At 68.3% G+C, this 55262-nt stretch carries 57 protein-coding genes, 1 tRNA gene and 1 other annotated feature (2 of these 59 cut by a window edge); of the genes, 35 read left to right on the top strand and 23 right to left on the bottom strand.

Features of this window, described 5'->3' with window-relative positions; genetic code table 11:
- Positions 1-367, top strand: the 3' portion of a protein-coding gene (locus AC07U4_RS16615) for a glycosyl hydrolase 115 family protein (RefSeq protein WP_495196177.1). The gene continues 2087 nt to the left of window position 1, outside the view; only the last 367 of its 2454 coding nucleotides appear in the window; the start codon falls outside the window, past its left edge; the stop codon is at positions 365-367.
- Positions 368-707: 340 nt separating this feature from the next.
- Here AC07U4_RS16615 and AC07U4_RS16610 read toward each other — a convergent pair whose 3' ends face one another.
- The 3 genes from AC07U4_RS16610 to AC07U4_RS16600 form a co-directional block, all read right to left on the bottom strand.
- Positions 708-1850 carry an endo-1,4-beta-xylanase gene (locus AC07U4_RS16610; RefSeq protein WP_495196176.1) on the bottom strand — a complete coding sequence of 381 codons (1143 nt, stop codon included), beginning with the start codon at positions 1848-1850 and terminating at the stop codon, positions 708-710.
- Positions 1851-1977: 127 nt separating this feature from the next.
- Positions 1978-3078 (bottom strand): Ca2+-dependent phosphoinositide-specific phospholipase C, encoded by a 1101-nt coding sequence (locus tag AC07U4_RS16605; RefSeq protein WP_495196175.1) that lies wholly within the window; start codon positions 3076-3078, stop codon positions 1978-1980.
- A gap of 3 nt (positions 3079-3081) precedes the next feature.
- Positions 3082-5733 carry a TonB-dependent receptor gene (locus tag AC07U4_RS16600; protein ID WP_495196174.1) on the bottom strand — a complete coding sequence of 884 codons (2652 nt, stop codon included), beginning with the start codon at positions 5731-5733 and terminating at the stop codon, positions 3082-3084.
- 309 nt (positions 5734-6042) lie between these two features.
- Here AC07U4_RS16600 and AC07U4_RS16595 point away from each other — a divergent pair, with 309 nt between their 5' ends.
- Together AC07U4_RS16595 and AC07U4_RS16590 are read left to right on the top strand one after the other, a co-directional pair.
- Entirely contained in the window at positions 6043-7011 is a 969-nt protein-coding gene (locus tag AC07U4_RS16595) for a ferritin-like domain-containing protein (RefSeq protein ID WP_495196173.1), read from the top strand.
- A 25-nt stretch (positions 7012-7036) separates the two neighbouring features.
- Complete coding sequence (locus tag AC07U4_RS16590) at positions 7037-8044, top strand: ferritin-like domain-containing protein (protein ID WP_495196172.1); 1008 nt, start codon at positions 7037-7039, stop codon at positions 8042-8044.
- A gap of 9 nt (positions 8045-8053) precedes the next feature.
- Here the strand turns inward: AC07U4_RS16590 and AC07U4_RS16585 are convergent, their stop codons facing one another.
- From AC07U4_RS16585 to AC07U4_RS16565, 5 genes are all read right to left on the bottom strand, one after another.
- Positions 8054-9532, bottom strand: coding sequence for a SulP family inorganic anion transporter (locus AC07U4_RS16585; protein WP_495196191.1), 1479 nt, complete (start codon positions 9530-9532; stop codon positions 8054-8056).
- Between the two features lie 70 nt (positions 9533-9602).
- Positions 9603-9658, bottom strand: a sequence feature (sul1 is cis-regulatory element that is thought to sense ions involved in sulfur or methionine metabolism; They are found in Alphaproteobacteria).
- A gap of 49 nt (positions 9659-9707) precedes the next feature.
- Positions 9708-11390, bottom strand: a complete 1683-nt coding sequence (locus AC07U4_RS16580; RefSeq protein ID WP_495196171.1) for an alpha-L-fucosidase — start codon at positions 11388-11390, stop codon at positions 9708-9710.
- Entirely contained in the window at positions 11387-12184 is a 798-nt protein-coding gene (locus AC07U4_RS16575) for an SGNH/GDSL hydrolase family protein (RefSeq protein ID WP_495196170.1), read from the bottom strand. Before AC07U4_RS16575 ends, AC07U4_RS16580 begins: the two co-directional genes overlap by 4 nt.
- Entirely contained in the window at positions 12184-12984 is an 801-nt protein-coding gene (locus tag AC07U4_RS16570) for a GDSL-type esterase/lipase family protein (protein WP_495196169.1), read from the bottom strand. The genes AC07U4_RS16575 and AC07U4_RS16570 overlap by 1 nt, the downstream gene beginning before the upstream one ends.
- 8 nt (positions 12985-12992) lie before the next feature.
- Positions 12993-13775, bottom strand: coding sequence for an IclR family transcriptional regulator (locus AC07U4_RS16565; protein WP_038665148.1), 783 nt, complete (start codon positions 13773-13775; stop codon positions 12993-12995).
- Between the two features lie 306 nt (positions 13776-14081).
- On the opposite strand from AC07U4_RS16565, the gene fucP reads away from it, so the two are divergent.
- The 6 genes from fucP to AC07U4_RS16535 all read left to right on the top strand — a co-directional run bounded on the left by fucP (position 14082) and on the right by AC07U4_RS16535 (position 19440).
- Positions 14082-15323, top strand: coding sequence for an L-fucose:H+ symporter permease (gene fucP, locus AC07U4_RS16560; RefSeq protein ID WP_249340710.1), 1242 nt, complete (start codon positions 14082-14084; stop codon positions 15321-15323).
- Positions 15320-16606, top strand: coding sequence for an aldo/keto reductase (locus AC07U4_RS16555; RefSeq protein ID WP_495196168.1), 1287 nt, complete (start codon positions 15320-15322; stop codon positions 16604-16606). Before fucP ends, AC07U4_RS16555 begins: the two co-directional genes overlap by 4 nt.
- Positions 16603-17814: a UxaA family hydrolase gene (locus tag AC07U4_RS16550; protein ID WP_495196167.1), complete on the top strand. Its 1212-nt coding sequence runs from the start codon at positions 16603-16605 to the stop codon at positions 17812-17814. Before AC07U4_RS16555 ends, AC07U4_RS16550 begins: the two co-directional genes overlap by 4 nt.
- Complete coding sequence (locus AC07U4_RS16545) at positions 17811-18542, top strand: SDR family oxidoreductase (RefSeq protein WP_495196166.1); 732 nt, start codon at positions 17811-17813, stop codon at positions 18540-18542. The genes AC07U4_RS16550 and AC07U4_RS16545 overlap by 4 nt, the downstream gene beginning before the upstream one ends.
- A 160-nt stretch (positions 18543-18702) precedes the next feature.
- The gene (locus tag AC07U4_RS16540; RefSeq protein WP_038665156.1) at positions 18703-19068 is read left to right on the top strand and encodes a hypothetical protein; all 366 of its coding nucleotides are present in this window, start codon (positions 18703-18705) and stop codon (positions 19066-19068) included.
- A gap of 96 nt (positions 19069-19164) precedes the next feature.
- On the top strand, positions 19165-19440 hold the full coding sequence (locus tag AC07U4_RS16535) for a DUF3297 family protein (protein WP_137899334.1): 276 nt from the start codon (positions 19165-19167) through the stop codon (positions 19438-19440).
- A 66-nt stretch (positions 19441-19506) separates the two neighbouring features.
- Here AC07U4_RS16535 and AC07U4_RS16530 read toward each other — a convergent pair whose 3' ends face one another.
- The 3 genes from AC07U4_RS16530 to AC07U4_RS16520 all read right to left on the bottom strand — a co-directional run bounded on the left by AC07U4_RS16530 (position 19507) and on the right by AC07U4_RS16520 (position 22848).
- Complete coding sequence (locus AC07U4_RS16530) at positions 19507-19830, bottom strand: ArsR/SmtB family transcription factor (protein ID WP_495196165.1); 324 nt, start codon at positions 19828-19830, stop codon at positions 19507-19509.
- Positions 19831-20169: 339 nt separating this feature from the next.
- Positions 20170-22026: an ABC-F family ATP-binding cassette domain-containing protein gene (locus tag AC07U4_RS16525; protein WP_495196164.1), complete on the bottom strand. Its 1857-nt coding sequence runs from the start codon at positions 22024-22026 to the stop codon at positions 20170-20172.
- 258 nt (positions 22027-22284) lie between these two features.
- Positions 22285-22848 carry a helix-turn-helix domain-containing protein gene (locus AC07U4_RS16520; RefSeq protein WP_495196163.1) on the bottom strand — a complete coding sequence of 188 codons (564 nt, stop codon included), beginning with the start codon at positions 22846-22848 and terminating at the stop codon, positions 22285-22287.
- Between the two features lie 87 nt (positions 22849-22935).
- Here AC07U4_RS16520 and AC07U4_RS16515 point away from each other — a divergent pair, with 87 nt between their 5' ends.
- The 4 genes from AC07U4_RS16515 (at position 22936) to AC07U4_RS16500 (ending at position 25053) form a co-directional block, all read left to right on the top strand.
- Positions 22936-23367, top strand: coding sequence for a DUF6456 domain-containing protein (locus tag AC07U4_RS16515; RefSeq protein WP_495196162.1), 432 nt, complete (start codon positions 22936-22938; stop codon positions 23365-23367).
- A gap of 66 nt (positions 23368-23433) precedes the next feature.
- Positions 23434-24387 carry a diaminopimelate epimerase gene (dapF, locus tag AC07U4_RS16510; RefSeq protein WP_495196161.1) on the top strand — a complete coding sequence of 318 codons (954 nt, stop codon included), beginning with the start codon at positions 23434-23436 and terminating at the stop codon, positions 24385-24387.
- 106 nt (positions 24388-24493) lie between these two features.
- Positions 24494-24718, top strand: a complete 225-nt coding sequence (locus tag AC07U4_RS16505; protein ID WP_495196160.1) for a hypothetical protein — start codon at positions 24494-24496, stop codon at positions 24716-24718.
- Positions 24719-24765: 47 nt separating this feature from the next.
- The gene (locus AC07U4_RS16500; protein ID WP_495196159.1) at positions 24766-25053 is read left to right on the top strand and encodes a hypothetical protein; all 288 of its coding nucleotides are present in this window, start codon (positions 24766-24768) and stop codon (positions 25051-25053) included.
- A 300-nt stretch (positions 25054-25353) separates the two neighbouring features.
- On the opposite strand, the gene AC07U4_RS16495 is transcribed toward AC07U4_RS16500, so the two are convergent.
- Positions 25354-26058, bottom strand: coding sequence for a PAS domain-containing protein (locus tag AC07U4_RS16495; protein ID WP_495196158.1), 705 nt, complete (start codon positions 26056-26058; stop codon positions 25354-25356).
- A 471-nt stretch (positions 26059-26529) separates the two neighbouring features.
- Between AC07U4_RS16495 and AC07U4_RS16490 the strand changes: the two genes are divergently transcribed.
- From AC07U4_RS16490 to AC07U4_RS16400, 19 genes are all read left to right on the top strand, one after another.
- A complete protein-coding gene (locus AC07U4_RS16490; RefSeq protein ID WP_495196157.1) occupies positions 26530-26973 on the top strand; it encodes a hypothetical protein in 444 nt (147 codons plus the stop codon).
- Positions 26970-28295: a DNA-packaging protein gene (locus tag AC07U4_RS16485; RefSeq protein WP_495196156.1), complete on the top strand. Its 1326-nt coding sequence runs from the start codon at positions 26970-26972 to the stop codon at positions 28293-28295. The genes AC07U4_RS16490 and AC07U4_RS16485 overlap by 4 nt, the downstream gene beginning before the upstream one ends.
- A 422-nt stretch (positions 28296-28717) precedes the next feature.
- Complete coding sequence (locus AC07U4_RS16480) at positions 28718-29830, top strand: phage portal protein (protein ID WP_137899939.1); 1113 nt, start codon at positions 28718-28720, stop codon at positions 29828-29830.
- The gene (locus AC07U4_RS16475; protein ID WP_038665181.1) at positions 29827-30129 is read left to right on the top strand and encodes a DUF6127 family protein; all 303 of its coding nucleotides are present in this window, start codon (positions 29827-29829) and stop codon (positions 30127-30129) included. The genes AC07U4_RS16480 and AC07U4_RS16475 overlap by 4 nt, the downstream gene beginning before the upstream one ends.
- Complete coding sequence (locus tag AC07U4_RS16470; protein WP_495196155.1) at positions 30117-30500, top strand: HK97 family phage prohead protease; 384 nt, start codon at positions 30117-30119, stop codon at positions 30498-30500. The genes AC07U4_RS16475 and AC07U4_RS16470 overlap by 13 nt, the downstream gene beginning before the upstream one ends.
- 38 nt (positions 30501-30538) lie before the next feature.
- A complete protein-coding gene (locus AC07U4_RS16465; protein ID WP_495181822.1) occupies positions 30539-31540 on the top strand; it encodes a phage major capsid protein in 1002 nt (333 codons plus the stop codon).
- A 23-nt stretch (positions 31541-31563) separates the two neighbouring features.
- The gene (locus AC07U4_RS16460; RefSeq protein ID WP_495196154.1) at positions 31564-32037 is read left to right on the top strand and encodes a hypothetical protein; all 474 of its coding nucleotides are present in this window, start codon (positions 31564-31566) and stop codon (positions 32035-32037) included.
- Entirely contained in the window at positions 32034-32417 is a 384-nt protein-coding gene (locus tag AC07U4_RS16455; protein ID WP_137899936.1) for a gp17 family tail completion protein, read from the top strand. The genes AC07U4_RS16460 and AC07U4_RS16455 overlap by 4 nt, the downstream gene beginning before the upstream one ends.
- Before the next feature lie 12 nt (positions 32418-32429).
- The gene (locus AC07U4_RS16450) at positions 32430-32837 is read left to right on the top strand and encodes a phage major tail protein, TP901-1 family (protein WP_038665190.1); all 408 of its coding nucleotides are present in this window, start codon (positions 32430-32432) and stop codon (positions 32835-32837) included.
- Complete coding sequence (locus tag AC07U4_RS16445) at positions 32834-33148, top strand: gene transfer agent family protein (protein WP_495181826.1); 315 nt, start codon at positions 32834-32836, stop codon at positions 33146-33148. Before AC07U4_RS16450 ends, AC07U4_RS16445 begins: the two co-directional genes overlap by 4 nt.
- A complete protein-coding gene (locus AC07U4_RS16440; RefSeq protein WP_495196153.1) occupies positions 33145-33345 on the top strand; it encodes a phage tail assembly chaperone in 201 nt (66 codons plus the stop codon). Before AC07U4_RS16445 ends, AC07U4_RS16440 begins: the two co-directional genes overlap by 4 nt.
- Positions 33338-33940: a tail tape measure protein gene (locus tag AC07U4_RS16435; RefSeq protein WP_495196152.1), complete on the top strand. Its 603-nt coding sequence runs from the start codon at positions 33338-33340 to the stop codon at positions 33938-33940. Before AC07U4_RS16440 ends, AC07U4_RS16435 begins: the two co-directional genes overlap by 8 nt.
- A 176-nt stretch (positions 33941-34116) precedes the next feature.
- Positions 34117-36384, top strand: coding sequence for a DUF2460 domain-containing protein (locus AC07U4_RS16430; protein WP_495196151.1), 2268 nt, complete (start codon positions 34117-34119; stop codon positions 36382-36384).
- Complete coding sequence (locus AC07U4_RS16425; protein WP_495196150.1) at positions 36381-37178, top strand: phage/gene transfer agent baseplate hub protein; 798 nt, start codon at positions 36381-36383, stop codon at positions 37176-37178. The genes AC07U4_RS16430 and AC07U4_RS16425 overlap by 4 nt, the downstream gene beginning before the upstream one ends.
- Positions 37165-37566, top strand: coding sequence for a peptidoglycan endopeptidase (locus AC07U4_RS16420; protein WP_495196149.1), 402 nt, complete (start codon positions 37165-37167; stop codon positions 37564-37566). Before AC07U4_RS16425 ends, AC07U4_RS16420 begins: the two co-directional genes overlap by 14 nt.
- Complete coding sequence (locus AC07U4_RS16415) at positions 37566-39731, top strand: GTA baseplate fiber-binding domain-containing protein (RefSeq protein ID WP_495196148.1); 2166 nt, start codon at positions 37566-37568, stop codon at positions 39729-39731. Before AC07U4_RS16420 ends, AC07U4_RS16415 begins: the two co-directional genes overlap by 1 nt.
- A complete protein-coding gene (locus AC07U4_RS16410; protein WP_495196147.1) occupies positions 39728-40231 on the top strand; it encodes a DUF2793 domain-containing protein in 504 nt (167 codons plus the stop codon). The genes AC07U4_RS16415 and AC07U4_RS16410 overlap by 4 nt, the downstream gene beginning before the upstream one ends.
- Positions 40232-40345: 114 nt before the next feature.
- Entirely contained in the window at positions 40346-41467 is a 1122-nt protein-coding gene (locus tag AC07U4_RS16405) for an OmpA family protein (protein WP_495181833.1), read from the top strand.
- 203 nt (positions 41468-41670) lie between these two features.
- A complete protein-coding gene (locus AC07U4_RS16400; protein WP_495196146.1) occupies positions 41671-42972 on the top strand; it encodes a UDP-glucose dehydrogenase family protein in 1302 nt (433 codons plus the stop codon).
- On the opposite strand, the gene ygfZ is transcribed toward AC07U4_RS16400, so the two are convergent.
- Positions 42951-43676 carry a CAF17-like 4Fe-4S cluster assembly/insertion protein YgfZ gene (gene ygfZ, locus AC07U4_RS16395; RefSeq protein ID WP_495196145.1) on the bottom strand — a complete coding sequence of 242 codons (726 nt, stop codon included), beginning with the start codon at positions 43674-43676 and terminating at the stop codon, positions 42951-42953. The two genes, AC07U4_RS16400 and ygfZ, sit on opposite strands and share 22 nt — an antisense overlap.
- Positions 43677-43746: 70 nt before the next feature.
- Here ygfZ and pyrC point away from each other — a divergent pair, with 70 nt between their 5' ends.
- Positions 43747-44784: a dihydroorotase gene (gene pyrC, locus AC07U4_RS16390; RefSeq protein WP_495196144.1), complete on the top strand. Its 1038-nt coding sequence runs from the start codon at positions 43747-43749 to the stop codon at positions 44782-44784.
- 19 nt (positions 44785-44803) lie between these two features.
- On the opposite strand, the gene AC07U4_RS16385 is transcribed toward pyrC, so the two are convergent.
- A complete protein-coding gene (locus AC07U4_RS16385; protein WP_038665227.1) occupies positions 44804-45553 on the bottom strand; it encodes a DUF1134 domain-containing protein in 750 nt (249 codons plus the stop codon).
- A gap of 162 nt (positions 45554-45715) precedes the next feature.
- On the opposite strand from AC07U4_RS16385, the gene AC07U4_RS16380 reads away from it, so the two are divergent.
- Together AC07U4_RS16380 and AC07U4_RS16375 are read left to right on the top strand one after the other, a co-directional pair.
- A tRNA-Ser gene (locus tag AC07U4_RS16380) sits at positions 45716-45805 on the top strand.
- Positions 45806-46084: 279 nt separating this feature from the next.
- Positions 46085-47407, top strand: coding sequence for a hypothetical protein (locus AC07U4_RS16375; protein ID WP_495196143.1), 1323 nt, complete (start codon positions 46085-46087; stop codon positions 47405-47407).
- 4 nt (positions 47408-47411) lie between these two features.
- Here AC07U4_RS16375 and AC07U4_RS16370 read toward each other — a convergent pair whose 3' ends face one another.
- From AC07U4_RS16370 to AC07U4_RS16330, 9 genes are all read right to left on the bottom strand, one after another.
- Positions 47412-47774, bottom strand: coding sequence for a hypothetical protein (locus AC07U4_RS16370; protein ID WP_495196142.1), 363 nt, complete (start codon positions 47772-47774; stop codon positions 47412-47414).
- On the bottom strand, positions 47771-48130 hold the full coding sequence (locus AC07U4_RS16365) for a hypothetical protein (RefSeq protein WP_495196141.1): 360 nt from the start codon (positions 48128-48130) through the stop codon (positions 47771-47773). The genes AC07U4_RS16370 and AC07U4_RS16365 overlap by 4 nt, the downstream gene beginning before the upstream one ends.
- Positions 48131-48418: 288 nt before the next feature.
- Positions 48419-50032, bottom strand: a complete 1614-nt coding sequence (locus AC07U4_RS16360; protein ID WP_495196140.1) for a recombinase family protein — start codon at positions 50030-50032, stop codon at positions 48419-48421.
- A complete protein-coding gene (locus AC07U4_RS16355) occupies positions 50025-50654 on the bottom strand; it encodes a DUF2924 domain-containing protein (RefSeq protein WP_495196139.1) in 630 nt (209 codons plus the stop codon). The genes AC07U4_RS16360 and AC07U4_RS16355 overlap by 8 nt, the downstream gene beginning before the upstream one ends.
- A complete protein-coding gene (locus AC07U4_RS16350) occupies positions 50651-52159 on the bottom strand; it encodes an ADP-ribosylglycohydrolase family protein (RefSeq protein ID WP_495196138.1) in 1509 nt (502 codons plus the stop codon). Before AC07U4_RS16350 ends, AC07U4_RS16355 begins: the two co-directional genes overlap by 4 nt.
- Positions 52146-52853 (bottom strand): NUDIX hydrolase, encoded by a 708-nt coding sequence (locus AC07U4_RS16345; protein WP_495196137.1) that lies wholly within the window; start codon positions 52851-52853, stop codon positions 52146-52148. The genes AC07U4_RS16350 and AC07U4_RS16345 overlap by 14 nt, the downstream gene beginning before the upstream one ends.
- A gap of 50 nt (positions 52854-52903) precedes the next feature.
- Positions 52904-53431, bottom strand: a complete 528-nt coding sequence (locus tag AC07U4_RS16340; RefSeq protein WP_495196136.1) for a hypothetical protein — start codon at positions 53429-53431, stop codon at positions 52904-52906.
- A 398-nt stretch (positions 53432-53829) separates the two neighbouring features.
- A complete protein-coding gene (locus AC07U4_RS16335; protein WP_495196190.1) occupies positions 53830-54552 on the bottom strand; it encodes an AAA family ATPase in 723 nt (240 codons plus the stop codon).
- Positions 54530-55262, bottom strand: partial view of an AAA family ATPase gene (locus tag AC07U4_RS16330; protein ID WP_495196135.1) — the final stretch only. The gene runs 812 nt beyond the window's last position; the window shows 733 of its 1545 coding nt (coding positions 813-1545); its start codon lies beyond the right edge, outside the window; it ends in the stop codon at positions 54530-54532. The genes AC07U4_RS16335 and AC07U4_RS16330 overlap by 23 nt, the downstream gene beginning before the upstream one ends.

Genomic DNA, 55262 nt, shown 5'->3' with positions numbered 1-55262 from the left:
GGGCGCGGCGATGATCGCGACGCCGGCGACCGCGCCGGCGATCGAGCGGCCGGGCGGGGCCGGGCCGCAGCTCGCTTATGCGATCGACCTGCCGGCGGGGGCACGCCGCTTCGACGTGGTCGCCGCGCCGGGGCTCGACGTGCGCGGCACCGGGCGTCATCGGGTGGCACTCTCGCTGGACGGCGGAGCGCCGGTGATCGTCGACCTGCTCGCCGACGAAACCGAGGCGCGCTGGGGCAAGGCGGTCGCCGACAATCGCCGCGTCGCCGGCGCGACGCTGCCGGTGACGCGTGCGGGGCGGCACGTGCTGCATGTCTGGCTGGTCGACCCGCAAGTGGTGATCGAGGGGATCGAGGTGGCGGGCTAGCAGGGGGCGAGATTGACGATCCGGTCCGTCGACGCTTCGGCCTGTTTGTCAGCCCGGCTTTGACTCGGGGGGCCGCTTTCCTGATCGGCCTTTGTCGAGAACGTAGCGAGACCTTGGATCAAGTCGAGACCTTGGCAAGACTACCCCAGTGCTCCTGTGAAAGCAGGAGCCCAGGATCCAAATCGGTACAAGACGTTGCTTTGCTTGGCCCTAGGCTCCTGCTTTCGCAGGAGCACTGTGTCGTTCGCACCGGCGATGAGGACACTTGCAAGGGATGAATCCAAGGCCGAGTAACGGCCGGAGGTGTCGCGTTGCGGCGCCGATCGGTGCGGGCGCGGGGTCACCGCATCGGTGCGGCCGCCAGTGCCGCGGCGATCGCGGCGCGCATCGGTTTGGGGTGGAGTGCGACGTCATAGGGGGTCGGGCGGCGCTTGACGCCGTCGGGGCGCGGTTCGAAGCCTTCGATCCAGCTGTGCGCGTCGCTCAAGCCCCAGCACAGCACGTCGCGCAGCTTGGGATAGGACAAAGTGATGTCGAGATAGGCGCGGGTGAAGTCCGCGACCGCGCGGTCGCGCGAGGGAATTGCGGCGGGCAGATGGTTGTCGCGGACGTCGAGTTCGGTGATCAGCAGGCCATAGCCCATCGCCGTCACCGCATCGAGGAAGCGTCGCCAGTCGCCCTCCAGCCGCGCGACCGCGGCGCCGGTATCGATCCCCTGGGTGACGAGGTGCGACTGGACGCCGAGCGCGTCGACCGGCACGCCCCGCCGCCGGAAGCCTTCGAGCAGGCGCAGCACCCCGTCGCGATGCGCGGCGTTGCCCGGCTCCCAGCTCATATAATCGTTGTAGACGAGCTGCGCCTGCGGCGCCGCCGACCGCGCGGTGTGGAAGGCGAGATCGAGCGTCGCCTCCGGGCCGCCCAGCGCCTTCGACAGGCTGGTGTCGTAGAGCTTGCCGTCTTCCGGCCGCACCGCTTCGTTGACGACGTCGTAGCTGGCGATGCGCCGGCCGTAGCGGTCGACGACGGTGCGGATATGGGTGGTCAGCAGCGCTTCGGCGGCGGCATGCGGCTGCGCGCCGAAATCGTAATCGTTGAGCCAGCGCGGAAACCATTTCGGCTGGTGCCACAGCAGATTGTGGCCGCGCACCGCGAGATGCTCGCGTTCGGCCCAGGCCATGATCGCGTCGAAATGCGCGAAGGCGAAGGTGGTCGGCGTCGGGCGGAGATGCTGCCACTTCATCTCGTTCTCGGCGACGATCAGGCCGCATTGCGCCGCGATCAGCCGCGCATAGGCTGGATCGGCGACGGGCACGCCGTCGCGGCCGCCCGCCTGCCACGGCACCGCCGTGCCGAAGCGCAGCCCGCGCCGCGCCGCAATGCCCTGCAGACTGGCGGGGGCCGCGGCGGCGGCGAGCGGCGCGGCGGCGGCGACCGCCGCGGTCGCGACGGCACCGGCGAGCAGCTCGCGGCGTGACGGGGGCATAAGCAATCCTCTCGATCGTTGTTAGCGCGATCATTCGCGCTGGCGGTGCTTTGGTCAAGTCACCGTGGCGCAGAGGAAAATCGTGTTTTGCCCGTATCTTGCGGCGCGGATTGGGGCGGCGGGCGGATCAGGGGGCGAGGCGGCAGGCGGCGATGCGTACCGGGTTGCAGCGGGCCATCGCACCACCGGGCAAGGTGACGCGGAAGGCGAGGTGGGCGGGATCGGGCGCGCCGGGGTAATAATCGGTGCTCACCGCCTGCGCGCCGCTCGCCGCGGCGGCGGCGGCCTTGCGGAGGTCGTGCGCGCGCGCCTCGACGGTGTTGGCGTCGGTGCGGGTGCGGACGATCAGCCCCTGCGCGACCCAATGGCGGATCGCGGCGCCATCGACCAGCGGGTCCTGCACGATCTCGATTGCCGCCTCGGGCTGATCGTCGCGATACCAGCCGAACATCGCGCGGCCGGCGAGCGAGGGGTGGCCGGCGCGATAGACGGCGGACACCGCGTCGCGGACGTCGAGCAGCACGTAGACGCGACCGCGCGCCGATTCGAGCGACGGCCAGCCGCGGGTGGTGACCGCGGCGTGCAGCGTGGCGGCGGTCCCGCGCACCTCGTCGGGCGTGATCAGCCGCTTGCCGGGCAATGCGGCGCGGATCTCGGCGTCGAGCGCGTCGAGCAGCCCGGCATCGTCGAGCGGCAGCGGCGGGCTGATCCGCGAATCCCTGCCCGGCGTGTCGGCGGCGTTGATCGTGACCATGATCGGCAGGTGGCGCGGATGCGCGCGCGACCAGACGTCGATCTCGCCGAGGCAGCGGCGCAGCGTCACGCAGGTCGAGAGATAGTCGACGTCGGGGATGTGGAAGACCTTGAAGCCCGGGCGCAGCATCGCCGGCCGGTCGAAGCCGGTCGCCTCACCTGCGGCGCGGGCGGTGCCCTCGCCCTTGGGATCGGCGTAGCGGCCGCCCGCCGGATCGGCGAAGACGTCGATCTCGAGCTGGCGCACGCCAGCGTCGAGTTGGCGGGCGAGCGGCAGGTGGTAATAATCGAGCGCTGCGGCGAGCTTCGGGTCGGCGGCGCGCAGCCGGGCCATCACCGCCGCCGGGATGCGCGCCTTGAAGCTGTTGTGCGAGCCGACGACCTGAATGTCGTTCACCGCCTGCGGCGGCGGTGCGGCGGCGCTGCCGGACGCGGCGAGCGCCAGCAACGGCAAAGCGAGGGTACGGAGCCGCATCGATCAGAACTCCGCACGCGCGCCGAACAGGATCGTCCGGCCGTAATAATTGATCTCGCCGAAGCGCAGCGTGTCGTCATTGTAGGTATAGGCGCGGGCACCGGCGAGGTTGATGCCCTCGACGCTGAACATCAGCTGCGGGGTGACGCGCAGCGACAGATTGCCGTCGAGCGAGCCGAACGGCGCGGTGAAGGTCGGTGCCTGGCTGGTGCTGCCGGTGCCCGACAGATATTTGTCGCGCCAGACGTAGGACAGGCGGGCGGACACCGGGCCGTAATCGTAGAAGCCGACGAGATTGTAGCTCTGCTTCGACAGGCCGAGCATCTCGTTGCGCAACACGCGATTGCCGGCGGTGTAGTTCGCCTCCACCGACGTGTGCGTATAGGACGCCTGGACGCCGAGGCCGTCGAGCGGCTTCGGCAGGAAGGTGAAAACCTGATTATAGGCGGCCTCGAAGCCGTAGACCTTCGCCTTGCCGCCGTTGACCGAGGTGCTGAGCAGCACGGTGCCGCGGTTGGGAATGTCGATATTGACGTTCTGCGCCGTGATATAGTCGTCGAGGTTCTTGTAGAAGAGGGCGCCGGTGAGCGCGCCGCGACGGTTGAAATACCATTCGAGCGAGCCGTCGAACTGGGTCGCGAGGAACGGGTTGAGCTGCGGGTTGCCGCCGCTCGCGGTCGCCGCGTCGGTCGAGACGGTGATGCGCGGTGCGGAATCGGTGATGTTGGGGCGGGTCAGCACGCGGCTCGCGGCGAGGCGGGCGACGAGCTTCGGCGTCAGCTCGGCACGCAGGTTGAAGCTCGGCAGTATGTTGTCGAACGTCTTGGGATAGCTGACCGCCTGGGGGGTGCTGCCAGTAGTCAGGGTGCCGCTCGCGACCTGATCGGTGTGAACGTAGCGCGCGCCGATATTGCCGGTCACCTCGACCGCGCCGAGCATCACGCCGTAATCGGCGCGGACATAAGCGGCGGCGATCTTCTCGCTGGTGACGAACGACGACCGCCGGTCCGCCGGGGTCAGCGCCGCATTGGCGATCGCCGGAGTGAACAGCGCGTCGTAATAGGCCTTGGTGACGGGCACCAGCCAGGTACGCGGGCTGTTGCCGGTAACGCCGGCGAGGAAGTCGTCATAGGGCAGTTGCTGATAGGCGCCCGAGCCGAGCACCGACAGCGGCTGGCCCTTGACCGTGTCGATCAGATAGTCGCGACGGCGATAATCGCGCTTGCGCCAGTGATATTCGCCGCCCGCCGCGATCTTGCGGAGCAGTCCATCGCCGACGTCATAGCCGAGGTCGGCGCGGCCATAGGCGTCCCAATCCTTGCTGTTCTTGGGCGCGATGTTGAAGGTGGTGACGGCATAGTTCGCCGGATTGGTCAGGTCGCGCGTCGTGGTGAGCGTCGGCAGCACCTTGTAGCCGCCCGAGGCGTCATAGGTCAGCGGCGCGATGAACTGCGCGCGGCTGCGCACCGTGCCCTCGGCATTGCTCGGGTGGTAGCTGTGCGCGGTCGACCAGCTGCCGTCGGCCGAGGCGTGCCAGCGACCCTGGTCGAAGCTCTGGCGCAGCGCGACGGTGAGCAGGTCGTGGCGGTTGAGGCTGTATTCGCGCGACGCCATGAAGCGCGCGTTGTTGATCGTCGCGCCGACCACGGTGTTGCCGCTGATCTTGGTCGAGCCGGGAACGATGGCGGCCAGGTTTTTCTTATCGCCGGAATCGTCGGGATAGATGTCGATGCCGAATTCGTCATAGGCGACGTCGAGCCGCGTCGCGATCACGTCGAGCGTGGTGCGCAGTTCCGGCGTCGGCTGCCATTGCGCGGAGACGATGCCCGACAGGCGTTTGCGATCCTCCGTCTCGATCGTCGGGCGCGTGCGCGTCGGCGTGTACAGGCCGCTCGCACTGCCGAGCAGATTGGTGTTCCAGCCGAAGTTCATGAAGCGGTCGTTGCGGACCTGCTTGCCCCAATATTGCGCGCCGGCGAGGATGCCGACCGTCTCGTCCGGGCTGCGGTAGCTGGTCAGCAGCGTGGCATTGGGCTCGACGCGGTGCGTCTGCGCGGTGAAGGTGTAGCGCGAATTCAGCGTCGTGCGCGTGCCGATATCGAGCGGGTGGAAAGTCTTGACGTCGATATTGCCGCCGAGCGCGCCCTCGTTCATGTCCGGCGTCGGCGTCTTGACGACGTCGATGCTCGAGACGAACTCGGCGGGCAGCATCTCGAAGCGGAACTGGCGGCCGTTGGCGCCGCCGTTCTCGATCAGGTCGTTGAGCGCGACGGTGCGGCCGTTGACCAGGGTGTTCTGGAACTGCGGACCGAGGCCGCGAACGCTGACGTACAGCCCCTCGCCGCGTGGCCGGGTGATCGCGACACCGGGCACCACCTGCAACGCCTCGGCGACGTTCTGCGCCGGGAATTTGCCGATGTCGGTCGAGGCGATCGAATCGAGGCCGTAGGCGGCCTTGCGTTTGGTCTCGGTGGCGGCGGCGATGCTGCGCGCATAGCTGCCGGTGACGACGATCTCGCCGTCCTGCTCCGAATCGCCCGTCGGCGCGTCGGTGGTGCTGGCCGGATTGGTCTGTGCGAGCGCGGCCGGCGTGGCGAGCAGCGCCGCGAGCGTGAGCGGCAGCGTGGCGCCGATCAGGCGCGAAGTACGAAGCATGTGTAGTCCCCCTGGCGTTATGCCGTTCGCCACGCCGCTAGGTGGCTAAGGTTACAGGCCAAAGTAATACCAATTTCATTTTGATGACGGAGGCGGCTTTGGGTACTTCGCTGCGCCGCACAATTATCGTGATTAAAATATAGTCCGAGACAGACATAATTCTTGAGCTTGCGCTCGACATCGCAACAACGGCGGCTGGCGTATTGATCGACATCTATACGACCAAACAGTTTGGGGCCGATGCGATAATGCTGGAACGGAACCGGCGATTGAATGTTGCTGCTCTCAACACAAAGGGGAGTTCTCAGCGTGAGTCACGATGTCAGTCCGATCGACGCGCTTGCGGCGCATGCCGAACAGCGCAAGGACCGAAGGGCCTTTTTCAAGGCGGCAGTAGGGGCGGCGGCCGTCGGGGCCGGCGCCTTTTTGGTAAGCAATCCCGCGCAGGCGCAGACCCTGACCGATGCGGACATTCTCAACTTCGCGTTGAACCTCGAATATCTCGAGGCGAACTTCTATTCTTATGCCGTCTACGGTCGTGGCATCCCGGCGACGTCGATCACCGGCGTCGGTACGCCGGTCGCGGCGACGGGCGGCAAGCAGGTCATTTTCCAGGATTCGCTGCTCGCTGAAATGGCACGCGAAATCGCCGAAGACGAACTCGCCCACGTCAATTTCCTGCGCACGGCGTTGGGATCCGCCGCGGTCGCCCAGCCCGCGATCGACATCGGCGTTTCGGCGACCAGCGCGTTCAGCGTCGCGGCACAGGCGGCGACGCTCGTCCCGGCCGGCGGCGTCTTCGATCCCTATGCGTCGGATCTCGCCTTCCTCTATGGCGCGTTCCTGTTCGAGGACGTCGGCGTCACCGCCTATAAGGGCGCCTCGTCGCTGCTGACCAACAAGACCTATCTCGATGCCGCGGCGGGCATCCTCGCCGCCGAAGCCTATCACGCCAGCATGATCCGCACGACGATCGATCAACTCGGCGGCAACGTCGGGCTGAAGGCTTCGACGATCCGCGGTGACACCGAACTTGTCTCGACCGCGCGCGACAGCCTCGACGGTACCAGCGACCTCGATCAGGGCATCGCCTATGTCAGCTCGGGCGCCGGTCCGACCTCGAACATCGCGCCGACCGACGGCAACGGCATCGCTTTCGGTCGTACGACCGGGCAGGTCCTCAACATCGTCTACCTGAACAAGGCTCAGGTCACCGCCGGCGGTTTCTTCCCGTCCGGTGTCAACGGCACCATCCGCAGCAGCGCCAACAACGCCTGAGCCTCGGGTTCAAAGGGGATATCCTATGATCGATCGTGAAACGCTTCTCGAAGTGTTCGACATCGCCGACCGCCGGCGGAACGAACGCCGCCGCTTCATCAAGATGGCGGGTACCGCCGTCGCCGCGACGGCCGGTGCGTCGCTGCTCGCCGCCTGCGACAATGACGACGACAAATCGGTGCCGTTTACACCGGCCCCGTCGCCGACGCCCACCGCCGCGCTGCCCGCCGGCGACGTCGACGTGCTGAACTTCGCGCTGAACCTCGAATATCTCGAGGCCAGTTACTACACGTTCGCCGCCTTCGGCAGCGGCCTCACCGCAGGCTTGCAGACCGGCACCGGTACGCAGGGCGCGGTCACCGGCGGTGCGCAGGTGCCGTTCCGTGACGCTTCAGTCGCGGCCTATGCGCGAGAAATCGCTTCGGATGAAAACCTCCACGTCACCTTCCTGCGTCAGCAGCTCGGTTCGTCGGCGGTGGCGATGCCCGCGATCAACATCGATGGCGGCGCCAATGGCGCATTCACCGCCGCGGCGCGCGCCGCCGGCGTGGTCGGCGCGACGGGGACGTTCAATCCCTATGCGTCGGACGAGAACTGGCTGCTCGGCGGCATGCTGCTGTCCGACGTCGGCGTCACCGCCTATAAGGGATCGGCGTCGCTGATCTCGAACAAGGTCATTCTCGACGCGGCGGCCGGCATCCTTGCGGTGGAGGCCTATCATTCGGGCCTGCTGCGCACGTTGCTGTACCGCAAGGGGCTCGCGATGCCGGCGCTGCGCACCAACGCAGACCTGATCTCCAATGCCCGCGACACCGTCGACAACGGCTTCGACGACGATCAGGGGATCAGCCCGACGACGATCAACGGCGGCGCGGCATCGAACATCGTGCCTGCGGACAGCAACGGCATCGTATTCGGCCGGACGGCGGGCGACGTGCTCAACGTCGCCTACCTCAACGCCGGTGCGGTAAGCAGCGGCGGCTTCTTCCCGGCCGGCGTCAACGGCAACATCAAGACCTCGACCGCCGCATAACGGCAGGGGTCAGGTCGCCGGCACGCGCATCGCCTGCGCGTGCCGGTCGACCAGCACCGCGCTCGCCGCGTTGAGGCCGACCACCTCTACGGCGATGCCGTGGCGGCGCATTCTGGTCACCACCTCTTCGAGCGCACCGACCGCAGTCACGTCCCACAGATGCGCCTGCGTCAGGTCGATGCGGACGTGCCGGGCGGTATCCGCCAGATCGAACCGGTCGGCGAAGATCTCGGCACTGGCGAAGAAGATCTGCCCCGTGACGCCATAGTCGCGCGTGTCCGTCGCCGCGTCATAGGCGACCGTCACCTGCATCAGCCGAGTGACCTTGAAGGCGAAGAAGACGCCGCTCAGCAGCACGCCGACCGCCACCCCCGCCGACAGGTCGTGCGTCGTCACGGTCACCGCGACGGTGGCGAGCATCACCGCGCCCGACGTCTTGGGATGGCGGACGAGGTCGCGCAGCGATCCCCAGGAGAAGGTGCTGATCGACACCATGATCATGATCGCGACCAGCGCCGCGACCGGCACCTGCGCGACCCAGGGGCGCAGCGGCACCATGACGACGAGCAGGAACACGCCGGCGACCAGCGTCGACAGCCGGCCGCGCCCGCCATAGCGGACGTTGCCGACGGTCTGGCCGACCATGCCGCAGCCGGCGATGCCGCCGAACAGTCCGGCGGCGATATTGGCGAGGCCGAGCCCGCTGCACTCGCGCGCCTTGGAGCTGGTCGTCTCGGTGAGGTCGTCGACGACGCTGGCGGTCATCATCGATTCGAGCAGGCCGACCGCGGCCATCGCCAGCGCGTAGGGCGCGACGATCGTCAGCGTCTGCCAGTCGAGGGGCACCGACGGCCAGCCGAAATGCGGCAGCGAGGCGGGCAGGCGGCCGAGGTCCGCGATCGTGCGCAGCGGCATCGGCAGCGCGATGCTGATCGCGGTCAGCACGACGATGCAGATCAACGGCGACGGGATGACGTTGGTCACGCGCGGCGCCAGATAGATGATCGCGAGGCCGAGGCCGATCATCGCATAGGTGTGCCAGTCGACGCCGATCATCTGCGGCAACTGCGCCGAGAAGATCAGGATCGCCAGCGCGTTGACGAAACCGGTGCGTACCGAGCGCGAGACGAAGCGCATCAGCACGTCGAGCTTCAGGAGCCCGAACGCGACCTGGAACAGGCCGGCAAGCAGGGTCGCGGCGAGGAGATAGTGGAGGCCGTGCGCGTGGACGAGCGCGGCGGCGACGAGCGCGACCGAGCCGGCGGCACCCGAGATCATCGCGGGGCGGCCACCGGCGATCGCGATGACGATGCCGATGACGAAGGAGGCGAACAGGCCGACTTCGGGATCGATGCCGGCGACGAAGGAGAAAGCGATGACCTCCGGGATCAGCGCGAAGGTGCCGACCATGCCGGCGAGCACGTCGCGGCGCGCGCCGGCGGCGCTCGAAAACCATTCGGCGCGGTAACGGGACAGGGAAAGACTAATCATGACGTAGAAATCCGCATGACCGCTCCGGCGCCGCCGGCGGCGACGCGTCAATGTTCGGGAGCGGTTGCGTTGTCCGGCGGATCGGCGGCCGGAATAGCCACCCGGAATTGCACCGGGTCCAGGCGAATGCCGGCCGCCTAGACCGATCCGTGCTGCAGCGCAATAGGCGGACTCAGTCGACCAGGCCGGGTCCTTCGACGATCAGCGCCAGCCCGATGGCGTGGCGTGCGGCGGCGGGCAATCGTACCTCCAGCGCTTCGCCGGTGCGGGTGAAGGGCAGCGGTGCGCCGTTGCCGGGCAACGACACGCGGCGCACCTCGCCGCGGCCGACCGGATTGTCGCGTCCGAGCAGGGTCAGCCGCGCGACGCCGTCCGCGGGCCAGCCGAGCACCAGCGCGTGCAGCGCCTTGCCGCGGGTGACGTAGCGGATGTCGCGCGCGGTATAACCGGTGTCGCGGCCGCCCTCCGAGAAGCTGCCCGCGCCGGCGCCGCCCGGCCCCTCGCCGTGGATGCGCCACGGGCGGGTGGCATAGATCGCCGCGCCGTTGATCCGCATCCATGCACCGATCTCCCCGACGATCTGGCGTTCGCGCGCATCGATCGTGCCGTCGCCCTTGATGGGCACGCTGAGCATCATGTTGCCGTTCTTGGACACGACGTCGCACAATGTGTGCAGCACCTTGGCGGGGGTTTTGTAGAGGTTCTCGCGCTCATATTGCGCGCCGTAGAACCAATTGCCGAGGCAGGTCTCGGTCTGCCACGGATAGGGGTCGATGAAGCTCTTCTGGCCGCGCTCGACGACGTCGACGAGGCCCATGCGACGTTGCGGCGGCGTCTCCTTGGCGGTGACGACGCCCTCCAGCCGGCCGCCGTGGCGCGCCATGTTGCGGTTGTAGAAATAGGCGGCGATGTCGAGCCCGGCCTGTTGCAGCGGCAGATCGTGATTGTCGAAATAGAGCATGTCGGGCTCGTATCTGTCGATCAGCTCGCGGCAGCGCAGGGTCCAGCGGCGGACATAGTCGGGATCGGGCGGCACGCCCTCGTTCCACAATCCGTCGGTGGCGGCGTGCCACGCACCGGCTTCGGCGAGCGAACCGATGCCGTCGGGCATCGCCATCGACGCGCCCGTGTAGAGCTGTTGCGGGTCGAGCCCGTCCCACCATGCGCCGCGGCCCTGCGCGCGGGTCAGCGTCGCGGCGTCGTAGCGCTGGCCGCGACGCGGGCCGACGGGATCGTAGCCATAGGCGGGCTGGTTCCAGTGCCAGGCGTGGGCGCTGTGATTGGAGACGGCGAAGCGCAGCCCGCGCTCACGCGCAAGCTTCGCCCAGATGCCGACGATGTCCTTCTTCGGCCCAATGCGGGTCGAGTTCCACGGCTGGTGCGTCGAGGCGAAACAGTCGAGATTGTCGTGATGGTTGGCGAGCGCCATGAAATAGCGCGCGCCCGCGCCCTTGTAGAGGTCGAGCAGCTCGGCCGGGTCCCAATGTTCGGCGCGCCACTGGTTCTGGATCTGCATGAAGCCGGTGTCGGCGGGGTGGCCGTAGGTCTTCAGATGATGGTCGTAGGTGGGGTGGCCCTGAAGGTACATGTTGCGCGCGTACCAATCGTCACCGATGCCGGGGACCGAGGGCGCCGCCCAATGCGCCCAGATGCCGAACTTGGCGTCGCGGAACCAGTCGGGCGCGGAATAGCCGGCGGCGAGCGACTCCCAGTCGGCGGTGAAGCGTGGCGGCGGCGCGACCTTGGCCGGGCGCAGCGCCGCGTGCGGCGGCGTTGCGGCGGTTATGGCCGGTGCCGCCTGGGCGAGGCCGAGTGCGGCGCTGCCGGCGAGGAAGCCGCGGCGATCGACGCTCATCGACCGCCCCCCAGCGTCTTGGCGACCGCGGCGAGCGCGAGCGGACGCATCACCGCATAGCCCGCCGGGGTCGGATGGACGCCGTCGCTGGCGAGGCCGGGCTTCATGCCGCCCTCCGCCGTGGTCAGCGCGGCGTGATAGTCGACGTAGGTGTAGCCATGCGCCCTGGCATAGCCGCGCAGCCAGCGGTTGAAGGCGAGGATCTGCGGCGCCGGGCGCTTCTCCGGACTCCACGGAAAGGCGGCGGCGGGCGGGATCGAGGCGAGGATCACCTTGATGCCGTGCGCGTGCGCCAACTCCGCCATCGTCTCGATATTGCCCTGCACCGTCTCCACCGTCGCAGCGCCGGTGTTGCCGGCGATGTCGTTGGTGCCGGCCATGATGTGCACCGCCTTGGGGCGGAGCGCGATCACGTCCTGGCGGAAGCGCAGCAGCATCTGCGGCGTGGTCTGGCCGCTGATGCCGCGATCGACGAGGCCGTGCGTGAACAGCGACGGATCTGCGCCGATCCAATTGTCGGTGATCGAATCGCCCATGAAGACGACGCGCGCCGGCTCGGTCAGCGCGGCATTCTGTGCGCGATAGCGGCAGAGCTGGCCGTGGTCGCGCGTCAGCATATGGAGGTTCCACATCTGCCAGCCCTGGCCGTCGGCGGGTTTGGGGTGGGCGGGACAGGGATCGGCGACGATGCCGACGGGGTCGCCGGCATAGGGATCGCCGGGCACGTTGGTCTGCGCCGAGACGGCGGAGGCCGTCAGGCACAGGCCGGCGGCGAGAAGCTTGGGATAGCGCATCAGGGGGTCCTCTTCGTCTTGCTGGCCACCGCCGCCGCGATTGCGGCGCGGGCGACCGGCGCCATGCGGGCGTAGCCGGCGGCGAGCGGATGGATGCCGTCGACGGTATAGTCTCGGCGCATCAGCCCCTTGTCGTCGGCGAGCGCGGTTTCGTAATCGGCGAAGGCATAGCCGCGCCGCTTGCAGAAGCCGCGCAGCCATTGGTTGAGCGCGTGCAATTCGGCGGGCTTGCGCTCGCGCACCACGTCGCGCGCGGCGGGGGTGTAATCGTTGACCGGCAGCAGCGCGCCGAACACTACCGCAATACCGTGGCGGTCGGCGATGTCGGCCATCGCCTGCCAATGGTCCTCAATCTGCTCGGGGGTCTCGCGTTGCAGCACGCCCTGCACGTCGTTGACGCCGGCGAGGATCACCACTGCCGCGGGTCGCAGGGCGACGACGTCGGGCAGGAAGCGCAGCAGCAATTGCGCGGTCACCTGCCCGCCGATGCCGCGATTGACATAGGGCTGGCCGGGGAAGCCGGCGGCGAGATCCCAGCGGTCGGTTATGGAGTCGCCGAGGAAGACGACGCGCTGCTCACCGGCGCGCGGCGGTGGCAGCGCCGCATTGGCGGGCGCGTAGAGATAGCGTTCGCCAAAATCCTCCATCAGCACCGGCACCAGTCGCGCGCGATAGGGGCCGAGCCACGGACCCCAATCCTTCTCGACTGCGGTGCGACGTGGCGGCGCGCTCTGATAGTCGCGCCCCTGCGCGCCGCTGGCGAGCAGCAGCGCCGCCAGCGCGAACGGGATGGCCGCCATCCGGCGGTTCATGCGGTCTCGGCCGTGCCGGCGAGATCGCCGAGCGCTGGATCGAGCGCCGCGGCAATGGTCGCGGCGGCGGCGCGCAGCACGTCCTGCGTCTGCGCGATCGGTACCAGGCTGCCGGGGCCGTCGACGAACGGCACGGTGAGCGCGGCGCGGGCGGCGCCGAACGACAGGATCGGGACGGACAGATCGGTGATGCCGTTGAGCAGCGGGCTCGGCGACGTGCCGCCGCCTGCGGCGAGGATCGCGGCGAGCTGGGTGGCGAGCGCGGCGTCGTCGATCGTGTCACCGGTCGCGCGGACCTCGTCGAGCATCGCCGCACGCGTGTCCTCGGGCTGGAAGGCGAGCAGGATGCGGCCCGAGGCGGAGCGGTGGAGCGGCCGGCGATAGCCGACGCGCACCGCGAAGCCGGAGAGGCCCGGCGCCTCGACCCCGGCGATCGCCACCATCTCCGCGCCCGAGACGACGACGAGGTGGCAGCTCTGCCCGGTTTGGCGGGCCAGCGTGCGCATCACCGGCAGCGCGGTGGAGACGAGATCGCGCACCGGCGGCTGTCCCATGCTGAGCGCGAAGAGCCGGTTGGTGAGCCGATAGCCGTCGTCGCCACGCGCGATGTAGCGATGCGCCTCGAGCACCTGCAGCATCCGGAAGATCTCGCTGACCGAGCGGCCGAGCGCGGTCGAGACGTCCGACATGGTGAGCGGCACGCTCGATGCGGCGAGCAGCTCGAGGATTTCGAGCCCCTTGGTCAATGCGGGCGCCTGATAGCGCACTTTGGTCGTCATATGCCCTCCCCCCGGGTCGTCGTTCTTACGTTGCGGCTTGCCGCCGTTCTTCCGTCTACCCGTCACCCCGTTCCCGGGGCCACCGGGCCACCGGGCCACCGGGCCACCGGGAGGTGACGGAGCAATTGGGCGACGACGTGTCCCTCGTCCCGTCGCTGCGCCATCCCACCTCGTAAGTGCGCAGCGTGGCAAGGAAAATCCGCAGATGAAAGTGATTTTTACATTTCATATCGCGGCGGGAGGGCATAGACCCTCGGTCAAATCCCGCGAACCGCGACCGTTCGTGGAGAGAGTGGGAGAGGTTTAATGAACCCGAGCGTCGCCGTACAGGACGATGATGGCGCAATGCCCGCCGGTCGCGGCGCGCTGCTGCTGACGATCGGCCTGTTCTTCCTGTGGGGCATGGCCAACAATCTCAACGACATCCTGATCGCACATTTCCGTGCGGTGTTCACGTTGAGCGATCTGCAATCGGGCCTCGTCCAGTCGGCCTTCTACCTCGGCTATTTCTGCTTCGCGATTCCCGGTGCGATCGTGATGCAGCGGTTCGGCTACAAGACCGCGGTGGTGCAGGGGCTTGTGCTGTTCGGCATCGGTGCCTTGCTGTTCTGGCCGGCGTCGCTGATGCTGAGCTACGGCTTCTTCCTGCTCGCGCTGTTCGTCATCGCCAGCGGCCTCGCCTTCCTCGAAACCGCGGCCAATCCGATGGTCGCCGCGCTCGGCAGCGCGGAGACCGCGGAGCGGCGGCTCAACCTCGCGCAGGCATTCAATCCGTTGGGTTCGATCGCCGGCGTGACGCTCGGCGCGACCTTCATCCTCGCCGACGAGCGCGCGGGCGACGTCGCCGCCGCCTCTGCGGTGCGGCTGCCGTATCTCGTCATCGCCTTGCTCGTCTTCGCCTGGGCGGCGGTGATCGTCGTCACGCGCTTTCCCGCGGTCGCGACGCGGCCCAGCGAACCGGAGGCACGCACGCCCGGCGCCTATCGCAAATTGCTGGCGTCGCCGCGCTATCTCGCCGGGGTGGGCACGCAATTCCTCTACGTCGGCGCGCAGGTCGGGGTGTGGAGTTTCCTCATCCGCTATGTCGCGGTCGAGCTGCCGTCGCTCGGCACGCAGCGCGCGGCGTGGCTGCTGACGCTGTCGCTGGCGTTGTTCATGGCCGGACGGTTCGTCGGCGCGGCGCTGATGGCGCGTATCTCGGGCGCGCGGTTGATGCTGATCTTCGCAGCCGTCGATGCATTGCTGTGCGCGGTTGCCGCATTCGTCGGCGGGCCGGTCGGCGTGGCGGCGCTGGTGCTGTCGAGCGCGCTGATGTCGATCATGTATCCGACGATCTTCGTGCTGACGCTGCGCGGGCTCGGACCGCTCACCAAGCCGGGGGCATCGCTGCTGGTGATGGCGATCATCGGCGGCGCGGTGCTGACCGCGGTGATGGGCTATGTCTCCGACATCGGGTCGATCCGCTTCGCGATGCTGGTGCCCGCCGCCTGTTTTGTCGGCGTCGCGCTGTTCGCGCGACTGCATCGCGGCACGGCGGTGACGGCGTGAGCGTGGCCGCGCTGCCGCGTTTCGGCATGGGAACCGCGGCGATCGGTAATCTCTATCGCGTCGTCGGCGATGACGAGGCGATGGCGACGGTCGCCGCGGCGCTCGCGGCCGGGATCGCCTATTTCGACACCGCGCCGCATTATGGCTTCGGCCTTGCCGAGCGGCGGCTGGGGGCGGCGCTCGCCGCGCACGACCCGGCGGGGCGGGCGCTGGTCTCGACCAAGGTCGGGCGGCTGCTGGTACCGACCGAGGCGCAGGGCACCCGGCACGGCTTCGTCGATGCCGATCCGTTCGAGCCGGCGTTCGATTACGGTGCGGACGGCATCCGTGCGTCGTTCGCGGCGAGCCTCGCGCGGCTGCAACGCGAGCGCGTCGACCTGTTGTTCGCGCACGATCTCGGCCGGATGACGCATGGCGACGATCATCCCCGCCATCTCGCCGCCTTCCTCGACGGCGGGCATGCGGCGATGGTTGGCTTGAAGGAGGCCGGCGCGGTCGGGGGAATCGGCATCGGCGTCAACGAGATCGCGGTGTGCGACGAATTGCTCGACCACGTCGATCTCGACGTCATCCTGCTCGCCGGACGCTATACGCTGCTCGACCGCAGCGCGGCGCGGCTGCTCGATCGCTGCGCCGAGCGCGGCGTGCGGGTGATCGTCGGCGGCCCGTACAATAGCGGTATCCTCGCCGCCGACCCGGCCGAGGCCGATCCGCAGCGGCTGCATTACGATTATGCGGCGCCCGACGCGGCGATCGTCGCGCGGACCCGGGCGCTGGCCGCCGCCTGTGCGCAGGCGGGGGTGGCGCTGCCCACCGCGGCGTTGCATTTCCCGCTGCGCCACCCGGCGGTCGCCTGCGTCGTCGCCGGGCTGGTCGGCGAGGATCAGGTCGCGGCGATGGTGGCGCGGATCGCGACGCCGGTGCCCGCCGCCGCCTGGCCGCTCCTCGATCCCCTCCCGCAACCGGAGCCGACGTCTACCGTGACCAACCAGTTGATCCTGCTCCACCCCGACGACAACGTCCTGATCTGCGTCGCGCCGATCGCGGCGGGCGACGTGCTGCCGATCGGCGGCGGCACCGTGCCGGCGCGCGAGGGCATCACCGTCGGCCACAAGATCGCGCGGCATCGCCTCGCGCTGGGCGACAAGGTCATCAAATATGGCGCGCCGATCGGGTCGATGACCGCGGCGGCCGATACCGGCGATTGGGTCCATATGCACAATATGAAAAGCGACTATATCGCCAGCCACACGCGCGCGACGATGACCGAGGCACGGGCATGATCCGCGGCTATGCGCGCGCCGACGGCCGCAAGGGCATCCGCAACACCGTCGCGGTCGCCTATCTTGTCGAATGCGCGCATCACGTCGCGCGGCGGATCGTCGACAAGGCGGACGATCCCGACGTCCATCTGATCGGCTTTCCCGGATGCTATCCCAATGCCTATGCCGCCAAGGTGATGGAGGCGGTGGCGACGCATCCCAACGTCGGCGGTCTGGTGATCGTCTCGCTCGGCTGCGAGAGCTTCGACCGCGAGCGGTTGCAGGCGCTGGTCGCGGCGAGCGGACGCCCGGCCGAGCTGCTCGTCATCCAGCAGACGGGCGGCACCGCCGCGACGATCGCCGCCGGCCTCGCCGCGGTGGCGCGCGTGCAGGCCGAAATTACCGGCGTGGAGCGCGTGGCGATGGGGATCGACGAATTGGTCGTCGGAACGATCTGCGGCGGCTCTGACGGCACCAGCGGCATCACCGCCAATCCGGCGGTCGGCCGCGCCTTCGATACGCTCGTCGGCGCCGGCGCGACCTGCATCTTCGAGGAGACGGGCGAACTCGTCGGCTGCGAGGGGATCATGGCCGATCGCGCGATCACCCCCGAACTGGGCGAGGAATTGATCGCCAGCGTCGCCAAGGCCGAACGTTACTATACGATCATGGGCTTCGGCAGCTTCGCCCCCGGCAATGCCGAGGGCGGACTGTCGACGCAGGAAGAGAAATCGATGGGGGCCTATTCCAAATCGGGCTCCTCGCCGATCAGCGGCATCATCAAGCCCGGCGACGTGCCGCCGGCGGGCGGGCTCTACCTGCTCGACGTGGTGCCCGACGGCGAGCCGCGCTTCGGCTTCCCCAACATCTCCGACAATGCCGAGATCGTCGAGATGATCGCGTCGGGCTGTCACCTGACGATCTTCACCACCGGGCGCGGCTCCGTGGTGGGATCGGCGATCGCGCCGGTGATCAAGGTGTGCGCCAATCCCGAGACCGCGCGGCGCCTCGCCGCCGACATGGACATCAACGCCGGCCGTATCCTGGAAGGCTCGGCGACGCTGGACGAGGTGGGCGCCGAGATCGTCGATGCGGTGCTTGCCGTCGCGGGCGGGCAGCGCAGCGTCTCCGAAGAGCTGGGCCATCGCGAATTCATCCTCACCTACAAGGCTTTCGACCCGATCGGCCCGGCCTGCCTGCCGATCGCCCAACGCAGGACTGCAGCATGAGTAAACGACTGGACGGCAAGGTGGCTTTGGTCACCGCAGCGGCGCGCGGCATCGGCCGTGCGACGGCGGAGCGATTCGCCGCCGAGGGGGCGCGGGTGATCGCCACCGACCGCGACCTCGACGCGCTCGACGGGATCGTCGGTTGCGAGACGCGCGCGCTCGACGTCACCGACGGCGCGGCGGTGACCGCGCTGGCGGCGGAGATCGGGCGGATCGACGTGCTCGCCAACGTCGCCGGCATCGTCCACGCCGGCACGATCCTCGACTGCAGCGAGGCGGAATGGGATCAGGCGATCGCGATCAACATGACCGCGATGTACCGCACCGTCCGCGCCTTCCTGCCGGTGATGCTGACGGGCGGCGGCGGCGCGATCGTCAACGTCTCGTCGATCGCCAGCTCGGTGAAGGGCATTCCCAACCGCTTCGCTTATGGCGCGACCAAGGCGGGCGTCATCGGCCTGACCAAGGCGGTCGCCGCCGATTTCGTCGGCCAGGGCATCCGCTGCAACGCGATCTGCCCCGGCACGATCGACACGCCGTCGTTGCAGCAGCGGCTGCACGACACCGGCGATTATGCGGCGGCGCAGGCGGCGTTCATCGCACGCCAGCCGATGGGGCGGCTCGGCCGGGCCGAGGAGATCGCCGCGCTGGCCTTGTATCTGGCGAGCGACGAGGCGGCGTTCACCACCGGCGCGGTGCATGTCATCGACGGCGGCTGGGTGAACTGAGCGGCGGACCGTCCTCGATCGGCATGGCGGCTAAACCGCGGATGAACGCCGCATTCCGGCTCGGTTCAGCCCGACTCGCCTAAACGACATGCAACACGCTCGCCGCTCTGTGCGTTTGGACCAGATACTCCGAGCGTCGTGTTAGAGGAGGTTCGACGTGATGAATGCGATGTTGAAGAAAGCAGGTCTGGGGATCGCGCTTGCCGCGACCGCGCTGACGGCGGCCGCGCCGGCGGATGCGCAGCGTTGGGGCGGCTATCGCCATTACCACCGCGGCAACGGCGGCAGCGTCGCGGCGGGTGCGTTGCTCGGCGGCATCGTCGGGCTCGGCATCGGTGCGGCGGTCGCGGGCAGCAACCGCGATCGCTATTATGACCGCGGCTATTATTACGATGCGCCGCCGCCGCCGCCGCGGGTGGTTTATCGGGACGAATATTACGCGCCGCCGCCCCCGCCGCCGCGCGTGGTGGTCCGCGAGCGCTATTATGATTACGGCCCGCGCTACGGATATGGCTACGGCTACTGACGCTTGCGGCAGTTTCGTCGGGAAGGCGGCGCGGACATCCTTGTCCGCGCCGCTTTTTCGTAGCGGGGCCGGGGCGATGCCGCTAAGCGCGGCGCCATGACCGATACGCCCCCCGATCGCCTGTCGACCGATCCGTCGAGCCCCTATTTCGACCAGGCCGCGCTGGAGCGCGGCATCGGCATCCGCTTCAAGGGCGCCGAGCGCCGCGACGTCGAGGAATATGACCGCCCCGCCGGCTGGATCCGCGTCGCCTTGGGCAAGAAGGTCGACCGCCACGGCCGTCCGCTGACGCTGAAGCTGTCGGGCGAGGTCGAGGCATGGTTCGAGCGGCCGGCCGCGGATGCCGCGGGTGAGGACGACGTCGAGGGCTGAGCGTCGCCTCAGGACATGCGGACGGCGCGGGGGGCGACTCCCGCGCCTTTTTCTTGCCCGGGATCGTCAGCCCGCGGCGGGCGGGGGGCGGAGCGCCGCCCAATCGCCGGCGATGGCGTCCAGCGTGCGACGCGCGGCGTCGAGCGCACCGGGCTTGCTCCGGTAATGGGTCTCACGGCCGAGCCGTTCGACGGTGATCAGACCGGCGTCTTCGAGCACGCGCAGATGCTTGGTGACCGCCTGGCGCGTCATGCCGGCATTGGTGGACAGCCGTGCGATCGAGCGGCCGGGGCCGCTGCGCAGGATGATGAGCAGCGACAGCCGCGTCGGGTCGGATAGCGCCGCGAACAGACGGGCGGCCTGCACCGGCTTCGGCATGGAAGAAGACATCGGCAACCTTTCGGCTGCGCCTGGTGCAACCGGGAAGTTGCTTATGATTGGAAGGATTTAAGTGCAACCGCGATGTTGCTGGAGGCAAACGGTGCGGCCGACCCCAGATCGGAGATGACGGGTAGCATGCGTAGCCTGCGTTGTCACGGAGGCGCCGTCATTCGTCCGTCATGCCGAACTTGATCCGGCATTCCGCTTTTCGTCACCGTTCAGACAGAAGCGGGACCCCGGCGCAAGGCCGGGGTGACGGGAGGATAGCGGACGCCTGACACGCCGCTCATGCTTCGCGCGTTCGATGCCGTCGTGACCGTCCTGCACCCTGACGAAGCAGGCTCTCCGTTAAGCCGTCTCCAGCGCCTCGGTCGCTTCGAGCCACGTCGCTTCCGCCGCCTCGATCTGTGCCTGCACGTCGGCGCGGCGCTTCATCAACTCGCCCATCGCCAGCTTGGCGTAGCGCGGCTCGGCGGTCTTGGGATCGAACATCGCGCGGTCGATCGCGTTGCGGTCGGTGGTGAGCTTGGCGATCTCCGCCTCGCAATCGCGGATCGTCTTGCGGCGCGCCTTGTCGGCGTCGCGGTCGATCGGCTTGCCCTTCTCCTTCTTCGCCCCCGATTTGCCCTTGGCCTCGGGTTGTTTGTCGCCCGCCAATACGAAGGCGATGTAATCGTCGAGGCTGCCGTCGAACTCCTTCGCGGTGCCGCCGTCGACCAGCACCAGCCGGTCGGCGGTCATCTCGAGCATGTGGCGATCGTGGCTGACCAGCACGACCGCGCCGGTGTAGGAATTGAGCGCCTGGATCAGCGCCTCGCGCGCGTCGACGTCGAGGTGGTTGGTCGGCTCGTCCAAAATCAGCATGTGCGGCGCGTCGCGGGTGATGAGCGCCAGCGCGAGCCGCGCCTTCTCGCCGCCCGACATCTTGCCGACCTTGCCGACCGCCTTGTCGCCTGAGAAGCCGAAGCGGCCGAGCTGCGCGCGCACCGCGGCGGGGCTGGCGCCGCGCATGATGCGGGTCATATGTTCGAGCGGGGTGTCGTCGGCGTCGAGTTCCTCCACCTGGTACTGGGTGAAATAGCCGACCTTCATTTTACCGGAAGCGTTCATCTCGCCGTCCATCGGCGCGAGCTGCGCGGCGAGCAGGCGGGCGAGCGTGGTCTTGCCGTTGCCGTTGCGGCCGAGCAGGGCGACGCGGTCGTCGGGATCGAGCCGCATATTGAGCCGCTTGAGGATCGGCGTTTCGGCATAGCCGACGCTCGCCATGTCGAGCGTGATGAGCGGCGGGCGCAATTCGCTGGGATCGGGGAAGTCGAACGACAGCGACGGATCATTGGCGAGCTCGGCGATCGGCTGCATCTTGGCGAGCATCTTCTGCCGGCTCTGCGCCTGTTTGGCGGTCGAGGCGCGCGCCGAATTGCGCGCGACGTAATCCTGCAGCTTGGCGCGCTGCGCGTCCTGATTGGCCTTGGCGGCGGCGAGCTGCGCCATCCGCTCGGCGCGCTGGCGCTCGAAACTGTCGTAGCCGCCGGCGTAGAGCGTGATCTTGCCGTTCTGGAGGTGGAGGATGTTGTCCACCACGTTGTTGAGGAAGTCACGCTCGTGGCTGACGACGACGATCGTCGCCTTGTAGTTGACGAGGAAATCCTCGAGCCACATCACCGCCTCGAGATCGAGATGGTTGGAGGGCTCGTCGAGCAGCAGCAGGTCGGGCTGCGAGAAGAGCAGGGCGGCGAGCGCGACGCGCATCTTCCAGCCGCCCGAGAAACTGTCGAGCGGGCGCTGCTGCATGTCCTCGTCGAAGCCGAGGCCCAGCAGGATCTGCGCGGCGCGCATCGGCGCGGTATAGGCGTCGATCGCGATGAGGCGCTCGTAGACGTCGCCGAGTCGTTCAGGGTCCTCGCTCGTCTCCGATTCGATCATCAGCGCGGCGCGCTCCTTGTCGGCGGCGAGCACCGTCTCGAACGGCGTCGCGGTGCCCGAGGGCGCCTCCTGCGCGATATAGCCGAGGCGCGCGCCTTTCGGCATGTCGGCCGAGCCGTCGTCGGGTTCGAGCATGCCGGCGATGACGCGGACGAGCGTCGACTTGCCGGCGCCGTTGCGGCCGATCAGCCCGATCCGCCCGCCGGGCGGCAGTGCCGCGGTCGCGCCGTCGAGGATCGTGCGGCCGCCGAGGCGCACGGTGATGCCGTTGAGGTTGAGCATAGGCGCGCCTGTAGCAGATGTTGCGGTGCAGCTAAAGCGGGTCGCTGTTCCAGAAGGTTTGGTTCGCGCGAAGACGCGAAGACGCGAAGGAGAAGCAGCATTTTGCAGAGGCGCAATCGCGCCCTGTCAGCCTTGTCGGCCGCCATCCCCGCTTGCCCTGAGCTTGTCTAAGGGCCTGAGTCTCACCTGCCCTTCGACAGGCTCAGGGCGAACGGCTTTTTTCTGGGGGTACGGTAACCGGCTATGACTTCGCGTGAATCACAGCGTGCGGATCAGTCGCGAGGCCTGCGCCAACCATGCTGGTAACGTGATCGACGTCGGGCGTGCGTTGGGGGTTAGCGGGAGGAGCAGCAGCGCGTCGCCGTCGCGGCCGATCAGGCGGGCGAAGAGGAAGCGGCCGGCGGGGAGGGGGACGAGGACGTCGCGGTTGAGCGCCTGACCGAAATGCTCGGGCGCGCGCAAGTCGCACCATAGCGCGTCGCCGGCGCGATAGTCGCCGATGCTGCCGGTGACGCTGATCGCGACGCCGCCGGGGGCGGGCTGCGGCGGGACGAGCGTGAGCGGCTGGCGTGGGGCGTGCGCGCCCTCAGCGTCGAGCGTCGCGGCGACGGGCAGTGTCGCGCGGTCGGGGAGCGTGACGAGATCGGCGGGCGCGACCTCCAGCGCGGCGGCGATGCGGTTGAGCCACGCCACCGAGACGGTGCGCGTGCCGGTCTCGAGCCGGCCGATGGTCTGCGCGGTCGTCGGCGGGACGCAGCGGCGGGCGACCTCCTCGAGGGTCAGGTTCTTCGCTCTACGCACCTCTCGAATGGCCGTGATCATCTCTGCGTCCTAACCGCTGCGGTTATTTCTCTGTCCTACAAAGCTGACGTTGTGGCAAGCCGGTTTGCGACTCGGATGGAGGCGACGATGCGGGAATTGGTCGAACGGACGGCAGGCACGGGGCGCAGCGTGACGGTGAATCTCGCCGAATCGCCCTTGGGCTGGTTGCGCGCGCGCGGGCTGGTCGATGCGCGCCAGTTCGAGGCGGGGGAGCGGTTGCGCGGCGATTACGAGACGGCGGCGCTCGGGCCGCGGGTGACGATGCGCTGGGCGGCGCGCGTCGACGGCGGTGACGGCGCGGGGCTCGACCCGACGACCGCGCAGATCGCCGCCAAGCGGCGGTTCGACGCCGCGATCGCCGCGGCGGGCAAGGGGCTTGCCGATGTCGCGTGGCGGGTGATCTGCGCCGGCGAGGGGCTGCCTGCCGCGGAGAAGGCGCTAGGCTGGCCGGCGCGCGCCGGGCGGCTGGTGCTGACGCTGGCGCTCGACCGGCTGGCGGATCATTATCGTTTGCCGTGACCGGCACCGCGGGTGTATCGGCGCCGCCGGACGAGAACATAAGCGGCCCATAAGGGCGGCAGTGGGATGGATGTGGTGCAGTTCGATTTCGTGAAATGCCATGGCTCTGGCAATGATTTTCCGTTGATCGACGCGCGTGCGCTCGATCTGTCTGCGGCCGAATGGGCGGCGGTGGCACGGGCGCTCGCCGACCGCCGCGGACCGGTGGGCGGCGACGGTCTGCTTTTGCTCCGCCAAGGCGCTGAAAATCATCAGTTTTCCATGGTGATGCTGAATTTGGACGGAAGCGAGGCGGAGACGTGCCTCAACGGGCTGCGCTGCGTGGCGCGGCTGGGGTTCGAGGCGCTGGGGATCGAGGCGGCGCAGGTGAAGCTGAAGACGTCGAGCGCGGCGGTGGTGCGCGATGCCGAGCTGGCACCGGGTGTCTACACGGTGCGCGAGACGGCGGGGCCGGCGGGGCTCGACGCCGCCGCCTGGCCGCTGCACGGCGCAGGGGCGCGGATCGTCGAGGCGGTCGTGCCGCCGCTGGAAAGCGAGCGGCTGTTCACCGCGGTCGCGATGCCCAATCCGCATCTGGTGACCTTCGTCGATCGCGTCGACGAGGCGGAACTGGTCGCGCTGGGCCATGTGTGCGAGGCGGCGCCGGACTGGCTGCCCAATCGTGCCAACGTGTCGTTCGTCGAGGTGCGCGCGGCGGATCTTTTTGTGCGGACGTTCGAGCGCGGCGTCGGCCTGACCGACAGCTGCGGCAGCGCGATGGCGGCCTCCGCCTTCGCCGCGTGTCTGACCGGGCGGTTGGCGTATGACGCGCCGATCACCGTCTTCAACAAGGGCGGGCTGGTGCGCGCGCAGGTGGCGCGCGATGCGATGGTCAGCCTGTCGGGCAATGCGACGTGGGAATGGCGCGGCACGGTGACGGTCGACCTGGCGGCGGAGCGTGCGGGCGAACTGGTCGTCCACGGCCATGCCGATGCGGAGATCGCCGCCTGGGCGGGTCTCGCCGATGCGGCGAGCCGTTGACCCGATCGGGCGGATCGACGCTGCCGCAGCGGCGCTGGCATTGATCGGCGGCGCGGCCGCCACCCTATAGACTTCGCGATCCACGTATCGCCTGAAAGCCACGGACATGCGCGACGACACGACTTATTTCTATGCACGAGCGGAGACCGAACTGGAGCTGGCGCAACGCGCCACCCACCCCGAAGCGGTCCGTGCGCATTACATCATCGCCAACCATTATCTCGACCGCTGCTACGGCGGCGGCGAGGCGGCGGTGGCCGACGGCGATGCATCCGGCGGGGACGGCGACGGTGCCGGCGAATCGTCGGACGGGCCGGCACCCCGCGACTGAACCAGTGGCCGCGCCGTTCGTTGGGGGGATGGACGAGGGCGGCAATCATGGACGGCAGCGGCATCGGCAAGGACGAAGACGACGAGCGGTGGCGCGGGCAGGATGCCAAGTTGCAGCCGCTGGGTCAGGCTTTGCGCGCGACATTCGATGCCGACAACCATGCCAGCCTGTCGAAGGACGTCACCGGCCTGATGCTCGATCTGGCGCACGTGCCGTTCGAACCGCATGAATTCGAGCCGCTGCCGGGCGATCAGCAGCGGGTGCCCGTGCCGCGTGGATGGCTGGCGCGGGCGCGGGTGGCGTTGCGGTCGCGGGCCGCGATGCGGTCGCGCTGAACAGGCAGGAGCGGCGGGCTTCCGTCAATTCTCCCCCTGCCAAGGCAGGGCGATGGCATGTGGCTACGGTGATGAGGCTCGATCGGTCATCTCATCAGTTTCGTCACCCCGGACTCGTTCCGGGGTGCACGGAGCCGCAGGAGAATGGCGTCACCTCAAACCGTTCTCCTCGCCGCAGGGTGGACCCCGGAACAAGTCCGGGGTGACGGGGTGGGTTTGGAACACAAAGCCCTCACACAGAACGTCAGATGCGATAGCCTTGTCCGCCAAGGCGAAGATTCGACTGAGTGAGCGTCGATCCTAGGCTTCGACGGGCGCGCCCTGCGCGACGGCGAGGAGCGAACCGAAGATCGCTTCCAACATCGTCAGTGCCTGTGGGCTCAGCCGGATCGGCGTGTCCGCCATGATCGGGCCGGGCCGTTCCAGCTCGATGAAGCCGGCGTTGCCGAGCGCGAGCAGCCAGCGGCGCGCGAGCTGCCAGTCGACCGCGATCCGTTCCGCGACCTCGCCGCCCAGGATCGCCTTGGCCTCCGCCTCCGCCACATAGGCGCTGAGCAGGATCTCGGTCGCGGGGTTGCCGATGAGCGCCTGGCCGAAGGATTGCTTGCCGCTTCGGATCGCGCTGAGCAGCAGCCGCGCCATCCGCCATTGCGATTCGACGGTCGAGGGCGAGGTGGTCTGTTCGCGCAGCGGCTGGCACGTCACCACCAGGCGGCGGTCGTCGCCGACGCCCATGCGCGAGACGTGCAGATTGACCCAGAGCGCGCTGCCGTCGGCACGGACGTGGCGCTGGGTGAAGAAGCGCGCCTCGCCGGTGTCGAGGATATGCTGCAATTGCCGCTCGCCGGCTTTGCGATCGCCGTCGGCGAGGGTGTCCAACACCGAGCGGCCGACGAGCGCGTCGCGCGGCAGGCCGAGAATCGTCTCATAGGCCGAATCGACCTCGATCACGGTGAGGTCGCGGCCGATCAGGCCATGCGCAGCCGGACCCAATGCCATCCTCATAAAAAGCCTTTTCCATTCAGCGATGTACGATGGTTGGTCATTGCCGAATGGCCCGTCCTGATCGATGTGCCGGGAACCATGGCGGGTGCAGAATTGCGCAAGACGACGGTCCGGCAGACACATCCTGTGCTGCGATACACCCGTTTGTGACACAATTTGTTGGACAGGTCGATGCGCGAATGCGTGTGATTATCGCATGTTACCGCTTTCAGCTTCAACCAGTGCAAAAGTACGAGCACGTATGAAAATTGTGCTATCCTATTTGGTACAAGAGGCTTGACATCGTCACGCTCTTTGGGTACATAACGGGAACGATGAGGAATTGCGGGTCGGGCCGGAGCGGTCGGGGTGATGCCTCGTCGCTGCCGGCCCGATCGCGTTTCGGCGAACGGGGGGCGGACGATGACAGGGCGTATCGTTGCAGACCAAGACGGGGCGACGTGCGATCGGCGGGAGACGCTCACGATCGTAATGCCCGAACGCGGCCGACGCCTGCGGTGGACCGCGGCGCTGACCGGCGCGTTCATGGATCACCTGTCGCGCACCGGAAACATCAGCGCGGCGGCGCGCCGGATCGGGATCGATCCGGCGCAGGCCTATTACCGGCAGCGGACCAACGCCGCCTTCCGCGCCGCCTGGCGCGCGGCGCTCGACGCGGGCTATCTGACGATCGAGACGCGGGCGATGGCCTATGTCCTGTCGGGGGGCGAAGCGGCGGCGGCGGACACCGGCACGGGCCGCTTCGACTGGGAGCATGGGCTGCGGCTGCTCGTCTGGCACGACCAGCGGCGGGCCGGGCGCGAGCAGCGCGGCAAACCACCGCGGCAGGTGACGACGCGCGAGGAAAGCGACGCGTTGATCCTCCGGCGGCTCGCGGTGCTCGCCAAGCGCAAGCAGGGCGAGACGGCGGCATGAGCGAGGCGACGAGCGATATCATCGCGACGCTCGCCGGACTGTCCGAAGCGGAGCGTACCTGGCTGGTCCGCTCGCTGCCGAGGCCGGTGCGGCGCGAAGTCGCGGAGCGCTGGGTGGGCGGCTGGGCGCAGGACGGACAGGCGCCGCCGGCGGCGGGCGATTGGCGGATCTGGCTGATCCGCGCCGGACGCGGCTTCGGCAAGACGCGCGCCGGCGCGGAATGGGTGACCGCGGTCGCCGGTGCCGACGGCGAAGCGCAGATCGCGCTGGTCGGCGCGACCGCGGCGGACGTGCGCCGGGTGATGATCGAGGGGCCGAGCGGGCTGCGCGCCGTCGCCAAGACCGGACAGACGCCGCGCTATACGGTGTCGCGGGGCGAGATCCACTGGCCCAATGGCGCGATGGCGCGGATCTATTCGGCGGATGCGCCCGATCAGCTGCGCGGTCCCGAACACAGCGCCGCCTGGTGCGACGAGCTGGCGAAATGGCGGCGCGGCGATGCCGCCTGGGACAATCTGCTGATGGGGCTGCGGCGCGGCGTGCAGCCGCGGGTGGTGGTGACGACGACGCCGAGGCCGACCGCGCTGATGAAGCGGCTGCTGCGCACGCGCGGGCTGGTCGAGACGCGCGGGGCGACGCGAGACAATCCGTTCCTGCCCGCGGTCTTCGTCGATCACGTCGAGGAGGCCTATGGCGGTACGCGGCTGGGTCGGCAGGAGCTGGACGGCGAGATGATCGAGGATCTCGCCGGTGCCTTGTGGTCGCGGGCGCGGATCGAGGCGAGCCGCGGCGTCGCGCCCGAGGGGCTGGTGCGTGTCGTGGTCGGCGTCGATCCGCCGGCGGGCAGCGACGCCGGCGCGGGCGACGCCTGCGGGATCGTCGCGGTCGGGCGCGACGGCGATGGCGTCGCCTACGTGCTGGAGGATGCGAGCGTCGCGGCGGCATCGCCGGAGGGCTGGGCGCGCGCGGTGGCGGCTTGCGCGGCGCGGCATCATGCCGACCGGGTGGTGGCGGAGGCCAATCAGGGCGGGACGATGGTGCGATCGGTGCTGCTCGCCGCGGACGTCGCGCTGCCGGTGACACTGGTGCATGCGAGCCGCGGCAAGGTGGCGCGCGCCGAGCCGGTGGCGACGCTCTACGAGCGCGACCGGGTGCGGCATTGCGGCCGGTTCGCGGCGCTGGAGGACGAGATGTGCGGGCTGGTCGCGGGGGGCGGCTATCACGGGCCGGGGCGGTCGCCGGACCGGGCCGACGCTCTGGTGTGGGCGCTGAGCGAGCTGATGCTCGGGCGGCGGGCGCGGGCGGGCGTGCGGGGGTTGTAGGGGCGCGAGGCGCCGAAGGGAGGGTGTTCGCGCGACGACGCGAAGACGCGAAGGGGCGGCTACCCACTCCATAATCGTCATCCCGGCGGACGCCGGGACCCATGGGTACGTGACAGTGGATTGATGTGCCGTCGCCGGCGTCGTGGGTCCATGGGTCCCGGCTTTCGCCGGGATGACGATCAACCCAAATTCCTTCCCCGCCAGGGGGAGGTGGCAGCGCAAAGCGCTGACGGAGGGGGAGGATACGGTAAGCTTCGCGTTTGCAGAAACGCCCCCTCCACCACTGGCCTGCGGCCCGCGGTCCCAGCACAGGGTCGATCATGCCCCCGGCATGATCTTGGATTGCCGGGGGCAATCCAACCCTGTGCTCCCGCTGAAGCGAGGGAGGACTTGGGCCAGCCTATACATCATGGGAGATCATCATGCGGTTATTCGGACGCAGGTCCGCGCGCGAGGGCGTGCGGCCGGCTTTGTCGCGTACGGGGACGGGGGTGGCGCTCGGCGAGTGGCCGCGGTCGTATGAGGCGCAGGTGCGCGACGCCTTCGCCGGCAATGCGATCGCGCAGCGCGCGGTGAAGCTGGTGGCGGAGAGCGTCGCGGCGGCGCCGATCGCGGCGAGCGTGCCGGCGCTGGCGACGCTGGTCGCAACGCGGTCGGGTGGGCAGGCGCTGCTGGAGAGTGCGGCGGCGCAGCTGCTGCTGCACGGCAACGCCTACGTCCAGTTGCTGCGCGACGGGGCCGGCGAGACCGGCGGCGTGGCGGCGCTCTATGCGCTGCGACCCGAGCGGGTCACCGTCGAGCTGGACGCGGGCGGCTGGCCGACCGCCTACGTCTATCGGGTCGGCGAGCGGCGGACGCGGCTCGATGCCGAGGGGCCGCGGCCCGACGTGGTGCATATCCGCAGCTTCAATCCGGTCGACGACCATTACGGCATGGGCTGCCTCGGCGCGGCGGCGGGGGCGGTCGCGGTGCACAATGCGGCGGCGCGCTGGAACAAGGCGCTGCTCGACAATGCGGCGCGGCCGTCGGGCGCGCTGGTCTACGATCCCGGCGACGGCGGCGCGCTGGCGCCCGACCAGTTCGAGCGGCTGAAGGCGGAGATGGAGGCGGGCTTCGCCGGCGCCGGCAATGCCGGGCGGCCGATGCTGCTGGAGGGCGGCCTGCGCTGGCAGCCGCTGTCGCTGAGCCCCGCCGATATGGATTTCGTCGGGCTGAAGGCGGCGGCGGCGCGCGAGATCGCGCTCGCCTTCGGCGTGCCGCCGATGCTGCTCGGGCTGCCCGGCGACGCGACCTACGCCAATTACCGCGAGGCCAATCGGGCGCTGTGGCGGCTGACCGTGCTGCCGCTGGCGGGGACGATCCTCGCCGGGCTGGCGCAGGGGCTGAGCGGCTGGTTCGAGGACGCGACGCTGACGGTCGATCTCGATCGGGTGGCGGCGCTGAGCGAGGATCGCGAGCGATTGTGGGCGAGCGTCGCGGCGGCCGACTTCCTGTCGGTCGAGGAGAAACGCACCATGGTGGGAGTAGGACGATGAGCGAGGTTCTGGCGCAACTGATGGCGCAGGCGGCGCGCGAAGGCAGCAACATCGCGACGATGCGCGCGATCGCCGAGGAGGCGGGCGAGCTGTCGGCGATGCGCGCGCTCAAGCGGCTCGGGCTGGGCGACGAGGAGGCGCAGGGCGACCTTGCCGCGCTGCGCGAGCTGCTCGGCGCGTGGCGCGACGCCAAGCGCTCGGCGTGGAAGGCGGCGGCGGGGTGGCTGCTGCGGATCGCCGGGGCGCTGCTGCTTACCGGGCTGGCGATGAAGCTGGGGTTCCGCGCATGGCTGGAGTGACCGCGCCGGTGGGCTTCGCGGGCTATGCGGCGCTGTTCGACCGCGCCGACCGCGCGGGCGACGTGATGCGCGCGGGCGCCTTCGCCGATACCGGCGCGGTACCGCTGCTGTGGCAGCATCGCGGGCGGCCGGTGGGGCGGATCGTCGCGATCGGCGAGGATGCGCGCGGGTTGCGCGTCGCGGGCGAGGTGGACGATCCGCGCGTCGCGGCGCTGGTTCGCCAAGGCGCGATCAACGGGCTGTCGGTCGGCTACCGGCCACTGCGCGTGGCGCAGGGCGCGCGGCGCGAATTGCTGCGCGTGGCGCTCGCCGAGGTGAGCCTCGTCGCGGTGCCGATGCAGCCGGGGGCGCGGATCGACCGGGTCGACTGAGTCGGGCGGCCAAGAGTTTTCAACCAAGGAGAATAAGCATGGACGTGGTCGATCGGCCGGCGTTGGACGGCGCGCGCGTGGTGCAGGCGGACGGAGCCTTCGAAGGCTTCGTGCGGCAAGGCGCGACGCTGGAGATGAAGGCGTTCACCGGGGTGAGCGGCGATGCGGGCGGCTATGCGGTGCCGCGCGAGATCGATGCGGCGATCGCACGGGTGCTGACCGGCGCCTCGCCGATCCGCGCCATCGCCAATGTCGTGCAGGTCGGATCGGCGGGTTATCGCAAGCTGATCACCACCGGCGGCACGCCGTCGGGCTGGGCGAGCGAGACCGGGCCGCGGCCGGAGACCGCGACGCCGGTGTTCACCGAATTGGTGCCGCCGATGGGCGAGCTGTACGCCAATCCCTCGGCGAGCCAGGCGATGCTCGACGATGCGGCGTTCGACGTCGAGCAATGGCTCGCCGACGAGATCGCGGCGGAATTCGCGAAGGCGGAGGGCGCGGCGTTCGTCAACGGCAACGGCGTCAACCGGCCCAAGGGGTTCCTGACCCAGGCGCTGTCGACCGCGAAGGACGGCGCGCGACCGCTGGGGACGCTGCAATATCTGCCCTCGGGTGCGGCGAGCGACTTCGGCGGCGCGCCCGACGAGCGGCTGGTCGACCTGATGCAGAGCCTGCGCGCGCCCTACCGGCAGGGGGCGAGCTGGGTAATGAACGCCAATACGCTGGCGCGCATCCGCAAGCTGAAGGGCAGCGATGGCCATCCGCTGTGGCAACCGGGGCTTGCCGAGGGGCAGCCGGCGCGGCTGCTCGGCTATCCCGTCGTCGAGGCGGAGGACATGCCCGACATCGCCGCCAATGCGCTCAGCATCGCCTTCGGCAATTTCGCCGCGGGCTATCTGATCGCCGAGCGCGCCGAGACCGCGATCCTGCGCGATCCCTACACCAACAAGCCGTTCGTCAGCTTCTACGCGACGCGGCGGATCGGCGGCTGCGTCGCCGATAGCGAGGCGATCAAGCTGTTGAAATTCGCCGCGGCCTGAGCGCGCGGGGGAAGGGGGAGCATATGGAGGGGGCGATACCGGCCGCGGCGGCGGCCGCGGCGGACTATCTGCGGCTGGGGGAGGCGGAGGCGGTGCTCGTCCGCGCCACGGCGACCGCGCTGGCGCTGGCCGAGGCGTTCTGCGGGCAGCGGCTGATCGTGCGCGGCTTCGAGCAGACGCTCGTCGCCGCGCCCGGCTGGCAGCGGCTCGCGGAGCTGCCGGTGCGGGCGATCACCGCACCGGCGCCGGGGACGGCGATCGACATCGACGGCCACGGCATCGGCTGGGTGCGGAGCGGGGCGGCGGTGACGGTCGCCTATTCCGCGGGGCTGGCGGCGAACTGGGACCTGCTCGCCGCGCCGCTGCAACAGGGGGTCGTGCTGCTCGCCGCGCATCTGTTCGAGCATCGCGACGGGCGGGCCGAGCCGCCCGCCGCGGTGGCGGCGCTGTGGCGGCCGTATCGGCGGATGCGGCTGGCGGCGGAGGCGCGGTCATGAGCGCGGGGGCGGTGCTGTACGCGGCGACGCTCGCGCATTTGCGGCGGCGGACGCGGGTGTTCGCCGCGCCGCCGCTGCGCGCGGCGATGCCGCGGGTGACGCTGGACGATCCGGTGCTGGGCGCGGCGGATGCGAGCGGCGTCAGCGGCCGCGTGGGGACGATCGCGGTAACCTATACCGACGTCGGCGAGCAGCCCGAGCGGCTGCGCGCGCTGATCGTCGCGGTGGAAACGGCGATGGAGACGATGCCCGCCGATCTCGGCGCGGAGGGGTGGCGGCTCGCCGGGCTGCGGCTGGCACGCAGCCGGCTGGTGCGCGGCAAGGCCGAGCATTGGATCGGCACCAGCACGTTCGCGGTGCGGATGTTTCGGATCAACTGAAGGAGACAGGCGATGGCGGTGGAACGGGGCAGTGCGTTCCTGCTCAAGGTCGGCGACGGCGCGGCGGTGCCGGCGTTCGCGACGGTGGCGGGGCTGCGTACGACGCAATTGAGCGTCAACGGCGAAGCGGTGGTGGTGACCAACAAGGATTCGGGCGGCTGGCGGCAATTGCTGTCGGGCGCCGGGGTGCGCAGCGTCAGCGTGTCGGGCGCGGGGGTGTTCACCGGCTCCGCCGCCGAGGCGCGGATCAAGGCGAGCGCGCTCGCGGGGACGATCGACGATTACCGGCTGAGCTTCGAGAGCGGCGACGCGATGACCGGGCGCTTCCTGGTGACCAAGCTGGACTATGCCGGCGATTTCAACGGCGAGCGATCCTATACGCTGAGCCTGGAGAGTTCCGGCCCGGTGGTGGCGTCGTGAGCGCCGCGGCGAACCCGGCGCGCGGCGAATGCGCGCTGCGCGTCGACGGCTGCGCGCTGGTGCTGCGGCCGTCGTTCCAGGCGTTGGTCGCGGCGGAGCAGGAGCTGGGCTCGCTGTTCGACCTCGTCGTGCGCGCGACCGACGGCAAGCTGCGCATCGGCGAGCTGGTGGCGTTGTTCTGGCACTGCCTGCGCGAGTTGCCCGAAGGGATGACGCGCGAGACGCTGGGTGAGGCGCTGATCGGGGTCGGGCTGGCCAAGCTGACGCCGGTGCTGCGCGACCTGCTCCACCAGATACTGGCGGGGCGGTGAGCGACTTCGCGGGATGTGCGGTGCGGCTGGCGGGGTCTGCCGGAGCGGTGCTGGGGTGGAGCCCCGACGCCTTCTGGCGGGCGACGCCGGCCGAACTGGCGGCGGTGGTGGCGGCGGCGCGCGGCGGCGGTGCGGTGGCGACGCCGCCCGACGCCGCGACGCTGGCGGCGATGCGGGAGGCGTTTCCGGATGGATGAGGTGGAGCGGATGGTGGTCGGCGTCCACGCCGACACGGCAGGGTTCGCGCGCGAGGTCGAGGCGATGCGCGGGACGCTGGAAGGGGCGCTCGGCGCCGGCGCGCAGCGGGCGGGGCGGTCGATCGAGGGCGCGCTGCTGCGGGCGGTGCGGAGCGGCAAGTTCGGCTTCGAGGAGCTGAAGGGCGTCGCACTGGCGGCGCTGGCGCAGATCGCCAAGGCGGCGCTGCATGCCGGGGTCGGGGCGGTACTGGGGGGCGGCGGCATGCGCGGGGATGTTAACTGGGGCGGCGAGCGGCCGGGCGACGCGACCGGCGGGGGAGGGGCGATATCGCTGCTGAGGCTGATGTCTTCAGGTCTGCCCGGCCGGGCGACCGGCGGGCCGGTGGCACCGGGGCGCGGTTATGTCGTCGGCGAGCGCGGGCCGGAGCTGTTCGTGCCGACCGCGAGCGGGCGGGTCGAGGCGGCACCGGCGGCGGGCGCGCGCGACGTGCGGGTGACGATCCACGTGCAGGCCGGGGCGGGGGAGGCGCCGGCGGCGATGGAACGGTCGAGCCGGCAGGTCGCGCGGGCGGTACGCGCGGCGCTGGAGGGGTGAGGGCGGTGGCGGGGGCGTCACTTTCCCTTTCGTCATCCCGGCGCAGGCCGGGATTAACGGTTGCGGAATGGGCGCGGTGGCGCACCGCCATCGGCGTTGCGGGTCCATGGGTCCCGGCGTTCGCCGGGATGACGAACGGGGGCGTGGTCCCGCCGTCGATTCGATGGAGATCCGATATGGCGTATTGGCTGTGCTCGCGGCGCGAGCAGCAGGTGGAGGGGGTCGTGTCGCGGTTCGATCCGCGGTTCTGGACGGTCAATTTCCCGCGGCCGATGATGGCGGCGGTGACCACTCCCGCGGCGGATGCGATGCGGGTCGATGCGGTCTTCCAGACGCGGGCCGACCTCGCCGGGCTGATCTGGGAGGCGGAGGACCGGTTCGATCATCCGTTGCTGCGCTACGCCACCGATCGCGATTTCCGCGGCTGCCGGTTGCGGTTCCGCTGGCGCTCGGCGGGGATCAAGCCGCTGGATGCGGTCAACGGGCCGACGCTGACGATCGAGGGACGCGATGCCGCGGGGGTGGCGCGGGCCTGGTACGTCAGGTTGTGGAATTATTCGGTGGGCACGCCCGAGGATGCGGTCGTCACGCTCGATTTTGCGCATCTGTCGGGCGGGTTCCGGTTGCCCGACGACGCGCAGCCGGTGTGGGCGGGGGATGTCGACCGGCTGTTCGTGTCGCTGGTCGCGCCCGATTACGACGGCAGCGCCGCGGCCCTGCCGGCGGCGTGCGAGGGCTGGGTCGAACTGACCGGCGTCGTCTGCGAGGGGCCGGGGGCGGTGCTGGCGATCGGCGATGCGGTGCTGCCCGAACACGGCTTCGCGATCGCCAGCGGCTATGACGACAGCTACAATCTCACCCCGGCGCGGCTGCTGCGCAACGCGCTCCAGCTCGGCTATCGCGGCGCGATCACGCATTACGTCGGGATGAGCCATTATTTCCGGCTCGAGGCGCTCGACGGCGGCTTCTACGCGAGCCTGCGCGGCGGCGTGCTCAACGTCGCCTGCGCGGCGTGGCATCGCGACTTCGCCGCCCGCGCCGGGGCGTTCGGCTACGGCGTCATCTGGTCGCTGAGCTACGAGCTGTTCGACGCGCATTGCTGGAACGACTGGAAGCAGCGTGCCGCCGATGGCGCGCCGGCGCGGACCGGGTGGGAGCCGCCCTCGACGCTGCTTTCGCCGTCGCACGACGGGGCGATGGCCTATCTGCGGCAGGTCGCGGCGGCGTTCGTCGGCATCGGCGTCGGCGCGGGGCTGGCGCCGATGGTGCAGGTCGGCGAGCCGTGGTGGTGGACGATGGCGGACGGGCGGCCGTGCCTCTACGACGCGGCGGCGGTGGCGGCGTTTGCGCCGGTGGCGATCCCCTCGGTCCGCGGGATGCTGAGCGAGGCGCAGCGGGCGACGCTGGATCGCGCAGGCGCGGCGCTGGCCCGCTCGACCGCGGCGCTGGTCGACGCGGTGAAGACGGCGTTTCCGGGGTGTCGCAGCCATCTGCTCACCTATCTGCCGACGGTGCTCGATGCCGCGGCGCCGGAACTGGCGCGGGCCAATCTGCCGCTCGGCTGGGCCTCGCCGGCGTTCGATGTGCTGCAGCTCGAGGATTACGACTGGGTCACCGCGGGCGACGCCGCGTCGACCGCGCGCGGCGTCGCGGCGGTGCAGGCACGGCTCGGCTATCCGCCGGCACGGCAGCAGTATCTCGCCGGCTTCGTGCTGCGCGGCGACCAGGCGGCGGCGCATTGGCCGCGGATCGAAGCGGCGGCGCTGGCGGCGCGGGCCCGCGGCGTCGCGGCGGTGGTGCTGTGGGCGCTGCCGCAGGTGATGCGCGACGGCTTCGTCCATTTCGAGGGGGAGGATGACGTGCAGGACTATGACGACGTGCTGTTCCCGATCGCACTGGGGCGCGAGGCGGCGGTGATCCCCGGCTTTGCGACGACGATCCTGACCGCCGCGGGCGGCGCCGAACAGCGCAACGCCGGCTGGGCGGAGGCGCGCACCAGTTACGATGTCGGGCCGGGGGTGCGCAGCGAGGCGGATATCGCGACGCTGCTCGCCTTCTTCCGTGCGCGGATGGGTCCGGCGCGCGCGTTCCGGCTGCGCGATCCGTTCGATGCGGCCGGCACCGACGAACCGCTCGGCAGCGGCGACGGCGTGCGGCGGCGGTTCGCGCTGGTGAAACATTATGATGCGGCGACGCGGCGGATCGTGCGACCGGTGGCGGGCAGCGTGCGCGTCGCAGTGGACGGCGTCGCGACGCAGGGCTTCGGCGTCGAGGCGGGGGGCGTCGTGCTGCTCGACAGCCCACCGGCGGCGGGGGCGGTGGTGCGCGCGAGCTTCGCCTTCGACGTCGTCGTCCGCTTCGCCGAGGACCGGTTGCGGGTGAGCCGCGCGACCTTCCTCGCCGGCGAGGCGGTGTCGGTGCCGCTCATCGAGGTGCGGCCATGAGCGCGCTGTCGTGCGTCGCCTTCTGCTGGCGGATCGAGCGGCGCGACGGCGTGGCGATCGGGCTGACCACGCACGACCGCGATCTCGTCGTCGACGGGCTGGTGCATCGCGCCGCGCCGGGGATGACACCTTCGGCGATCGAGCGCTCGGCGGGGCTCGAGGCCGATACGATGGACGTGCGGGGCGCGCTGACCAGCGCGGCGATCGGCGAGGCGGACCTGCTCGCCGGGCGCTGGGACGGGGCGCGGGTGCGGGTGTTCGCGGTCGACTGGGAGACGGGGGCCTTGGTCGCCGAGCTGGGCGAGGGGCGGATCGGCGCGGTCGAGCTGGGTGAGGACGGTTTCACCGCCGAGCTGGCGGGGGCGAGCGCCTCGCTCGACCGGCCGGTGGTCGAGGAGACGTCGGCGGAATGTCGCGCCGAACTGGGCGACCGGCGCTGCCGCGTGGCGATGGCGGGGCGGCGGCGGTTCGCGCGCGTGGCGGCGGTGGCGGACCGGATGGTGACGCTGGATGCCGCCGAGCCGGTCGCGGGGGCTTATGCCGGCGGCTTGCTGCGCTGGTTCGGCGGCGCAAACGGCGGGCTGGTGCAGGCGATCGACGCGTCGGCGGGGGTGACCGTGACGCTGCGCGCCGCGCCGGCCTTCGCGGTGGCGACGGGGGCGCTGGTCGAGCTGATCGAGGGGTGTGACAAGAGCTTCGCCACCTGCGCGGCGCGGTTCGGCAATGCGGCGAACTTCCGCGGCGAGCCGCATCTGCCGGGGGTCGACCTGCTGACCCGCTATGCCGGTGGGTGAGCGGGTCGCGGTGGCGGCGCTGGCGCTGGTCGGCGCGCCGTTCCGGCTGCACGGGCGCGACGTGGCGAGCGGGCTCGACTGTATCGGGGTGATCGCGGCGGCGCTGCGCGGCGCCGGTTGGGTGGGCGAGGTGCCGAGCGGCTATGCGTTGCGGGGCGGCGATCCCGCCACGGTGATCGCACGGTTGGATGCGGTGCTGGCGCGGGGCGACGGCGGTGCCGCGGGCGACGTGCTGCTGTTCCGCGTCGGGCCGGGGCAGATCCATGGCGCGGTGCGGACGGGCGCCGGGATCGTCCATGCCGATGCGGGCCTGCGGCGGGTGGTCGCGCGGCCCGGGGTGCCGGACTGGCTGCGACTGGGTGCCTGGCGGTACGAGGGGAGGGGCTGATGGCGACGCTGGTGCTGAGCACGGTCGGGCAGATGGTCGGCGGGCCGATCGGCGGTGCGGTCGGGGCGATCGTCGGGCAGGCGATCGACGGGCGGCTGTTCCGCGGCGCGGCGCGCGAGGGACCGCGGCTGACCGAATTGGCGGTGCAGACGTCGAGCTATGGCACGGCGCTGCCCAAGGTGTTCGGGACGATGCGGGTTGCCGGTACGGTGATCTGGTCGACCGACCTGATCGAGACGCGCAGCAGCCAGCGCGGCGGCAAGGGGCAGCCGGGGACGAACAGCTACAGTTACGCCGCGAGCTTCGCGGTGGCGCTGTCGGCGCGGCCGATCCTGGCGGTGCGGCGGATATGGGCGGAGGGCAAGCTGCTGCGCGGCGCGGCGGGGGACTGGAAGAGCCACACCGGATTCCGCCTCCACCTGGGGGGCGAGGATCAGCCGGTCGATCCGCTGATCGCCTCGGCGATGGGAACGACGCCCGCCTATCGCGGGCTCGGCTATGCGGTGTTCGAGGGGATGCAGCTCGCCGATTTCGGCAATCGTATACCGTCGCTGACCTTCGAGGTGGTCGCCGATGCCGCGGCGGTGGGATGCGGCGACATCGCTGCGGCGCTCGCGCCCGAGGTGGTGGCGGTCGGCGGGCTGCCGCTCGGCGGCTTCGCCGCGTCGGGGGCGAGCGTGCGCGGGGTGCTCGATACGCTTGCCATGCTCGATGGCGGCTGGTGGCGGACCGCGGGGGCGCGGCTGGTGCGGCAGAGCGATACCGGCGCGGCGCTGGGGATCGCGGATGCGGGCATGGCGGCGAGCGGGCGGACGGCGCGGCGGCGGCGGACGGTGGCGGCGCTGGCGAGCGTGCCGCGCGAGGTGGCGGTGGCGCATCACGATCCGGCGCGCGACTATCAGATCGGCGTGCAGCGCGTCCGCCGGCCCGGGGCCGGCGAGCGGATCGACCGGGTCGAGCTGCCCGCGGTGGTCGAGGCGGCGACCGCGAAGGGCGTTGCGGCGGCGCTGGTCGCGCGCGGCGAGATCGAGCGGACGCGGCGGCAGGTGGCGCTCGGCGTCGAGGGGCTCGCCATCGCGCCGGGGGCGATCGTCGCACTTGCCGACGAGCCGGGCCGCTGGCGGGTGGCGGCCAGCAGCGTGTCGGGGACGATGACGACGCTGACCCTCGTACCGATCGGCGCGCCGGCGGTGGTGACCGGGGCGAGCAGCGGGCGGGTGGTGGCCGCACCCGACCGGACGGTCGGGCGGACATGGCTGATCGCGGCGGAAGTGCCCGGGCTCGGCGACCGGCCGCTGAGCGCGCCGCGGGTGAGCGTGATAGCGGCTGGCGAGGGGGCGGGCTGGCGGCAGGCGGCGCTGCTCTACAGCCTCGACGACGGGGCGAGCTGGACCGCGGCGGGCGCGACCGCGGCGCCGGCGACGATCGGCCGGATCGAGACGCTGCCGGCGGCGGCGTCGGCGCTGCTGGTCGATCGGCGCAGCCGGCCGGTGGTGGCGCTACGGCGGGGCGACATGACGCTGGGCGACGCCGATGCGGCGAGCCTGGCGCGGGGCGGCAATCTCGCATTGCTCGGCGACGAGCTCATCCAGTTCGCGCAGGCGGAGCCGTTGGGTGGCGGGCGCTGGGCGCTGACCGGCCTGTATCGCGGATTGCGCGGCACCGAGGCGGCGATCGGCACGCAGGCCGCCGGCGATCGGTTCGCCCTGATCGAGCCGGACGCGGTCGCGACGATCGACCTGCCGCTGGCGGCGATCGGACGACGGCTGCGGCTGCTCGGCAGCGGGGTAGGCGATCTCGATGCGCCGGCCGAGGCGGCGGTGGCGATCACCGGCGCCTCCGTCGCGCCGCCCGCGCCGGTCCATGCCGTCACCGAGACGTTGAGTGATGGCGGGCTGGCGATCCGCTGGACGCGGCGCAGCCGTGGCGGCTGGATCTGGTCCGACGGTGTCGACACGCCGCTGGTCGAAGAGGCGGAGGCCTATCGGCTGACGCTCACCACCGCGGACGGCATGCGGCGGGTGATCGAGACGGCGGTACCGTATCTGCGCCTCGCCGCAAGCGAGCGGCCGCCGGCGGGCACGACGATCGCGATTGTCCAGCAGGGCGCGCTGGCCGCATCGCAGCCGACACGCATTCTCTTTCCGGAAGGAGCAGGACGATGACCGATCAGATCAGCGCGCGGCTGGCACTGCCGTTGCTCACCGCGGGGCAGGCCGGCAAGGAGCTGACGCACAACGAGGCGCTGACCCGGCTCGACATGCTGGTGCAGCCGGCGGTGATCGGCATCGGCGGCAACACGCCGCCGCAAGCGCCGCAGCCGGGGCAATGCTGGATCGTCGGCACGACGCCGACCGATGCCTGGGCCGGGCATGGCGATGCGCTGGCCGGCTGGAGCGGCGGCGGCTGGCGGTTCGTCGTTCCCGCCGAGGGCTTCGCAGTGTGGAACGCCGCCTCGGGACTGCCGGTCGTCTACCGCGACGGGCGCTGGCGCGACGGCGAGCTGGTAGCCGGCCGGATCGTCATCGGCGGCGTCGCCGTCGTCGGCCCGCGCGGCGGCGCGATCGCCGATCCCGATGGCGGCACCGTGGTGGACGCCGTGGCGCGAAAAACTTTGACAGGGATTCTCAATGCTTTGCGCCAACATGGTCTGATCGCGGGATGAAATTGGGTGTGGCATCCTTGCAACAGGTCCGACCTTTTGCATTCTTGCGTGGAAACCAACCGTCGGATAGTGAGTTTGCCCTGTCCGTAGTGACACTCAAGAAAGGGGACTCCTATGCGGAAGCTTGCCGTCGTACTGGCACTGGCATCCACCGCGCTCGCCACTCCCGCCCTCGCCCGCGACAAGTCGTGGTACGTTGGCGTCGAAGGCGGCGCGATGATCGTCGAAGACATCGATTATGACATCGGTGCAACCTCCAAGGCGGCTACGGTCGACCACAATTACGGCTATGACGTCGATGGCGTCATCGGCTACGATTTCGGCGGGTTCCGCGTCGAAACCGAAGTCGGCTACCGTTCGGCGACCGTCGACGGCTACAGCTCGACGCTGACCACCCCGGCGTACACCTCGACCGGCGCGCTGGTCTCGGTTCCGCAGGGCACCTATGACTATGCCGGTGGCAAGACCTCGGCGCTCAGCTTCATGCTGAACGGCCTGCTCGACTTCGGCGACGACGACGGCATCCAGGGCTTCGTCGGCGGCGGTGTCGGTGTGGCTCGCGTCAAGGCGAACTACGGCCTGAACAACCGCGGCAACTTCGTCGACGACTCCGACACCGTGTTCGCATGGCAGGGTCTCGCCGGCGTCCGCGCTCCGCTGACCGACCATATCGACGCGACGCTGAAGTATCGTTTCTTCAACGCCGACAACGTCAAGCTGGTCGATGCGACGAACCGTCAGTTCGACGGCCGTTTCCGTTCGCACAGCATCCTCGGTGGCGTGACGTACAACTTCGGTTCGCCGACCCCGCCGCCGCCGCCGCCCCCGCCGCCCCCGCCGCCCCCGCCCCCGCCGCCCCCGGCGCCGGTTGCAGAGGCTCCGGTCTGCTCGCCTGGTCCGTTCATCGTGTTCTTCGAATGGGACAAGTCGGACGTTACGCCTGAGGCCGCGTCGATCCTCGACAACGCCGTCAGCCAGTACCAGAGCTGCGGTAACGCGCAGGTCATGCTGGCCGGCCACGCCGATAAGTCGGGTTCGGCCAAGTACAACGTCGGCCTGTCGCAGCGCCGCGCGGACTCGGTGAAGGCGTATCTCACGTCGCACGCCATCCCCGCCGGTGTCATCTCGACGGAAGCGTTCGGTGAGAGCCGTCCGCGCGTCGACACCGCCGATGGTGTTCGCGAAGTGCAGAACCGTCGCGTGGAAGTCACCTACGGCCCGGGCGCTGGTCAGTAAGACCAGCTCCTACCGCAGGAATGCAAATCGGGAGGTCGGCGCGAGCCGGCCTCCCTTTTTGTATGTCGGCGGTGCGGCGACCGCGACGCCGTTGCTTCGCTGCCGCGCGCGGACGACTGTTCGCAACGGCGGGAAGACTGGCAATCGGCGGGCGTTCGGCTAGAGAGCGGCGGGGTTCATCCAATCCGCCAAGAGGGTAATCGATGCGCATCACGATGATCGGTTCGGGCTATGTCGGCCTGGTGTCCGGGGCCTGTTTGGCCGATTTCGGCCATGACGTGATCTGCGTCGACAAGGACGAAGGCAAGATCGCCGCGCTTGAGGCGGGGCGGATGCCGATCTACGAACCGGGGCTGGAGGCCTTGGTGGCGACCAACGTCGCGGCCGGCCGGTTGACCTTTACCACCGATCTCGCCGCCTCGGTGGCCGGTGCGGATGCGATCTTCATCGCGGTGGGGACGCCGTCGCGTCGCGGCGACGGCCATGCCGATCTCAGCTATGTCTTCGCGGCCACCGAGGAGATCGCCGCGGCGGTGACCGGGCCGACGGTCGTCGTGACCAAGTCGACCGTGCCCGTCGGCACCGGCGACAAGGTCGAGGCGATCCTGCGCGAGAAGCGGCCCGACGTCGCGGTCGCCGTCGTCTCCAACCCCGAATTCCTGCGCGAAGGCGCCGCGATCGGCGACTTCAAGCGGCCCGACCGGATCGTCATCGGCACCGACGACGAGGCGGCGCGCAAGGTGATGCGCGGCGTCTATCGGCCGTTGTATCTCAATGAATCGCCGATCCTGTTCACTGGGCGGCGGACGTCCGAGCTGATCAAATATGCGGCGAACGCGTTCCTCGCGACCAAGATCACCTTCATCAACGAGATCGCCGACCTCTGCGAAGCGGTGGGCGCGAACGTCCAGGACGTCAGCCGCGGCATCGGCCTCGACAATCGCATCGGCGCCAAGTTCCTGCACGCCGGCCCCGGCTATGGCGGGTCGTGCTTCCCCAAGGACACGCTCGCGCTGCTCAAGACCGCCGAGGATTTCGAAAGCCCGGTCCATATCGTCGAGGCGGTGGTCAAAGTGAACGACAGCCGCAAGCGGGCGATGGGGCGCAAGGTGCTGCATGCGCTGGGCGACAGTCCGAAGGGCAAGACGGTCGCATTGCTCGGCCTGACGTTCAAACCCAATACCGACGACATGCGCGACGCGCCGTCGATCGCGATCGCGCAGGCGCTGCGCGACGCCGGCGTGACGGTACGCGCCTACGATCCCGAGGGGATCGAGCCGGCGCGGCGGATGATGCCCGAGCTGACCTATTGCAAGGACGCCTATGAGGCGGCGGCCGGCGCGGACGCGGTGGTGATCGTGACCGAATGGGATGCGTTCCGCGCGCTCGATCTGCCCAAGCTCGCGTCGATCATGACCGCGCCGGTGCTGGTCGACCTGCGCAACGTCTATCGTCGCGACGATGTCGAAGGGGCAGGGTTCGCCTATACCGCGGTCGGGCGCTGATCCTCGGCGAGCGCTGCGGCCAGCCAGTCGGGGCGCAGCGCATCGCCGATCGCCTCGACCCGGCGATGCTCGATCATCAGGCCGAGATCGGGATAGGTCGCACGGGTGCGATCACCCGCTTCGCCCAGCGGGGCGACGACCAGGCGGCGGTTGACCTTGGCGCGATGGTGCATCCGCGCGGTATTTTCCTGGCCGATATAGCAGCCCTTGGTGAAGCTGACGCCGTTGAGTTCGCGGGCGTTGCATTCGAGCCACAGGGTCTCGCCGCTGCCGAGCTCGCCGACGCCCTCGACGACGCCGAGCGACAGGCGGTGCGCCTGCCAGCCGGTCGCCGCCGCGGTGGCGGGCGCGATCCAGCGCCAGCCGAGGTGCGCGAGGCGCGGATCGGGATCGCCCTGGCCAGGTTCGCGCGACCAATGGACCGCGAGGCCATCGTCGCGCGCGATCGTGATCGCCCGGCGTAGCCGGTAGAGGCCGAGGCGCCGGATCAATGCATCGACCTGCCCGGCTTCGGCGTCGAGCAACAGGTCGTCGCCATCCGCCCAGACGATGAAGTCGAACAGCGCCTTGCCCTGCGAGGTGAGGAGCGCGGTCCAGACCGGCAGCGCGCCGATCACGTCGTTGGTGACCAGCCCCTGGAGAAAGCCGCGGACGTCGTCTCCGCTCAGGCGGACGAGCGCGCGATCGGAAAGGGTGGTGTTCATCCGTCTTACCTAGTGTCCGATCGGGCGTCATCAAGCTGGCGGCGTCGGCCCGTCGCCGATAGGGAGGGGCATGACCGATCGCCTGACCATCCGCCGCCCCGACGACTGGCACGTCCATCTGCGCGACGGCGCGATGCTGACCGCGGTCGCGCAGTACACCGCGCGCCAGTTCGCGCGCGCGATCGTCATGCCCAATCTGACCCCGCCGGTGACCGATCTGGCGGCGGCGGCGGCGTATCGCGAGCGGATCATGGCGGCGCTGGGGGAGGGGGCGGACTTCACGCCGCTGATGACCTGCTATCTCACCGACGGCGCCGATGCCGGGATGATCGCCGAGGGCTATGCCGCCGGCCTGTTCGCGGCGTGCAAATTATACCCTGCGCATGCGACGACCAATTCCGCCCACGGCGTCACCGACATCCGCCGGCTGACGACCGTGCTCGAGACGCTGCAGCGGATCGGCATGCCGCTGTTGATCCATGGCGAGGTCACCGATCGCAGCATCGATATCTTCGATCGCGAGGCGGTGTTCGTCGAGCGCGTGCTGACGCCGCTGACCCGCGACTATCCCGCGCTCAAGATCGTGCTCGAACATATCACCACTGCCGAGGCGGCGGCGTTCGTCGCCGAGGCGGCGCATCCGATCGCGGCGACGATCACGCCGCAGCATCTGTTGATCAACCGCAACGCGATCTTCGACGGCGGCCTGCGCCCGCACGCTTATTGCCTCCCCGTCGCCAAGCGCGAATCGCACCGGCTGGCGGTGCGGCGTGCGGCGGTCTCGGGCAGCCCGCGCTTCTTCCTCGGCACCGACAGCGCGCCGCATGTCGTCGGCGCGAAGGAGTCGGGATGCGGCTGCGCCGGCATCTTCAACGCGCCTTATGCGCTGGAGGCCTATCTCCGCGTCTTCGACGAAGAGGGCGCGCTCGACCGGTTCGAAGGCTTCGCCGCCGAACATGGTGCGCGCTTCTATGGCCTGCCGCTCAACAGCGGTACGGTGACGCTGGTCCGTACGCCCGTCACCGTCCCCGATCGGATCGGCGCCGGGGATACCGCGGTCGTGCCGTTCATGGCCGGCGAAACGATCGGCTGGCGACTGGACGTCTGAGCCGCCAGCCGCCGCCCGATCAGAAGGGCATCCAGCGCGCCTTGCGCGTGATCTTCATATAGCCGACGTTGACACCGGCGCGATAACCGACGCCGAGCCGGATCGGGATCAACACGATATTGCCGCGGCGCAGATAGGTCGCGGCGAAACCACCGACGAAATACAGCCGCCCCTCGGCCGCGGGAAAGCGGTGGAACAGATCCGCGGTGTCATAGAGATTGTAGACCAGCACGAACACCTTGTTGGCATCGCCGCCGGCGTCGAAGCCGATCGACGGGCCGGTCCAATAGACCGGCTGCTGGCCCTCGACCTTGTGGCTCATGATCCCCGAGCCGTAGCGTAAGCCTACCACGAACGCGCCCGCCGCCTCGCGCCCGGCGATATAGGCGTTGGGCTGGCCCTGTTCCTTCAGCACCTTCTCCAGCAGACCGGCGAGCCCCGCCGCGCCCTTGCCGAACACGCCTTCGCCCGCGGCGAGCAGGTCGTCGCGCTGATAGGTGTCGGCGGCGCGATTGACCGCTTCGACCCTTGCCTCCTCCGGCACCGCGGCGGCCGGCGGGGCGGACGGGGCGAAGCCCGGCTGCGGGGTGTCGTCCCGCGCGGCCGGCGGATCGGCGCGTCGCGGCGCCGATTGGGCGGGCGTACGCGCAGGGGCGGAAGTGGCGAGGTCGCCGTCGATCGCACGATTGGGATCGATCGTCGTCATCTGCGCCGGCGCACTCGCCGCCAGCAGGCTCGCCGCCGCCATGGAAAACCCGAACACACGCATGCCAACCCCCTCGGACAACCCGATGCGCGCGAGGTTAACCATCGTCGCGCTTGCCGGGCAATGAACGAATGGCGGGATGCCGCGAAATTCCGTCGGATCGCACGACCAAGCGCGGTTGATCCGCCCGCCCACCGCCGCTATAGCGCCCACTCTGCCGCATCCGGAGACGTGGGTGAGTGGCTGAAACCAACGCTTTGCTAAAGCGTCGTACGGGAAACCGTACCGAGGGTTCGAATCCCTCCGTCTCCGCCACACCGTCCACCGGTGTCTGAACTATCCCAAAGTTTTCGCAGTTTGTTGAGGGCATTACGCCTGTACGAAGGCGTCTATAGACGCCTTCATTCGCCCCTTTGATCTCCATGCGGGCTGGTCGCGTCTCTAGACGCGCAGATCATCATATCTCAGACCACCTGATGCCTAGCGCTCGCCGAGGCATGCCGATCGTTGGCCACATAGGATTTAGATTGGCGGTCACGAAACTATCGGAGTATAAAAAAAGGGGCGTCGGAGCGTCGCCCGCGGGAGCCAGATTTGGGTCAGCGAAACACCAGGCGCGGCAAGCCTCATTGCGAGGCTTTCCCGGCTCTCGACATCTTGCGGGCGCTGCGAAGCTGGCGTGCCGGCAACGGCAGTTGCGAATGGCGTGACGAGCGCGGCGTCTTGGTGGGACGTGGGCAGCTTGTCGCCTTGGAGCAGGCGCGCGCCACGTTCGCTTATGATATGGCAGGGAGCGCCAACATAGCGGCTAAAAGCGACGTGCTGTTTGTCGATCTCACTGGCAGTCGCCGTAATCCGAATGTCGTTCGGCAAAGCTTCAGTTGCCCCGGGTGTCAGGCGCCAGCGCAGAAGTTGTTCTACGTGACTGGACGATGGGCGTGCAGGAGCTGTCATTGCCTGGTCTATATAAAGCAGAGACTGGGAAATGTAAACAAGAGGCTTCACAATCGCGATGCTCTTCTTGCTGTGCTCCAGCGGGTTCCGCAGCAAGATCAGCGCCGGCGCTGGTTCCATAACCAGCAACGTCATCTCGACCGTATTAATCGCGAGCTTGCTGCCGAAGGATTTACCTCGCTGCCACAAGAGTTGCTGTTTCGGACTTATGCGGATTGGCCGTCAGCAGACGTTGCTGCCGGAACTGATGAGGCGGCGAGGCAAGGGGCTTCGCGACTCGGCGACCCTACTGCTGACGGCTCTGACGTGGGACTGGCGTTTTTCCGATCTTTGCCACCGACATGCGAACCGGCCACGCCGGTCGAGCTGGTCGGCTCGCTGATCCTCGATCGACCTCTCACTCCATGGCTTACCAGCCATAAAGCTGACTGCGCGATGCAGCTGATGAAGGATCTCAGGAAGGAGGCGGTCACTGGGAGCAGCATCTCGATCCAGAGATTTGCCAATTTGCTGGCCGAGCGGCTGGTCATCCGGCCGCTGGTCATCACCAGCGGCTGGAGCGACGTGACAAGCATCATTGGGGAGGGCGGCCGCCCTGAGCACGTCGTGACGGCAACCTATACCGGTGACCCAACGCTGTGGCGCATCGGTCCAGGTACCAAACCGAATAGTCGGGTCCTACGAGCTGTGCTCGACGATCGCATCATTATGCTGCGAGCGCGACCGCCATTGGAAGGGAGGTCAGACCCGCACGGTGACCTCGAGTCGGCCCGTGATGAAATCAGCTACCGACTAGCGCGAGTCGAGGAAGTGCTCGCATCGTTCAACGCCTCGCGTGACGATCTGGCGCTTCGCTGGGTAAGGCACAATTGGCGCCGGCTACAGAGCAAAGACTTCGCCTCTCCAGCCGGTTTGGTTCGGATCGCCGGCAAGCGTCCCCCAGGGCCGGTGCCGGCGACCTGACCGTTTACGCCTCATTATCCTGTTGCCACGGGTCAATCTCGTACCAACCGGCGCGCATATAGTGGTTCTGGAAGATCTTTTGCGATCGCACCGCGGCGCTGATCCAGAATGCCGGCATCACGATGATCAGCAGGGGCGCGAAGACCATCACGGTGGCGACAATCACGATCAACATGATCAGCGCCTCACGCCAGAGGCCGCGGATTGCAAGGTAGAAGCCGCCAAATAGCAGCAACCAAACCCAGGCAAGTGTCGGCACCGCTTCGCGCCAGCCGGTGGTCGGGTTTTCGTAGATGGCGGTGACACGCATCGGATCGAAGTAGCGCTGGCGGCGCTGCAACCGGCCGCCACCCTGGTGATCGCTCACAGACACGCGCGCACCTCCTCGACCCGGTGACGATCGTTATCGGACCATGCTGTCTTGAACTGATGCATGACGAGGTGGGTGCCGGATGGGATCGGCGTTGTTTCCACCATAAGGAGCGGGAAATTGTCGCCCACGACCAGCATGGCGCCGGTTTCCCGCGGTACAGACTTTGGCGTCGCACCACCGAGCCTCAGCCAGGCCGCAGTCACGCAGGTGATGATGGCAGTGCCATCGCGCGGGCTGTCGGCGACCAGAACGGGCTCTCGCTTTTGCATGCCGTTGACCGACATGGCCGGCATGCAGGCGCTCATCACCAACGGCAGCAAAGCTGTGATGGTTCTTGTTCTATTGCTCATGAGGCACTCCCCTATTTCGGGGCGCCTCCCGCAGCTTCGCCGATGGTCGCCCCTATGTTCCACTCGGGGCGACGGCCGAAGCCGGATGTTAGTAACCTGCAGGAGTCCAACAGGCGCATGCGCCTTTACCGGCAAGCCGGCTGGACATGCGCGCATGCCACCCGGCCCCCTGATGGCGACCGGCTGACTCCTTGAAGAGGTTACTAAGCCCCGCTCCCGCGTATTTCGGGAGCGCGATGGTGATCGTCTGACGTCTGATAAGACGCAAGCGAAAACGACCTAAAAGCGTCAGTTTTGTGCGGCGAACAGCGCGCGCTGCCCCGGCCAGTCCGCCGGCAGCGGCAGCATGTCGGTCAGGCTGGTGAGGGTCAGCCACGTCGGCTGCCGGCCTTCAACGATACGGGTAACGAGATCAGGCGCAAGAAAGCCGGCGCCGATATGCTGCCTGATGTAAGCCGGGGTCACCCCAGCAGCCTTCGCCACCCCATGGATCGAAGACTGTCGGCCGCTGGTCAGCTCGCCAAGCCAGCCGCGCGCCTGCGCGATTACTGCGATAAGGCTGCTATCCGGCTTCGGGTTGCTGTGTCCTGGCACAACCAGGCTCAGCCGAGCTTTTGCCCGCCCAAGGGTGGCGGGTGTGACGATGCAGCCGGTCTTTCCGGCGAGGCCAAGCGGCTCCAGGCGGAAGGTGGTGGTAACGCCGGCTTCGGTGACATCGACCCGTTCAACCATATCGCCAACCAGCTTATGCTTCGCCGTTGTATCGTTGCCGGCAAGGGGCGTGGCCCGCGCGGCGGCTTTTGCGATTACCGCAGGAGACACGAGGTCGAGGCTTGGCAGTGCGGTGGCAAGGCGGGCAGGGGAGGAAAGCGTGTCTCGCAGCTCGCTGAGAACCAGGCTGTCGAGGTCGCCTGACGGCACCCGGGTCATGGCGGAGGCATAGTAGCAATAGCGTCGGTTAGCCTTGCCAGTGTGAGTCGCGGTCATCTTGCCGCCAGCAGCATCGTGGACGAGCCCTGACAGGATCAGCCCGGATCCTGTCGATGTTGTCCCAAGCGCCTTGCGGCGGTTCGTCGCAAGGAGCTGCTGCACGGGATCATAAAGGTCGGCCGAGACGATGCGCTCGTGCTGTCCGGGGAAGCGCTTGCCCTTGTGGCCGATCTCACCGGCGTAGATGGGATTGGCAAGGATGCTATAGAGCGAGCCACGACCAAGCTTGCCGCCGCCTGACGTTCGACCGCTGGCGAAGACACGCGACTTCGAGCGGATGCCCGCCGCGTCGGCAGCCGCGACAAGCGCATCAACATTGCGATGTTTAAGGTACAGCCGAAACAGGTCGCGCACCTGCTCGGCTTCGGGAGCGTTGATGACGAGCAGGCGGTCGACGACGTCATAGCCGAGCGGCACAGCGCCACCCATCCACATGCCCTTGGCCTTTGAAGCGGCGATCTTGTCGCGAATGCGCTCGCCGGTCACCTCGCGTTCGAACTGTGCAAAGCTCAGCAGCACATTGAGGGTCAGCCGGCCCATGCTCGTGGTGGTGTTGAACGCCTGTGTCACGCTGACGAACGAGACTTTGCGTGCGTCGAAGCGGTCGACCATGCGAGCAAAGTCCGACAGTGCGCGGGTCAGCCGGTCGACCTTGTAGACGACGACGGTGTCGATGAGCCCGGCCTCGACGTCGGTAAGCAGAGCTTTCAGACCCGGCCGTTCCATGCTGCCGCCAGAGAAGCCACCATCATCATAGGCCGTGGGGATGAGCTGCCAGCCTTCATGCTTCTGGCTGGCGATATAGGCCTCGCATGCCTCACGCTGCGCGTGCAGCGAGTTGAAGGACTGCTCCAGGCCTTCCTCGCTCGACTTGCGAGTATAAACCGCACAGCGGATCGTCGGCTCAGTCATGCCGGCGGGGCTTTGGCGGATAGCTGCGGCGCTTCCTGAGACCAAAGAAGAGCAGGCCATTCCAATGGGTGCCAGTGATATGCTTAGCGATCGCCGACAGCGAGGTGAACACGGCCCCTTCGTAGCGGAAGCCGTTGTCTTCGACCGTAACGATGTGATTGCGGCCGCCGTACGCCTTGATGAGCTGGCTTCCAGGCAGCAGCTGACTCGCCGCTGGGGGAAGCGCAGTCGTGGCGGCGGTGGTGCGACTGCGAGAGGATGTCGCCGCCTTCTTTGGCGATGCCGCTGTGTCTGGCGGCGGTGTCGCAACGGAGACTTTAGCGCCATCGATCAGTGCCGCTGCCAAGCTAATGGCATCGCCATTCGCAGTAGCGCCATCCTTCTGGCCAACGGAGCGCCGCGCCAGCGCATGCTCGGCAGCAAGTTGAAGGTCGTGCGCGATGGCCGGTGAGACATCGCCATGCAGCATGGCCTGCTCACGCCAAGCAACCGCCTGCTCGACCAAGCTCGGCAGTCGCTGAGGTGCCGGACACCCGAACAGTGCTTGCCAGCGGGCACTGCTGTCCGATGCTCCGGAACTCGACGGCAGGGTTGCTGACATCGCCGGCGTTGCCTTGATCATTCCGCTGCGCCTGCAGCAATGAGCCGGTCCGCGGCATCGGCAAGTCGCCCGGCCCAGGCAAGGCGCCCCAGCCAATGGTCCGGGATGGCGCTTGCACCGTAAAGCGCGCCAGCAAGCTGCCCGGTAATGGCCGCGGTCGTGTCGGCATCGTCGCCAAGGTTGGCGGCAAGCAGCACCGCATCGGCAAAGCTGGAGGTGCGAGCAACACACCACAAAGCCGCTATCAGCGAATGCGCAACATAGCCTGAAGAGCGGATGTCGCGGCGCGGCTTGCCCCGCCAACTGCCCGCTACAATGGCCGCAATAGCGGGCGCATCGCTGCTCCGCTGTGCCGCCAGAATATCGTGATGCGTCATGCCTGAGAGGGCGTCAGCCAGCACTTCGGCATAGGCGACGCAGCTAGCGATGGCTTCCGGTGCAGCATGGGTGGTGCGGCTTTGCCGCGCGGCAACGTCGGCGAGTTTCGTACGGTCGCGCCAGTGGCGCACGGCGACAGGGGCAAGGCGCATCAGCGAGCCATTGCCCGCGCTCATCGGATCATCGCTGCCGGCATACGGTTCGAGATCCCGCTCGAAGCGGGCAAGCGCCTGCCGGGTGGTGACCCCGATGTCGAAACAGCGGCCCGTGCAGCTATACTCACCCTGCCGCCACCAGCGGACAAAGCGGGTCATCAGGTCGCGGGCGTCGAGGCAAGGCCGTTCGTCGAGGCTGTCGGCAAGCGCTAGTGCCATGGCAGTGTCGTCGGTCCATTCGCCTGGGCGAAGTTTGAAGGGGCCGCCGCCAATCATGTCGGTCAGTACGGTACCGCTGTCACGCCGGGTGAACTCCAGCGTTGTCCCGAGCGCATCGCCAACCGCAAGCCCTAGCAACGCGCCAAGGCTGCGGTCGCGGATGCCGGCAGCCGAGCGATCTTGCCGCTCTTCCGGCAGCGGCGTCAGCGCCAGCACATAGGCCTCCTGTGCCTTGGTCTCGACCGAACCCGGCCGTACCACGCGAACAGCCGCGAGCGCCGTTTCGGGCGACCAGCCAAGATCGATGAGCAGGCGAGCGGCGATCATACCAGCGCGGCCGAGGCCCCCCTTGCAATGCACCAGCACGTTGAACCCTGCGCGCAGCTGATCGCGAACGCCAGGTCCGCTGAGCCTCCATGCCTCTTCGAACGCGGCGCCCGGCACGGACACATCGCGGATAGGAAGGTGGTGCCAGGCCATTGCGGCAGCCCTTACTGCCGGCCCCAAGCCAGCAACGCCCAGGGCGCCAAGTTCGTCATCTTCCACCAGCGTGATGACACTTGCCGCGCCCCAATCGGCTATTGCCGCAACGTCAAGGCCAAGATCGCGCGCCCATGCACCGGTCGCGCTGTGCGGCTGCAGTTTGCCGGGACAGAAGGTGATGCCGACGCTGCCAAGACCTGGGCCTGCTGCGACAGTCGCAATCTGGAGGGGATGTGATACGCTGGTGCGCGCATCAGCTGCTCGGCTACTCAAGGGCTTAGTCTGCGGCATGTTCGCTCCTCCTTGCGCGAAAAAGTTCGGCCGGGCGAAAGCCCTTGCCGGTTTCCATGTCCCCGGTCGCCTCGAGGCGGCCGCTCTCGATGAGCCGCTTGCGAAACGCCGGCTTGTTCAGTGTCTGCCCGCGAATGGCCTCGTGGAGCGCCTGCAACTCGCGCAGCGAGAACGTGTCTGGGAGCAGTCCGAACGCCCAGTCATCGCGGTCGAGGTCACGGCGTAGATCCGACAGCGCGCGCGCAAGGATGTCGCCATGGTCGAAGGGTAGCGCGGTGCGGCGCCCAGCTGCGTTGCGGACGCTGTCGCCGGTGACGGCGAGTAGCTCACTTGCCACAGCCGAGGCGGTGGCCGCCATCATGGTCCCGGCATCGACCACGGCCATGTAGCCGATGCTGACGATGCGCATGCGGGGATCGCGGTCGACCGCACCAAAGGCCTGGAACTGCCGCACCGGCGTGTTGAGGCCGGCTTTGTCGCGTAACGCCCGCTGCGCCGCTGCGCCCAGTTCCTCCTGGGCATGCACAAAGGTGCCAGGCAGGGCCAGCCGTCCGCGCGCTGGGTGTTCGGCACGCTTTGTCAGCAAAACGTGAAGCGCGCCGGTGTGAAAGGTGAGGGGGACGACGTCTACCGCCACCGCCAAAGGCGGGAAGGCGGCGGGATCGTAGCTGGCAAGGAAAGTTGCATCATCCATGACGATGTCAGTTAGACGCTTAATGCATATACGTCAAGGACGAATAAGGTTTAGAATGATGCGATCACCCGGTGAAGATGCTCCGCGACACGATCATCATACTCTATTGCGCGATTTCGGAATGCTCCGAGAGGGCCCTCGATACGCTCGAGCTCCGCCTGAACGCCTTCCGCAAAGCTGCGTCCATCCATGTCAGGCAATACGCTGTGTAAATGAAGTGCCGTCTTGTTTACGCGTCCCCGGTACCCGAAATGATAGCCATCCTCCGGCGGTGTTTGCAAAAGTAGTTTGCTACCGGTGAACGGAACATGGGCACTGACTCGATATCCCACCACCGGCTTGCCGTCTAATTTGTGATAGCCCCTGCGTGCATCGATCGTGATGCCTTTCATCGGGTATAAAAAGATTGGAGCGATGAAGAACTCTTCGCGGAGGGCGTCATATAGATCCTCGTGATAGCGCGATCTGCCACTAAAATACTCGATATAGCAGGCATCGTACATCATCTTATCAATGTTATCGAAAAAGTGCTTGAGCCGCTTGCCGCCGCTGAAAAGCTTGATGATTGAAGTCGTCATGTTGCCGGCATAGGGGGCGGGGGAAGGCATTCGCAAGCGAACGGTGGGCGCGTTTTGGTGGGAAGCGGCCTATCCGCTTTCGGGCGACCAATCGCAATAAGCTGCCGTTTGTTAAGCCGGCAGGGCCAGGGGCGTGAACGGGTCGTTCCTTCGAACCGTGAGCGGACTTCTGACGCGCCCTTCTGACACTTTGAAACTGGCACGAACCCGTGCATCAGCGGGGCGGATCACAACCGTCTGGTTTTGACACTTAGCTGAGAACGGCACCTACGCACCTCGGTGTTGCCATTAGCGAATGATGAGTGAAGGCAAGGGAGTAGTTCCTATCGTTCCGCTCAGCATCCATCATGGTCTTATCGTCTCATATAACGGCTTAGCCTGTAGGGGTGGTTGAACAGTTATATTGACAACTTCACCAAACCATCGTAATGAAGAGGCGCAATATATTTGATCATTTCTAAAATAAACGTCACGTTCTTTTGGCTTTCCGCTACAATGGCAGGATCAAATCCTTTTCCTGTCCGATGAGAATGGTCATTCGTAAACTTATATATCGCAGTTTTTTTATCTTCGTCGAACGTTACCGCCTCAAGTTGCTTGTACATCGTGGCCGTGGATGGAGAATGGAATTCTAGGAACGTTTCAAGCAATTTTCTGGCGACGTTCGGAATATGGTAACAGGCCGCGATCGTTCCGTTTGATTTGAATGTGTAGAGCGTTTTGAACAGGAAGTGATATTCGGTAGGATGATCGATCAGCATTTGATCGAGAGATTCGATACGGGCGACGCGGTTACCCTCAGTCTCCGCGCATATAATCATGTAATAGGAAGCGGCTTTCTTAGTTTGCTTAAGCCAATCCAGAAGGAGCTTCAGAAACTCAAAGTTGTGTGTCAGCAAGAAAACCTGCTTCGCGTCCTTAACGGCATTTTTGAGACTGGCGAACGCCTGATAGATCGCCGAGGAGTCTAGGCTAGAGATCGGATCGTCTACGACAACTATTCCTTCAGCCACGTCAAACTCATGATCGCCGAGCTGCACGACGAAATAAAGAAAAGCGATCGCCGTTTTCTCTCCCTCGCTTAAGCGCCTAGCCGCTTTAACCGCGGCGAAGAACGCGATAGCCTTCGTCGCCAGACTGAAACTCCAGGTCAGTACGGCCGAGAAAATTGCGTAGCCGCGTAGTCATTTCGGCACCACCGGCATGTTCGCTCGAAACTTTTGCCCGCTTCTCCTTCGCGGATTTTAAAAGCGCTTCCATGCCGCGCGCATCGTCAAGATCGGGGGCGCCGTCTTTGAGCTTCTTCCCCTCCGTTTCAAGCTCCCTGACCTGTTGGTCAAACTCGGCGGCTGAACCGGCTATCTCAGCCAGATAATGCCTTTCCAGCATCTCCCGGGCTTTGGCCTTGGCTGTATCAAACTGCGCGGTCTTGATGTCATGACGCTGGAGAATGCCGTCGAGTTGATTGGCGGCAGCGTCTAACGCCTCGGTTTCAACAAAAGCGTCGGCCTCGAAGGCGGTTGATCGACGGACGAGTTTGTCGGCAAGGATCGCGTCAAGCGCGCCAAGCCTTTCGAGGCAGGCGCTTCGGGCCTCCTCAAACGCGGCTGTTGCAATCTCATAATCTTTCCACAGCTCGCTGTAGAGCGTCTGCTGGGCAGGGGGTTGAAGAACATTCAATATTCCGGCGAGCGTGCGACCATGCGCGATTGCCGCTTCGATCTCGACTTTGAGAAGCTGGTCGGCTGCGCCGAAATGCTGAGCAAGGGCTTCGATCCGTGCCGGTGGGATGAGCTGGACGCAGTATTCGCATACCTCGGAGGAGTGGTCG

It is taken from the genome of Sphingomonas sp. GW821-FHT02B09, assembly GCF_059421875.1.
The sequence above is the reverse complement of the archived record's forward strand: the minus strand, read 5'-3'. Positions and strand labels throughout refer to the sequence as shown.

Bases quoted from the DNA above. Each gene is read 5' to 3' on its own strand.
- AC07U4_RS16610 (WP_495196176.1), bottom strand. From the start codon at position 1,850: ATGCCCCCGTCACGCCGCGAGCTGCTCGCCGGTGCCGTCGCGACCGCG.
- AC07U4_RS16605 (WP_495196175.1), bottom strand. From the start codon at position 3,078: ATGCGGCTCCGTACCCTCGCTTTGCCGTTGCTGGCGCTCGCCGCGTCC.
- AC07U4_RS16600 (WP_495196174.1), bottom strand. From the start codon at position 5,733: ATGCTTCGTACTTCGCGCCTGATCGGCGCCACGCTGCCGCTCACGCTC.
- AC07U4_RS16590 (WP_495196172.1), top strand. From the start codon at position 7,037: ATGATCGATCGTGAAACGCTTCTCGAAGTGTTCGACATCGCCGACCGC.
- AC07U4_RS16580 (WP_495196171.1), bottom strand. From the start codon at position 11,390: ATGAGCGTCGATCGCCGCGGCTTCCTCGCCGGCAGCGCCGCACTCGGC.
- AC07U4_RS16575 (WP_495196170.1), bottom strand. From the start codon at position 12,184: ATGCGCTATCCCAAGCTTCTCGCCGCCGGCCTGTGCCTGACGGCCTCC.
- AC07U4_RS16570 (WP_495196169.1), bottom strand. From the start codon at position 12,984: ATGGCGGCCATCCCGTTCGCGCTGGCGGCGCTGCTGCTCGCCAGCGGC.
- AC07U4_RS16565 (WP_038665148.1), bottom strand. From the start codon at position 13,775: ATGACGACCAAAGTGCGCTATCAGGCGCCCGCATTGACCAAGGGGCTC.
- fucP (WP_249340710.1), top strand. From the start codon at position 14,082: ATGAACCCGAGCGTCGCCGTACAGGACGATGATGGCGCAATGCCCGCC.
- AC07U4_RS16550 (WP_495196167.1), top strand. From the start codon at position 16,603: ATGATCCGCGGCTATGCGCGCGCCGACGGCCGCAAGGGCATCCGCAAC.
- AC07U4_RS16545 (WP_495196166.1), top strand. From the start codon at position 17,811: ATGAGTAAACGACTGGACGGCAAGGTGGCTTTGGTCACCGCAGCGGCG.
- AC07U4_RS16540 (WP_038665156.1), top strand. From the start codon at position 18,703: ATGAATGCGATGTTGAAGAAAGCAGGTCTGGGGATCGCGCTTGCCGCG.
- AC07U4_RS16535 (WP_137899334.1), top strand. From the start codon at position 19,165: ATGACCGATACGCCCCCCGATCGCCTGTCGACCGATCCGTCGAGCCCC.
- AC07U4_RS16530 (WP_495196165.1), bottom strand. From the start codon at position 19,830: ATGTCTTCTTCCATGCCGAAGCCGGTGCAGGCCGCCCGTCTGTTCGCG.
- AC07U4_RS16525 (WP_495196164.1), bottom strand. From the start codon at position 22,026: ATGCTCAACCTCAACGGCATCACCGTGCGCCTCGGCGGCCGCACGATC.
- AC07U4_RS16520 (WP_495196163.1), bottom strand. From the start codon at position 22,848: ATGATCACGGCCATTCGAGAGGTGCGTAGAGCGAAGAACCTGACCCTC.
- AC07U4_RS16515 (WP_495196162.1), top strand. From the start codon at position 22,936: ATGCGGGAATTGGTCGAACGGACGGCAGGCACGGGGCGCAGCGTGACG.
- dapF (WP_495196161.1), top strand. From the start codon at position 23,434: ATGGATGTGGTGCAGTTCGATTTCGTGAAATGCCATGGCTCTGGCAAT.
- AC07U4_RS16505 (WP_495196160.1), top strand. From the start codon at position 24,494: ATGCGCGACGACACGACTTATTTCTATGCACGAGCGGAGACCGAACTG.
- AC07U4_RS16500 (WP_495196159.1), top strand. From the start codon at position 24,766: ATGGACGGCAGCGGCATCGGCAAGGACGAAGACGACGAGCGGTGGCGC.
- AC07U4_RS16495 (WP_495196158.1), bottom strand. From the start codon at position 26,058: ATGAGGATGGCATTGGGTCCGGCTGCGCATGGCCTGATCGGCCGCGAC.
- AC07U4_RS16490 (WP_495196157.1), top strand. From the start codon at position 26,530: ATGCCCGAACGCGGCCGACGCCTGCGGTGGACCGCGGCGCTGACCGGC.
- AC07U4_RS16485 (WP_495196156.1), top strand. From the start codon at position 26,970: ATGAGCGAGGCGACGAGCGATATCATCGCGACGCTCGCCGGACTGTCC.
- AC07U4_RS16480 (WP_137899939.1), top strand. From the start codon at position 28,718: ATGCGGTTATTCGGACGCAGGTCCGCGCGCGAGGGCGTGCGGCCGGCT.
- AC07U4_RS16475 (WP_038665181.1), top strand. From the start codon at position 29,827: ATGAGCGAGGTTCTGGCGCAACTGATGGCGCAGGCGGCGCGCGAAGGC.
- AC07U4_RS16470 (WP_495196155.1), top strand. From the start codon at position 30,117: ATGGCTGGAGTGACCGCGCCGGTGGGCTTCGCGGGCTATGCGGCGCTG.
- AC07U4_RS16465 (WP_495181822.1), top strand. From the start codon at position 30,539: ATGGACGTGGTCGATCGGCCGGCGTTGGACGGCGCGCGCGTGGTGCAG.
- AC07U4_RS16460 (WP_495196154.1), top strand. From the start codon at position 31,564: ATGGAGGGGGCGATACCGGCCGCGGCGGCGGCCGCGGCGGACTATCTG.
- AC07U4_RS16455 (WP_137899936.1), top strand. From the start codon at position 32,034: ATGAGCGCGGGGGCGGTGCTGTACGCGGCGACGCTCGCGCATTTGCGG.
- AC07U4_RS16450 (WP_038665190.1), top strand. From the start codon at position 32,430: ATGGCGGTGGAACGGGGCAGTGCGTTCCTGCTCAAGGTCGGCGACGGC.
- AC07U4_RS16435 (WP_495196152.1), top strand. From the start codon at position 33,338: ATGGATGAGGTGGAGCGGATGGTGGTCGGCGTCCACGCCGACACGGCA.
- AC07U4_RS16430 (WP_495196151.1), top strand. From the start codon at position 34,117: ATGGCGTATTGGCTGTGCTCGCGGCGCGAGCAGCAGGTGGAGGGGGTC.
- AC07U4_RS16425 (WP_495196150.1), top strand. From the start codon at position 36,381: ATGAGCGCGCTGTCGTGCGTCGCCTTCTGCTGGCGGATCGAGCGGCGC.
- AC07U4_RS16420 (WP_495196149.1), top strand. From the start codon at position 37,165: ATGCCGGTGGGTGAGCGGGTCGCGGTGGCGGCGCTGGCGCTGGTCGGC.
- AC07U4_RS16415 (WP_495196148.1), top strand. From the start codon at position 37,566: ATGGCGACGCTGGTGCTGAGCACGGTCGGGCAGATGGTCGGCGGGCCG.
- AC07U4_RS16410 (WP_495196147.1), top strand. From the start codon at position 39,728: ATGACCGATCAGATCAGCGCGCGGCTGGCACTGCCGTTGCTCACCGCG.
- AC07U4_RS16405 (WP_495181833.1), top strand. From the start codon at position 40,346: ATGCGGAAGCTTGCCGTCGTACTGGCACTGGCATCCACCGCGCTCGCC.
- AC07U4_RS16400 (WP_495196146.1), top strand. From the start codon at position 41,671: ATGCGCATCACGATGATCGGTTCGGGCTATGTCGGCCTGGTGTCCGGG.
- ygfZ (WP_495196145.1), bottom strand. From the start codon at position 43,676: ATGAACACCACCCTTTCCGATCGCGCGCTCGTCCGCCTGAGCGGAGAC.
- pyrC (WP_495196144.1), top strand. From the start codon at position 43,747: ATGACCGATCGCCTGACCATCCGCCGCCCCGACGACTGGCACGTCCAT.
- AC07U4_RS16385 (WP_038665227.1), bottom strand. From the start codon at position 45,553: ATGCGTGTGTTCGGGTTTTCCATGGCGGCGGCGAGCCTGCTGGCGGCG.
- AC07U4_RS16365 (WP_495196141.1), bottom strand. From the start codon at position 48,130: ATGAGCAATAGAACAAGAACCATCACAGCTTTGCTGCCGTTGGTGATG.
- AC07U4_RS16360 (WP_495196140.1), bottom strand. From the start codon at position 50,032: ATGACTGAGCCGACGATCCGCTGTGCGGTTTATACTCGCAAGTCGAGC.
- AC07U4_RS16355 (WP_495196139.1), bottom strand. From the start codon at position 50,654: ATGATCAAGGCAACGCCGGCGATGTCAGCAACCCTGCCGTCGAGTTCC.
- AC07U4_RS16350 (WP_495196138.1), bottom strand. From the start codon at position 52,159: ATGCCGCAGACTAAGCCCTTGAGTAGCCGAGCAGCTGATGCGCGCACC.
- AC07U4_RS16345 (WP_495196137.1), bottom strand. From the start codon at position 52,853: ATGGATGATGCAACTTTCCTTGCCAGCTACGATCCCGCCGCCTTCCCG.
- AC07U4_RS16340 (WP_495196136.1), bottom strand. From the start codon at position 53,431: ATGACGACTTCAATCATCAAGCTTTTCAGCGGCGGCAAGCGGCTCAAG.